This window comes from Canibacter oris, from assembly GCF_014197205.1.
GTDB lineage: Bacteria > Actinomycetota > Actinomycetes > Actinomycetales > Microbacteriaceae > Canibacter > Canibacter oris.
In genome coordinates this window covers 1-55,432 of record NZ_JACIFD010000006.1, presented here as the reverse complement: position 1 = coordinate 55,432, position 55,432 = coordinate 1, and the positions used below count along the sequence as shown (strand labels likewise).

63 protein-coding genes and 2 tRNA genes (1 of these 65 cut by a window edge) are annotated in these 55,432 nt (G+C 54.9%); 32 read left to right on the top strand and 33 right to left on the bottom strand.

The annotated features are described in order from the left end of the window. Both F5897_RS03735 and F5897_RS03730 read left to right on the top strand, forming a co-directional pair. Positions 1-1,026, top strand: partial view of a potassium transporter TrkG gene (locus F5897_RS03735; protein WP_233574359.1) — the 3' portion only. 435 nt of this gene lie to the left of the window's left edge; the window shows 1,026 of its 1,461 coding nt (coding positions 436-1,461); its start codon lies beyond the left edge, outside the window; it ends in the stop codon at positions 1,024-1,026. Beyond that, positions 1,019-1,684 (top strand): potassium channel family protein, encoded by a 666-nt coding sequence (locus tag F5897_RS03730; RefSeq protein ID WP_124824774.1) that lies wholly within the window; start codon positions 1,019-1,021, stop codon positions 1,682-1,684. Before F5897_RS03735 ends, F5897_RS03730 begins: the two co-directional genes overlap by 8 nt. Positions 1,685-1,711: 27 nt before the next feature. Here the strand turns inward: F5897_RS03730 and proC are convergent, their stop codons facing one another. Beyond that, positions 1,712-2,623 carry a pyrroline-5-carboxylate reductase gene (proC, locus tag F5897_RS03725; RefSeq protein WP_183304521.1) on the bottom strand — a complete coding sequence of 304 codons (912 nt, stop codon included), beginning with the start codon at positions 2,621-2,623 and terminating at the stop codon, positions 1,712-1,714. A gap of 64 nt (positions 2,624-2,687) precedes the next feature. On the opposite strand from proC, the gene F5897_RS03720 reads away from it, so the two are divergent. From F5897_RS03720 to F5897_RS03705, 4 genes are all read left to right on the top strand, one after another. Further along, positions 2,688-3,017 carry a hypothetical protein gene (locus F5897_RS03720; RefSeq protein WP_124824772.1) on the top strand — a complete coding sequence of 110 codons (330 nt, stop codon included), beginning with the start codon at positions 2,688-2,690 and terminating at the stop codon, positions 3,015-3,017. Positions 3,018-3,043: 26 nt separating this feature from the next. Then, positions 3,044-3,508 carry a nucleoside deaminase gene (locus tag F5897_RS03715; RefSeq protein ID WP_183304520.1) on the top strand — a complete coding sequence of 155 codons (465 nt, stop codon included), beginning with the start codon at positions 3,044-3,046 and terminating at the stop codon, positions 3,506-3,508. A 61-nt stretch (positions 3,509-3,569) separates the two neighbouring features. After that, positions 3,570-4,205 (top strand): uracil phosphoribosyltransferase, encoded by a 636-nt coding sequence (gene upp, locus F5897_RS03710; RefSeq protein WP_124824770.1) that lies wholly within the window; start codon positions 3,570-3,572, stop codon positions 4,203-4,205. A gap of 541 nt (positions 4,206-4,746) precedes the next feature. Next, complete coding sequence (locus F5897_RS03705) at positions 4,747-5,382, top strand: winged helix-turn-helix domain-containing protein (RefSeq protein ID WP_183304519.1); 636 nt, start codon at positions 4,747-4,749, stop codon at positions 5,380-5,382. A 75-nt stretch (positions 5,383-5,457) separates the two neighbouring features. Here F5897_RS03705 and F5897_RS03700 read toward each other — a convergent pair whose 3' ends face one another. Beyond that, on the bottom strand, positions 5,458-5,832 hold the full coding sequence (locus F5897_RS03700; RefSeq protein WP_183304518.1) for a TIGR02611 family protein: 375 nt from the start codon (positions 5,830-5,832) through the stop codon (positions 5,458-5,460). Here F5897_RS03700 and F5897_RS03695 point away from each other — a divergent pair. Beyond that, complete coding sequence (locus F5897_RS03695) at positions 5,716-7,395, top strand: aldehyde dehydrogenase family protein (protein ID WP_343048783.1); 1,680 nt, start codon at positions 5,716-5,718, stop codon at positions 7,393-7,395. The genes F5897_RS03700 and F5897_RS03695 overlap by 117 nt on opposite strands. Positions 7,396-7,433: 38 nt before the next feature. On the opposite strand, the gene F5897_RS03690 is transcribed toward F5897_RS03695, so the two are convergent. Then, positions 7,434-8,438, bottom strand: coding sequence for a YeiH family protein (locus F5897_RS03690; protein ID WP_183304516.1), 1,005 nt, complete (start codon positions 8,436-8,438; stop codon positions 7,434-7,436). Positions 8,439-8,673: 235 nt separating this feature from the next. Between F5897_RS03690 and F5897_RS03685 the strand changes: the two genes are divergently transcribed. The 3 genes from F5897_RS03685 to F5897_RS07930 all read left to right on the top strand — a co-directional run bounded on the left by F5897_RS03685 (position 8,674) and on the right by F5897_RS07930 (position 10,335). After that, the gene (locus F5897_RS03685; RefSeq protein ID WP_183304515.1) at positions 8,674-8,994 is read left to right on the top strand and encodes a hypothetical protein; all 321 of its coding nucleotides are present in this window, start codon (positions 8,674-8,676) and stop codon (positions 8,992-8,994) included. Positions 8,995-9,177: 183 nt separating this feature from the next. Then, a complete protein-coding gene (locus tag F5897_RS07935; RefSeq protein ID WP_281375779.1) occupies positions 9,178-9,486 on the top strand; it encodes a transposase in 309 nt (102 codons plus the stop codon). Between the two features lie 141 nt (positions 9,487-9,627). Further along, positions 9,628-10,335, top strand: a complete 708-nt coding sequence (locus F5897_RS07930) for an IS3 family transposase (RefSeq protein ID WP_321193609.1) — start codon at positions 9,628-9,630, stop codon at positions 10,333-10,335. Between the two features lie 47 nt (positions 10,336-10,382). Here the strand turns inward: F5897_RS07930 and F5897_RS03675 are convergent, their stop codons facing one another. From F5897_RS03675 to mvk, 7 genes are all read right to left on the bottom strand, one after another. Beyond that, entirely contained in the window at positions 10,383-11,414 is a 1,032-nt protein-coding gene (locus F5897_RS03675) for a serine hydrolase domain-containing protein (protein WP_124824764.1), read from the bottom strand. Positions 11,415-11,526: 112 nt separating this feature from the next. Then, positions 11,527-12,717: a hydroxymethylglutaryl-CoA synthase gene (locus F5897_RS03670; protein WP_183304514.1), complete on the bottom strand. Its 1,191-nt coding sequence runs from the start codon at positions 12,715-12,717 to the stop codon at positions 11,527-11,529. Next, positions 12,717-13,820, bottom strand: a complete 1,104-nt coding sequence (locus F5897_RS03665; RefSeq protein ID WP_183304513.1) for a hydroxymethylglutaryl-CoA reductase — start codon at positions 13,818-13,820, stop codon at positions 12,717-12,719. Before F5897_RS03665 ends, F5897_RS03670 begins: the two co-directional genes overlap by 1 nt. A gap of 62 nt (positions 13,821-13,882) precedes the next feature. Further along, positions 13,883-14,965: a type 2 isopentenyl-diphosphate Delta-isomerase gene (gene fni, locus F5897_RS03660; protein WP_183304512.1), complete on the bottom strand. Its 1,083-nt coding sequence runs from the start codon at positions 14,963-14,965 to the stop codon at positions 13,883-13,885. A 49-nt stretch (positions 14,966-15,014) separates the two neighbouring features. Beyond that, positions 15,015-16,220, bottom strand: coding sequence for a phosphomevalonate kinase (locus F5897_RS03655; RefSeq protein WP_183304511.1), 1,206 nt, complete (start codon positions 16,218-16,220; stop codon positions 15,015-15,017). A 29-nt stretch (positions 16,221-16,249) separates the two neighbouring features. Beyond that, the gene (gene mvaD / locus F5897_RS03650) at positions 16,250-17,257 is read right to left on the bottom strand and encodes a diphosphomevalonate decarboxylase (RefSeq protein ID WP_183304510.1); all 1,008 of its coding nucleotides are present in this window, start codon (positions 17,255-17,257) and stop codon (positions 16,250-16,252) included. A 10-nt stretch (positions 17,258-17,267) separates the two neighbouring features. Continuing rightward, on the bottom strand, positions 17,268-18,260 hold the full coding sequence (gene mvk, locus F5897_RS03645; protein WP_183304509.1) for a mevalonate kinase: 993 nt from the start codon (positions 18,258-18,260) through the stop codon (positions 17,268-17,270). A gap of 303 nt (positions 18,261-18,563) precedes the next feature. Here mvk and F5897_RS03640 point away from each other — a divergent pair, with 303 nt between their 5' ends. From F5897_RS03640 to F5897_RS03630, 3 genes are all read left to right on the top strand, one after another. Next, complete coding sequence (locus F5897_RS03640) at positions 18,564-19,880, top strand: LCP family protein (RefSeq protein ID WP_183304508.1); 1,317 nt, start codon at positions 18,564-18,566, stop codon at positions 19,878-19,880. A gap of 323 nt (positions 19,881-20,203) precedes the next feature. Next, entirely contained in the window at positions 20,204-20,491 is a 288-nt protein-coding gene (locus F5897_RS03635) for a hypothetical protein (RefSeq protein ID WP_124824756.1), read from the top strand. A 72-nt stretch (positions 20,492-20,563) separates the two neighbouring features. After that, positions 20,564-20,655, top strand: a tRNA-Ser gene (locus F5897_RS03630). Positions 20,656-20,753: 98 nt separating this feature from the next. On the opposite strand, the gene F5897_RS03625 is transcribed toward F5897_RS03630, so the two are convergent. The 5 genes from F5897_RS03625 to F5897_RS03605 form a co-directional block, all read right to left on the bottom strand. After that, positions 20,754-21,026, bottom strand: a complete 273-nt coding sequence (locus F5897_RS03625; protein ID WP_183304507.1) for a type II toxin-antitoxin system RelE family toxin — start codon at positions 21,024-21,026, stop codon at positions 20,754-20,756. After that, the gene (relB, locus tag F5897_RS03620) at positions 21,023-21,238 is read right to left on the bottom strand and encodes a type II toxin-antitoxin system RelB family antitoxin (protein WP_124824754.1); all 216 of its coding nucleotides are present in this window, start codon (positions 21,236-21,238) and stop codon (positions 21,023-21,025) included. The genes F5897_RS03625 and relB overlap by 4 nt, the downstream gene beginning before the upstream one ends. 207 nt (positions 21,239-21,445) lie before the next feature. Then, positions 21,446-21,817, bottom strand: coding sequence for a hypothetical protein (locus F5897_RS03615; RefSeq protein WP_183304506.1), 372 nt, complete (start codon positions 21,815-21,817; stop codon positions 21,446-21,448). Then, positions 21,789-22,334 (bottom strand): DUF3887 domain-containing protein, encoded by a 546-nt coding sequence (locus F5897_RS03610; RefSeq protein ID WP_183304505.1) that lies wholly within the window; start codon positions 22,332-22,334, stop codon positions 21,789-21,791. The genes F5897_RS03615 and F5897_RS03610 overlap by 29 nt, the downstream gene beginning before the upstream one ends. Positions 22,335-22,468: 134 nt before the next feature. Then, entirely contained in the window at positions 22,469-23,776 is a 1,308-nt protein-coding gene (locus tag F5897_RS03605; protein ID WP_183304504.1) for a DUF418 domain-containing protein, read from the bottom strand. Between the two features lie 202 nt (positions 23,777-23,978). Between F5897_RS03605 and F5897_RS07925 the strand changes: the two genes are divergently transcribed. Together F5897_RS07925 and F5897_RS03600 are read left to right on the top strand one after the other, a co-directional pair. Next, positions 23,979-24,113: a hypothetical protein gene (locus tag F5897_RS07925; RefSeq protein WP_281375778.1), complete on the top strand. Its 135-nt coding sequence runs from the start codon at positions 23,979-23,981 to the stop codon at positions 24,111-24,113. Positions 24,114-24,142: 29 nt separating this feature from the next. After that, positions 24,143-25,120 carry a tRNA pseudouridine synthase A gene (locus tag F5897_RS03600; protein ID WP_183304503.1) on the top strand — a complete coding sequence of 326 codons (978 nt, stop codon included), beginning with the start codon at positions 24,143-24,145 and terminating at the stop codon, positions 25,118-25,120. 62 nt (positions 25,121-25,182) lie between these two features. On the opposite strand, the gene F5897_RS03595 is transcribed toward F5897_RS03600, so the two are convergent. Beyond that, a complete protein-coding gene (locus F5897_RS03595) occupies positions 25,183-25,956 on the bottom strand; it encodes an HAD-IIA family hydrolase (RefSeq protein ID WP_183304561.1) in 774 nt (257 codons plus the stop codon). Between the two features lie 157 nt (positions 25,957-26,113). Here F5897_RS03595 and F5897_RS03590 point away from each other — a divergent pair, with 157 nt between their 5' ends. The 5 genes from F5897_RS03590 (at position 26,114) to F5897_RS03570 (ending at position 31,114) form a co-directional block, all read left to right on the top strand. Next, positions 26,114-27,826: a phosphoglucomutase gene (locus F5897_RS03590; protein ID WP_183304502.1), complete on the top strand. Its 1,713-nt coding sequence runs from the start codon at positions 26,114-26,116 to the stop codon at positions 27,824-27,826. Positions 27,827-27,829: 3 nt separating this feature from the next. Further along, positions 27,830-28,768, top strand: a complete 939-nt coding sequence (gene pheA, locus F5897_RS03585; protein ID WP_183304501.1) for a prephenate dehydratase — start codon at positions 27,830-27,832, stop codon at positions 28,766-28,768. A gap of 37 nt (positions 28,769-28,805) precedes the next feature. After that, the gene (serS, locus tag F5897_RS03580) at positions 28,806-30,071 is read left to right on the top strand and encodes a serine--tRNA ligase (protein ID WP_183304500.1); all 1,266 of its coding nucleotides are present in this window, start codon (positions 28,806-28,808) and stop codon (positions 30,069-30,071) included. Positions 30,072-30,083: 12 nt separating this feature from the next. Continuing rightward, positions 30,084-30,917, top strand: a complete 834-nt coding sequence (locus F5897_RS03575) for an HAD family hydrolase (RefSeq protein WP_183304499.1) — start codon at positions 30,084-30,086, stop codon at positions 30,915-30,917. Positions 30,918-31,028: 111 nt separating this feature from the next. Then, a tRNA-Ser gene (locus tag F5897_RS03570) sits at positions 31,029-31,114 on the top strand. A gap of 224 nt (positions 31,115-31,338) precedes the next feature. Here the strand turns inward: F5897_RS03570 and F5897_RS03565 are convergent. Genes F5897_RS03565 through F5897_RS03535 form a run of 7 tightly spaced genes read right to left on the bottom strand, consistent with a single transcriptional unit; the run spans position 31,339 to position 33,986 of the window. Continuing rightward, positions 31,339-31,602 (bottom strand): GlsB/YeaQ/YmgE family stress response membrane protein, encoded by a 264-nt coding sequence (locus F5897_RS03565; protein WP_124824744.1) that lies wholly within the window; start codon positions 31,600-31,602, stop codon positions 31,339-31,341. A gap of 53 nt (positions 31,603-31,655) precedes the next feature. After that, positions 31,656-31,829 carry a CsbD family protein gene (locus F5897_RS03560; protein ID WP_183304498.1) on the bottom strand — a complete coding sequence of 58 codons (174 nt, stop codon included), beginning with the start codon at positions 31,827-31,829 and terminating at the stop codon, positions 31,656-31,658. Between the two features lie 25 nt (positions 31,830-31,854). Next, entirely contained in the window at positions 31,855-32,469 is a 615-nt protein-coding gene (locus F5897_RS03555; RefSeq protein WP_183304497.1) for a hypothetical protein, read from the bottom strand. Then, entirely contained in the window at positions 32,469-33,047 is a 579-nt protein-coding gene (locus F5897_RS03550) for a DUF6286 domain-containing protein (RefSeq protein WP_183304496.1), read from the bottom strand. The genes F5897_RS03555 and F5897_RS03550 overlap by 1 nt, the downstream gene beginning before the upstream one ends. Then, positions 33,044-33,379 (bottom strand): hypothetical protein, encoded by a 336-nt coding sequence (locus F5897_RS03545; RefSeq protein ID WP_183304495.1) that lies wholly within the window; start codon positions 33,377-33,379, stop codon positions 33,044-33,046. The genes F5897_RS03550 and F5897_RS03545 overlap by 4 nt, the downstream gene beginning before the upstream one ends. Then, on the bottom strand, positions 33,376-33,579 hold the full coding sequence (locus F5897_RS03540) for a DUF2273 domain-containing protein (protein ID WP_233574358.1): 204 nt from the start codon (positions 33,577-33,579) through the stop codon (positions 33,376-33,378). The genes F5897_RS03545 and F5897_RS03540 overlap by 4 nt, the downstream gene beginning before the upstream one ends. Next, positions 33,579-33,986: an Asp23/Gls24 family envelope stress response protein gene (locus F5897_RS03535; RefSeq protein WP_233574357.1), complete on the bottom strand. Its 408-nt coding sequence runs from the start codon at positions 33,984-33,986 to the stop codon at positions 33,579-33,581. The genes F5897_RS03540 and F5897_RS03535 overlap by 1 nt, the downstream gene beginning before the upstream one ends. Before the next feature lie 227 nt (positions 33,987-34,213). Between F5897_RS03535 and F5897_RS03530 the strand changes: the two genes are divergently transcribed. The 7 genes from F5897_RS03530 to F5897_RS03500 all read left to right on the top strand — a co-directional run bounded on the left by F5897_RS03530 (position 34,214) and on the right by F5897_RS03500 (position 40,305). Next, positions 34,214-34,768 (top strand): RNA polymerase sigma factor, encoded by a 555-nt coding sequence (locus tag F5897_RS03530; RefSeq protein ID WP_343048790.1) that lies wholly within the window; start codon positions 34,214-34,216, stop codon positions 34,766-34,768. After that, complete coding sequence (locus tag F5897_RS07970; protein WP_183304494.1) at positions 34,765-35,376, top strand: Asp23/Gls24 family envelope stress response protein; 612 nt, start codon at positions 34,765-34,767, stop codon at positions 35,374-35,376. The genes F5897_RS03530 and F5897_RS07970 overlap by 4 nt, the downstream gene beginning before the upstream one ends. After that, entirely contained in the window at positions 35,376-35,795 is a 420-nt protein-coding gene (locus F5897_RS03520) for a hypothetical protein (protein ID WP_183304493.1), read from the top strand. The genes F5897_RS07970 and F5897_RS03520 overlap by 1 nt, the downstream gene beginning before the upstream one ends. Before the next feature lie 424 nt (positions 35,796-36,219). Continuing rightward, positions 36,220-37,794, top strand: coding sequence for a sodium-dependent transporter (locus F5897_RS03515; RefSeq protein ID WP_183304492.1), 1,575 nt, complete (start codon positions 36,220-36,222; stop codon positions 37,792-37,794). Continuing rightward, positions 37,794-37,958 (top strand): methionine/alanine import family NSS transporter small subunit, encoded by a 165-nt coding sequence (locus F5897_RS03510; protein WP_183304491.1) that lies wholly within the window; start codon positions 37,794-37,796, stop codon positions 37,956-37,958. Before F5897_RS03515 ends, F5897_RS03510 begins: the two co-directional genes overlap by 1 nt. A 291-nt stretch (positions 37,959-38,249) precedes the next feature. Further along, positions 38,250-38,420, top strand: coding sequence for a hypothetical protein (locus tag F5897_RS03505; RefSeq protein WP_183304490.1), 171 nt, complete (start codon positions 38,250-38,252; stop codon positions 38,418-38,420). 634 nt (positions 38,421-39,054) lie between these two features. Beyond that, positions 39,055-40,305 carry a hypothetical protein gene (locus F5897_RS03500; protein WP_183304489.1) on the top strand — a complete coding sequence of 417 codons (1,251 nt, stop codon included), beginning with the start codon at positions 39,055-39,057 and terminating at the stop codon, positions 40,303-40,305. A gap of 704 nt (positions 40,306-41,009) precedes the next feature. Here F5897_RS03500 and F5897_RS08005 read toward each other — a convergent pair. The 3 genes from F5897_RS08005 to F5897_RS08000 all read right to left on the bottom strand — a co-directional run bounded on the left by F5897_RS08005 (position 41,010) and on the right by F5897_RS08000 (position 43,185). After that, positions 41,010-41,216, bottom strand: a complete 207-nt coding sequence (locus F5897_RS08005) for an IS3 family transposase (RefSeq protein WP_183304488.1) — start codon at positions 41,214-41,216, stop codon at positions 41,010-41,012. Between the two features lie 477 nt (positions 41,217-41,693). Continuing rightward, a complete protein-coding gene (locus tag F5897_RS03490; protein WP_183304487.1) occupies positions 41,694-42,290 on the bottom strand; it encodes a hypothetical protein in 597 nt (198 codons plus the stop codon). Between the two features lie 595 nt (positions 42,291-42,885). After that, a complete protein-coding gene (locus F5897_RS08000; protein ID WP_183304486.1) occupies positions 42,886-43,185 on the bottom strand; it encodes an IS3 family transposase in 300 nt (99 codons plus the stop codon). 935 nt (positions 43,186-44,120) lie between these two features. Here F5897_RS08000 and F5897_RS03480 point away from each other — a divergent pair. Together F5897_RS03480 and F5897_RS03475 are read left to right on the top strand one after the other, a co-directional pair. Then, a complete protein-coding gene (locus tag F5897_RS03480; protein ID WP_183304485.1) occupies positions 44,121-45,800 on the top strand; it encodes a DUF6119 family protein in 1,680 nt (559 codons plus the stop codon). A 105-nt stretch (positions 45,801-45,905) separates the two neighbouring features. Beyond that, entirely contained in the window at positions 45,906-46,445 is a 540-nt protein-coding gene (locus F5897_RS03475) for a hypothetical protein (RefSeq protein ID WP_183304484.1), read from the top strand. A gap of 418 nt (positions 46,446-46,863) precedes the next feature. On the opposite strand, the gene F5897_RS03470 is transcribed toward F5897_RS03475, so the two are convergent. The 5 genes from F5897_RS03470 to F5897_RS03450 all read right to left on the bottom strand — a co-directional run bounded on the left by F5897_RS03470 (position 46,864) and on the right by F5897_RS03450 (position 51,391). After that, a complete protein-coding gene (locus F5897_RS03470; RefSeq protein WP_183304483.1) occupies positions 46,864-47,784 on the bottom strand; it encodes a type II restriction endonuclease in 921 nt (306 codons plus the stop codon). Continuing rightward, the gene (locus tag F5897_RS03465; protein ID WP_183304482.1) at positions 47,762-48,550 is read right to left on the bottom strand and encodes a DNA-methyltransferase; all 789 of its coding nucleotides are present in this window, start codon (positions 48,548-48,550) and stop codon (positions 47,762-47,764) included. The genes F5897_RS03470 and F5897_RS03465 overlap by 23 nt, the downstream gene beginning before the upstream one ends. Positions 48,551-48,563: 13 nt before the next feature. Further along, positions 48,564-49,424, bottom strand: a complete 861-nt coding sequence (locus F5897_RS03460) for a DNA adenine methylase (RefSeq protein WP_221221279.1) — start codon at positions 49,422-49,424, stop codon at positions 48,564-48,566. 248 nt (positions 49,425-49,672) lie between these two features. Further along, entirely contained in the window at positions 49,673-50,692 is a 1,020-nt protein-coding gene (locus F5897_RS03455) for a restriction endonuclease (RefSeq protein WP_183304480.1), read from the bottom strand. Positions 50,693-50,788: 96 nt separating this feature from the next. After that, the gene (locus F5897_RS03450) at positions 50,789-51,391 is read right to left on the bottom strand and encodes an NAD(P)-dependent oxidoreductase (protein WP_183304479.1); all 603 of its coding nucleotides are present in this window, start codon (positions 51,389-51,391) and stop codon (positions 50,789-50,791) included. Positions 51,392-51,466: 75 nt separating this feature from the next. Here F5897_RS03450 and F5897_RS03445 point away from each other — a divergent pair, with 75 nt between their 5' ends. After that, positions 51,467-51,925, top strand: coding sequence for a winged helix-turn-helix transcriptional regulator (locus F5897_RS03445; protein WP_246332224.1), 459 nt, complete (start codon positions 51,467-51,469; stop codon positions 51,923-51,925). A 76-nt stretch (positions 51,926-52,001) separates the two neighbouring features. On the opposite strand, the gene F5897_RS03440 is transcribed toward F5897_RS03445, so the two are convergent. Further along, complete coding sequence (locus tag F5897_RS03440) at positions 52,002-52,262, bottom strand: metal-sensitive transcriptional regulator (protein ID WP_183304478.1); 261 nt, start codon at positions 52,260-52,262, stop codon at positions 52,002-52,004. Further along, complete coding sequence (locus F5897_RS03435; protein WP_183304477.1) at positions 52,262-53,932, bottom strand: FAD-dependent oxidoreductase; 1,671 nt, start codon at positions 53,930-53,932, stop codon at positions 52,262-52,264. The genes F5897_RS03440 and F5897_RS03435 overlap by 1 nt, the downstream gene beginning before the upstream one ends. A gap of 459 nt (positions 53,933-54,391) precedes the next feature. On the opposite strand from F5897_RS03435, the gene deoC reads away from it, so the two are divergent. Both deoC and F5897_RS03425 read left to right on the top strand, forming a co-directional pair. After that, complete coding sequence (gene deoC, locus F5897_RS03430) at positions 54,392-55,084, top strand: deoxyribose-phosphate aldolase (RefSeq protein WP_183304558.1); 693 nt, start codon at positions 54,392-54,394, stop codon at positions 55,082-55,084. Positions 55,085-55,136: 52 nt separating this feature from the next. Beyond that, a partial coding sequence (locus F5897_RS03425; protein ID WP_183304476.1) for a FadR/GntR family transcriptional regulator occupies positions 55,137-55,432 on the top strand: 296 nt, incomplete at its 3' end.

Sequence of the window (55,432 nt, the reverse complement as noted above, 5' to 3'; positions counted from 1 at the left end):
GATTCGCATGCCAGCCGCGGCACCAGCCTCGGCGACATGCGTGGTCTGCTGTTCGCGATTATCGCCAGCACCCTGATTATTGAAACCGCGCTGATGGCGCTGTTTTTCCCGCAGCTGCTGCTCTCCGGCTACGATGTGCCGCACGCGCTGTGGTACAGCGGCTACCTCGCGATCACCACCTTCACCAACACCGGTTTTGTGCCGATGGCCGACGGTCTCGCGTCGTTTCAGGGCAACGGTTTCATGCTCGGCACAATGGCGCTCGGGGTGTTCTTGGGATCCATCGGTTTCCCGGTGATTTTTGCGCTGTGGCGTTACCTGCGCACCGCGCACAAAAAATCGGCGACCCGCAGCATCGGGCTGCACGCGAAGCTAACCCTCACCACCACGCTGATTCTAATTATTTGCGGGTGGATCGCAATCGCCACGCTTGAGGCTAACAACTCTGCAACTTTCGGCTCGCAAAATTTTTGGGAGACGGCGCTGCACTCGTTCTACACCTCGGTTATGACCCGTTCGGGTGGCTTCAGTGTGGTTGATCCACACCTGATGCACGGCTCCACCCACCTGGTGCTTGACATGCTGATGTTTGTTGGTGGTGGATCAGCCTCCACCGCGGGCGGCATTAAAGTGACCACGCTGGCGGTGTTGTTTTTGGCGGCGTGGGCGGAGGCGCGCGGCTACACTGACGCGCAGGCTTTCGGCCGCCGCATCCCCTCCGAGACTCTCCGCGTCGCGGTTTCGGTGGTGATCTGGGGCGCCACCGTGGTGGCGGTGTCGACCATCACTATCACGCACATTTCGGGCTATCCGCTAGATCGTGTCGCTTTCGAGGTGATCAGCGGATTTGCGACCTGTGGCCTCTCTACGGGTCTCTCCGCAGAACTCAATGGCCCTGCCAAGGCGGTGCTCGCAATCACGATTTGGGCCGGCCGTGTCGGCACCGTGACGCTCGCTTCCGCCATCGCTGCGACCAAACGCAGCCACATGTTTAGATTCCCTGAGGAAAGGCCGATCGTTGGTTGATATTCAGCATGATTCACCGGTTTTGGTGATTGGTTTAGGTCGTTTTGGCGCGGCGTGTGCCGGCCAGCTCGACAATCTCGACTGCGAGGTTTTGGCGGTCGACACTGACGCTTCGCTGGTGCAGAAATGGGCGGATCGCGTCACCCATGTGGTGCAGGCCGATGCCCGCTCGTTAGAGGCGCTAACCCAGATTGGTGCCGGCGAATTTCAGGTCGCGGTGGTCGCGGTTGGTTCGTCTATTGAGGCTTCGGTGCTGGTTGCCGCGAACCTGGTGGATCTCGGGGTGCCGCAGATTTGGGCGAAGGCGATTTCTGCCTCTCACGGCAAAATCTTGGAGCGCATCGGCGTGCATCACGTCATTTACCCGGAGCGCGAGGCGGGCGAGCGGGTGGCGCACCTGGTTAACGGTTCGATGCTTGACTTCATCAAGTTCGATGATGACTTCGTGATGGCGAAAATGTATCCGCCGCGCGTGATTCAGGGTTTCTCGCTGGCGAGCAGCGCGGTGCGCACCCGTTACCGGGTTACCGTGGTGGGTGTGAAATCACCGTATCTGCCGTTCACTTATGCAACCGCCGACACCGTGGTAAACGCCGGCGACAAGATTATCGTGTCTGGCACCACGAGCGACGTGGAGCGCTTCGCAACGCTCGGCTAACCCCACGCGCGGCACCCAGCCGGGGCGCTAGGCTGCAGCGATTTCAGCCGCTCGCTGCAACGCCGCCGCCAAGGCGCGGTCGAACATCGCCTCCGGGTCAGCCGCATTAAAGGCCTGCAAAGCCCGCTCGGTGGTGCCGTTCGGGCTGGTCACTGCGGCACGCTGTTCCGCCGCGGTTTTGCTGCCCTGCTCTAGCAACTGGGCGGCGCCAATCACAGTGTTTTGCGCCAGCACCGTCGCGGTCTCGGGCTCGAAGCCGAGACGCTCCGCGGCAGCCGTCAGCTGCTCCACAAACCAAAACAGGTAGGCCGGCCCTGACCCAGACACTGTGCTCAGCGCGTCAATCTGAGTTTCTGGCACCACCACCACTTCGCCAACGGCGCTAAACAGCGCGGTCGCCACCGCGGCAGCCTGCGCCCCCGGATCCGCACCCTGCCCGCTCGCCACCGCGGCTGGCAAATGTTCCACCGCAATCCCGGTGACCCCCTTGCCGATAAGCGCCGGAGTGTTCGGCATCGCGCGCACCAGCCGCACATCCGGCCGTTGCCGCAGCGCCTCCCGCATTTTCGCAAGCGGCACGCCCGCGGCAACGCTCACCACCACCGCTCCCGGCCGCAGCTCAGCGGCGATTTCAGTAAGAGTTTCTACAATCCCCCACGGCTTCACCCCGAGCACCACGAGCTCCGCCTGCCGCACCGCGTCACGGTTTGCCTCGCTGTGCTGCTCTACACTCGTGACGCTGATCCCCGCAACCGCTTCATATTGAGCGGCGGACGCGGCTGATTTTGTGGTGCACTTCAGCGGCGGCGCGGCGGCATCACGGGTGGCCAGCAGCCCCTGCATAATCGCGCCGGCCATCGAGCCCAGCCCGAGGAAGGCGATGTGCGCGGGAAGCGCAATGTCTGAGGTGGCAGCTGCGGTCGCGGTGGTGTTAGTCATAAGCTCATTCTAAGGTAGCTGTGCCATTGTAGACTCCAGAAACTCTCACTAGGAGGAGCGGCACATGACCTCAACTAGTCCGGCGGGCGCGCAGCCGAGCGACAACGAGCTGCTACAGCAGCTTGAAGCTGAGCTGCTGCAAATCACCAACATTGATCGCGTCGTCCGCGTCACCCTGTTCCATATCGATGGTGAAACTCTGGTGGTCGGCGCCAAAGTCTCGCTCCCTGCAGAGCTTGAGATGCGCCAGGTGTCGGCTGCTCTAACCGTGGCAGAGCGCCGCATCAACCGTCTGCTACCAGCAGCTAAACACATTTTTGTGACCCCGGACGTCTACTTTGACGACACCCTCACCGCCTCCACCTCCACCATCGTCACCCTCAGCTACGACTAAACCGCGCGCCACTGCGCCTATTTACCGTGACTTTCTATACCGCTGTTGAAGAAGCCCAGGTGCGTGCTGCGCTCGCACACTTGCGGGGTGGATCAGCCTCCGAAGTGCCGGTTGCGGCGGTGGTTTTCGATGCCGCCGGTGAGGTTATCGGGGTCGGCACTAACACCCGGGCGACCACCGGCGACTACGCCGGCCACGCCGAAATCGTAGCCCTCAACGCGGCGGCTCTGGCCCGCCAAGACCGGGTGCTGAGCGACTGCACCCTGGCGGTGACGCTGGAGCCCTGCGTGATGTGCGCCGGGGCGATTTTAGCGAGCCGGGTTGGCAAAGTGGTTTTCGGCGCGTGGGACGATAAAGCCGGTGCCGCCGGCAGTGTTTATGACGTGCTGCGCGACGGGTATCTGCCGCACCCTGTGCCGGAGGTTACCGGCGGTGTGTGTGCCACCGAGTGCGCGGCCGAACTGCAGCGGTTCTTCGCAGCGAAAAGGTGAGGCGCTGCGGGGCGGGATGATCCGCCACCACTTCCAGGGTGCTGCGCTAAACTAGGTAACTATGCAGGTATTTGTAGCGGATCATCCTCTCATCACTCACAAGCTCAGCGTGCTGCGCGACAAAAACACGCCGCAGCCGATTTTTAAGCAGCTTATCGAAGAGCTGATGACGCTGCTCGCCTACGAAGCCACCCGCGAGGTGCGAGTCACCCCGCGCACCGTTGAAACACCGGTTGCGACCACCACCGGTGTTGCGCTGAGCGAACCGCGCCCCCTGGTGGTGCCGATTCTCCGCGCCGGCCTTGGCATGCTGGAGGGCATGATGCGCCTGGTGCCAACCGCTGAGGTGGGGTTCTTAGGCATGGCTCGCGACGAAGAGACGCTAGAGCCCACCACCTACGCGGAGCGGCTCCCGAAAGACCTCTCGGGGCGGCAGTGCTTCGTGCTTGATCCGATGCTGGCAACGGGTGGATCACTCGCGGCCGCAATTGATTTCCTGTTCGCGCGTGGCGCAGACGACGTCACCGCAATCTGCGTGCTCGGCACCCCGGAGGGCGTTGAAGTGATTCGTCAGGCGGCACGCGACCGCAAAGTACGGCTCGTGCTCGGCGCGCTTGACGAGGGGCTGAACGAGCAGGCATTTATTGTGCCGGGTCTCGGTGACGCCGGCGACCGGCTTTACGGCACCGCGCACTAACTTTTAAACGACAGCACGGCGTGCTGCGTCATACACTTAAAACTAATTGCGGTTAACGTCACACAATGACGCAGCAAAACCAATTTTGACTGCGTGACACGCGTAAAGCTTGACACAACCCCTGTTTGTCATATTAGAATAACAAGCATGTCTAATATTCTCACTAACCAGATCATCGTTAACGGGGTGAACTCTGGAGTTATCGGCATGATGATGTGCCGCCGTAGTGAGATGCGCATGCGAATGTGCGCCTAACAAGTTGCTTCGCGTTCGGCAGTAACAGCCATCTGGCACAAAAAGCTATTCGGTAGCAAAGCCATTTCGGCGGTCGCAGCCACACCAGCTCAGCCTGGTTTTTCTCACGCTAACCGATTTCCGGTTCAGCAATCATCAACGTTTCGCGCAGACTGTTTAAACCTTTGCAAGTTCATCGCCTCTTAAGGCGCACCCCGGGGTGGCGGGCTGATCCGCACTCCACCAAATTTTGATGCAGCTGCGCTCGCAGGGAAACCTGCTTTTTAGGCACACAAGGATTATCATCATGTCACAGGCAGCAGTTCTTAACGCACCAGTTCTCACAGCATCTAGCGCTCCGCAGACTCTCTCCGGCGCGGTGCGGGGCTTCGCGCTCTACGTCGGCGTCACCGAGGAGCAGTTGGCGGCGGCGGGCACGTCACTCAGCGAGGTTATTGCGGGGCTGAAAGCGAAGCTCAGCGAGCTGACTCCCGAGTCGCAGAGCCACGCCACCCTCGCGGTTGCTCCGGCGGCTGTTGGGGGCCGCGATATTGACGTGACCCGGCTAGCTTTGGGCGAGCCCACCGCCCGCGCAAAACGCAGTGATCTCGTCAAGCGCGTGGCTCGTGGGGTCACCGTCGACCTCAGTCGCAGCCGGGTGCTGCTTGACGATGTTGCCGCGCCTTTGACGGTGCGAGAGTTTGAACTGCTGCAGTTTTTTGTAGAGCGAGAGGGACAGACCGTGACCCGGGAAGACATCCTCGCGCATTTCTGGCAAGGCTGCGCAGCCGAGGCCGCACCAAACGCCCGCACCATTGACGTGCATATTCGCCGGCTGCGGGTAAAACTCGGCGCCTACCAAGACATCATTCGCACCGTGCGCGGCAGCGGCTACCGCTTCGACAGTCACCCGGATGTCCGCCTCATCGGTAACTGCGCTTAGGCTGCGGCTGCGCTAGGCGCGACGCTAGGTACTATTGTGCCAGATGCGGCCACCACCCTGCTTCGTGACGCAACCCTATTTCGCGGCAGGACGCTGTTTCGCGGCGCGACGCTGCGCGCGGTACTGCTTCCAGCGGTAAAGCATCGCGTTCAGCTGCAGGCGCAGCCACGCCAACAAGCGGCGTGCCCAGGCAAACTCAGAACCTAAAATCGCAAGCCCCAAGAAAATCGTGAGCCACCCCGGCCCTGGCAAAACCAGCATCAGAATACCGGCAATAATCACCGCCGTAGCAACCGTAATCAATAGTGTACGATAGATAAAACGCAGCACCGGATGCTGCTGCAGCCAGGCCTGCCACCGCTCCCGGTATTTACCAAAGCGCGCAGCCAAACGCTCCACCGTCGCCATATCGGTCGCGGTGGCATCAGGAGCCTGCTGCGTCAAAGTCATGGCAATAGCTTACAAAGCTTAGCTGACAGCCGCTCTATGGTTACCGCAAGTTATGACGTCTGCGAGAAAACTTTTAGTGACATCTCAACTTGCACCCAGTATTGTCTAAGTGTGACCGGTTCGCTAATAGTTGCTAATTTGAAAAATACCTTTGCCAGTGGCAAAACTAGAAATTTGGCATGGCGCAAAGCGCAGCTCGCCGCGCTGCAACGGCTGCTGTTAGAAAACCGCAAAGCTTTTGAAAAAGCTTTAGCGGCTGATCTGGGCAAGCCCGCAGTTGAAGTTTGGAGCACTGAAATCGGGCAAACGCTGGCGGAAATAAGTCACACCTATAAAAATCTCGCAGGTTGGCTGCGGCCGCAAAAAGTACGTTCGCCGCTCGCGCTACAGCCGGCACAAAGCAGGGTCTATCATGATCCGCTCGGCACAGTGCTGATAATTGCACCTTGGAATTACCCGTTACAACTGCTGTTCTCTCCTTTGGTGGGAGCCTTAGCAGGCGGAAACTGCGTGATTCTGAAGCCGAGTGAGTTAGCATCGCACACGGCTGATGTTGTCGCCCGGCTGGTGCCGCAATATTTAGATTCGAGTGCGGTGCAAGTTGTTACAGGAGATGCACAAACGGTAACCGAATTAATCTCTGCCAAACCAGACAAGGTTTTCTTCACGGGTTCTACCAGAGTCGGGAAAATTATTGCTGCCGAATGCGCTGAAAAACTCATTCCGGTGGAGCTCGAACTAGGCGGTAAATCTCCGGTGTATGTGCATCACGACGCCGATCTCAAGGTCGCCGCAAAAAGGCTGGTGTGGGCAAAATTTTTAAATGCGGGGCAAACATGCACAGCTCCTGATTATGTTTATGTGCACGAAAAAGTCGCAAAAAAGTTCTCTCGGCTGCTGGTTAAAGCGGTGAAAAACGCATACCCAAATCCGCGCAGCTCAAAATCTTACGGCCGTATCATAACCGTGAAACACGCAACGAGACTGGCGAGTATGCAGCAACCTGATGCTGATGCTCGGCTCCTGCACGGTGGTGAGGCGGATCCACAAAACCGTTTCGTAGCGCCAACTATTTTGTTTGGTGTCAGCCAACAACACCCGGCAATGCGGGAAGAAATTTTCGGCCCGATTTTACCCGTATTGCCAATCACTAGCTGGAGGGCCGCCGCGGCAGCTATTAACGAGCGGGAAAAACCACTGGCTGCGTACATTTTCACCAGCTCTAAACGCTTAGCTGCAAAATTTAGGGAAGCGATTTTTTCGGGTGGCTTCGCTATTAACGCCGCAGTTTTGCACAGCGCCACCCCCTATCTTCCGTTCGGCGGTGTCGGGGAAAGCGGCCAAGGCAGCTATCATGGCAAATGGTCTTTTAAGGCTTTCACACAAGAGCGCGGGGTACTATACAAACCAACCGCTTTTGACACTTTAAAGCTTGTTTACCCTCCGGTGCGCAAACCCGCTGTTTGGGTGCTTAGGCTTTTACTGCATCGCCGTCGCCTGCCACGAAAGTCGCGTCGCCTCGCGCAGCTTCTGCAGCAGCAGAATCTCGACCCTGGCGCATAGTCTCCGGCGCGAGGCAGATCCACCCGCGCATCTGCAAGCTAATCAATTAATAGCACCAGGCCACCGTATGTGACCACAGCAATTACCAGTGTCGTCACTAAAGCGACAACAAAAGGCCGCCAGCTGCCACGTTTGAAAACGCTGAAGCGCACACCCAGACCGAGCGCAAACATTGCAACTGCTAACAGCACGGTTTGTACCAGGTTCACCGCCGCCAGTAACTCCGCTGGCAACGGCGCCAGGCTGCGCACCGCAACCATCACGATAAACAGAAACACGAACAGCGGCATAATTGGCGGTAATTTTCCGCCGCTTTTGGCGTTGTTGTGACGCCGCCACACGCTAATCGTAGCCATCACCGGCGCGAGCAGCAACACCCGAGATAGTTTCACAACTACCGCTGCGCTGAGCGCTGCGGCTGAGAGTGATCCACCAATTGCCACCACCTGCGCCACCTCGTGCACGCTCGCACCCGCCCACACTCCGGTTTCCCAGTCGCTAAGCCCCGCAAGCCTTGCCGCCAAAGGCAGCAAGAAAATCATCAGCGTCCCAAACAGCACAACCAACCCCAAGGCGGTCGCGGTTTCGTGCTCTTCTTTGTCGTCGTCAAGCACCCCGTCAACCGCCGCAACCGCTGCCGCGCCGCAGATGCCAAAACCGGCGCCAATCAGCAAGCGTTGCGGCAGGGAGAGACCGAGTGCGGCACCCAAAAGCAGGGCGCAAGTAAAACCGGAGACCACCGCGAGCAATGCCAGCAGCGCCGGAGCCCAACCCAAATCTAAAATCTGGGCAACCGAGATTTGCAGCCCCAGCAGCACAATCCCAAAGCGCAGCACTTTTTTAGCGCTAAACTGCAGCCCCGGCTGCGCACTGGCGGGGAGCTTCACCGTGTTCCCAACTAGTACCCCGAGCAGGATAGCTAGCAATAGCGGGCTCACCGCCGCAAATGTCGGGTGCCATGCCGGCAATATTTTAACGGCTAGCACCGCCCCTGCACCGCCGGCTAAACACAGCAGAACTCCGGGTAAAAACCTGCTCAGCATATCTAGAGAAGCGTTGCTTTGTACGCCTTTTTGATCCAGTTTAGCTCCTAAGAAAATCCCTAATAATGATGTTTTCGGAACATATTTTCTTTGCGATATACACAAAACTAAATTTTAACGCCGTAAAACAACCGTCAATTTAAAATTTAAGCACCAAAAAGCCTGCCCTGCAATTGTTGTCGTATGCTCAAAGAAGAAAGCCGAATTTAGCTAACTTTGAAATTCAGGAGGCGAAATGCCGGGTGATATTTTATCGATTGTTTTCTTTATGGCAGCATCAATCATTCTATACGCCACAATTAAGCGTGCAAGTCTTGTCGGGCCAAGACATCAATTTGATACTTGGTTAGGGGAAGAAATTAATAATCCAAAGATATGGCCAGTCGTCTTTACTAAAGTTTTGCCTGTCTATAAAACATACCTGGTTTTATCCTTATCGTCAGGAGCGCTTGCAGTCATAATAATTATCGCTTTAGCTGATAGTGAAATACGCAAATGGATACCTTTTCCAATCGCTCTAATCAATATCTGCTACATCTTTATAGCTATTTTATAAGTTAGAAAAGTTACCGATAAAATATCGCAACAACACAACAAATAATCAGTTATTTCACTGTTAATACAAAGATCCTGCGAAGCTTTTTCTAAACTAATTAAATAAATACAGGGGTCTGCTGTTGGTTTTGGTTACAATCTGGGTATATGGTTTGATGAGTGTTGAACCAGCAGAGGAATTGTTATGCCAAGAGCGTATCCGGAAGAGTTTCGTAACGAGGTTATCCAAGCAGCGTTGAACAGATCCGAGGGGGTTACTTTAACCCAGGTAGCTGCTGGTTTTGGTGTTGCTGTGCCTACTTTGGAGACCTGGCTGCGACGTTACCGTGTGGACACAGGGATCAAGCCTGGTGTTACTGGTAGTGAGAAAGAGGAAATAGCGCGTCTTAAACGGGAAAAGAAACAGTTAGAGTACGAGGTTGAGATTCTACGTCGTGCTGCAGCGTTTTTATCCCAAGCTAATTTACCGGGAAAAGGTACTACCCGCTGGTAAAAGAGCTAGCTGCCAGCGGGATCCCTGTTACTGTCACATGCCGTGTGTTAAAACTAGCACGACAACCGTACTATCGTTGGTTGCGCGATCCTGAACCTCCGGTGAGTCAAAAAGTGCGTGAACGTCGTAAACAAGTACTGTGTGAAGCACACGCTGATGACCCGGAGTTTGGGTATCGGTTTGTTGCGTGATGAAGCTGCGCGGCGTGGATACGCGATGGGAGAGCGGACAGCGTGGAAACTATGTCATGAAGCAGGGCTAAAGTCAGTGATTGTGAAACAGAAACGTAAATCCGGTAAATCACAGCCAGTAATCCATGATGATTTAGTACAGCGTGAATTTACAAGCAAGAAACCTAACCAGGTGTGGTTAACAGATATCACAGAGCATCCTACCCGGGAAGGGAAACTGTATTTGTGTGCGGTAAAGGATGTGTTTTCTAACATGATTGTTGGATACGCAATGGATTCGCATATGAGCAGCCAGCTTGCGGTAAGAGCGTTATCTGCAGCGTTAGTGTTACGTGGTGATGTTGCTGGGTGTGTGGTGCATTCAGATCGTGATAGCCAGTTCCGGTCAAGTAAGTTTTTAAACTTGCTAAGAGTTACTGGTCTTAAAGGTTCTATGGGGCAGGTGGGTGCTTGTGGTGATAATGCTGCTATGGAATCTTTTTTCGCTTTGTTACAGAAAAACGCGTTTAATCGCAGGGTTTGGGATACCAGGCGACAGTTACAGCAGGCTGTTTTTATGTGGATCGAACGCACGTATCATCGCAGACGTAGACAGGACCGGTTGTTACGGTTAACTCCTATTGAGTTTGAGACCGTGATGACCGGGAGTGTAGTATGAGTTTTGGTGAAAGGTTCACTGTAACCAAAACCAACAGCAGACCCTTCTCACTTTTGCGTGTTACGCAGCGCCAGCGCTATCTTAATGTGCGATCTGAAGCTGGCGGGCATTGCTTTGGTGCCGCCGAAGTTCAGCACCACCACGGCTCCGGAATCAGGGTAACTAAATGCGTGTACTCCGAAGACACCGGCGTGCCCAACCGGTCGCGGCAGACCACGCAAAAAAGGTGAAAACTCTGCAAAACGCAGCTGCATCGCGCCAAGCCCGTAATAGATTCCGCCACGCAGCTTATTGCGCGGCGTACACATTATGTTCCAACTATCCGGCCTCAACAAAATACCTTCGCGCAACGCTATTATCAGCTGCGCGGCGTCATCCAGCGTAGTGACGATACCTCCGCCTGCCCAATCACAAGAAAGCGACTCGAAACCGCTCACGTCTACGCTCCCTAAGAAAGCTGGCGCTATTTTAGTCGGCCCCTGTTCACGCAGCCACAGCACCGTATCGCCCATGCCCGCGGGCTCGAAAATCCGCTGTCTGAGCAAACTGGTAAACGTTGCTTCGTTTTGTTCCTCCAGGATTCTGCCGAGCAACACAAAACCGGTATCTGAATATCGAAATTTTTCACCTGGTTCGCTAATCGGTTGCTGCTGTTTCCTAGTGTAATCAAGCAGTTCTGCCGGCAACCAATGATGTTCCGGGTGTTTCACAACCTGTTTGGTGAACGCCCCACCCCTAATACCCCGCCAAGCAAAATAGTCTTGCACTCCCGCAGTGTGCCCCAATAGCTGCTCCACCGTGGCGGTGTCGTTCGCAAACAAACCATACAGCTCAGCAGCAGGAAGCAAAGCAGACACTGAGGTGCTCAACTCATATCTGCCAGCCTCCACATCCTGCATGACGAGCGCGGCGGTAGCGAGTTTGCCGACGGAAGCAGCGTGAAAAGGTAATTCTTGAGCGCCACTGCGATACTCCCCAGCAGAGGTTTTTACAAGCACTTGCGGGGCAAATAATCCTTTAAGCGCACGTTTTTGCGCCACCTTTGCGAAGTGTTTCTCAAGCGCAGCACTGAGTGTCATAGTTTTCCTCCCCCGTTAAAACTAACTGGAGTATGCTGCCAGTCTAATTGAGAATTTCCCTCACTTCAATATCTCTGGCTAGCGCAGCACCGAGAAAACCCTACATCACCGATCAGCGCAGCACCGAAAATGCCCCTGTTGCCGCCTGCGGCTCGTTGTGCTGATAGTAGCGTGCCCCGTCGCGCACTCCCGCAAACCGGTAAGGCGCGCCCGTGACCCGCGGGTTAGTGTAATCCTGTTTGCTGCCGCGCTCGTGCGCCGCGTGCAGCCGGCGATACTCTGCGAAGCTGAGCTCTTCCCGGTCAGCGATAGCGGCCGCAATAATCTCTGGGTGCAGCAGCTTTTGGTAGCCCGGCTGCGGCACCATGGTGAAAAATTCGCCGGCTGCGCCAGAACCGTAGCTGTAAAGCCCGATCCGCTTCCCGGTGAGATCGAGGTCACTGTGCAACAGTGACAGCAGCCCCATATAAAGCGAAGCAGTGTAGGTGTTGCCAAGCTGCGGCGTGTAGCTAAGGCTCGGCTCCACCCGTTGCTCGTCAATCGCAGCGCCCGTGTGCTCTACTAACCGCCGATGCCCCTTGATCGCCATTTTGGTAAAAGGCTGATGGTGCACAAAATAGTCTATTTCCTCAATTGGGCTGCCGCCCTGCGCCAAATAATCTTCCCAAGCACCGGTGAAGGCCCCGAGGTAAGCATCTAGCGACCGGGCTCCGTCAACCATGGGTGTCGAAGAGTCATTCGGGCGCCAAAAGTCGTCAATGTGCGCAGACCACACGCCCGAGGCTGGCTCAATCTCCAGCAGTTGCGGATCCGCCCCTACCAGCATCGCCACCGCACCAGCTCCCTGGGTCGGCTCACCCGGGGTGTCAACCGCGTAGCGCGCCACATCGCTGGCAATCACCAGCACTCGCTCCTCAGGCTTACGCGCCACGATACCGAGCGCCATCTGCAGCGATGCGGTTGCCGAATAGCACGCCTGCTTGGTTTCGATAATTCGCATGTTGCTCGACAGTTCCAGCAGGGTCTGCACAAACAACCCCAGCGCTTTTGACTGGTCGATGCCGGTTTCGGTTGCCACAATCATGGTGCGAATCCCCTCACGACCGGTGCGCTGCAACAGGCGGTTAGCGGCGGTCGCAGCCAGGGTTACCGGATCTTCGTCAAGTGCTGGCATTGAGAAGGCCTCTTGCCGCAGCCCATACCGGTATTTGTTGGGGTCTACATTAAGCGCCGCAGCCAGGGTGTCGAGTTTTACTTGGAAATGGGTTGTCGCCATTTCCATATCAATAATTCCGAGCTTCATTAGCTGTTACCACCTCCTGCAGCTGCCGCCTCCTGGGGCGGGTTCTCATAGTTGCGGGTGTTAGTGCCCCGCCGCTCAATCGCGACGTGGGTTGCCATCAGCTCCCCGGGATTGGTTTGCGCCGCGAGCAGGCTGAGTTCGCCGCACAGCACAGTTGCCGCGGTAATAGCGGCGAGACGGCGGGCGTTATCGCCGGGTTCGCCAGGCTCCGCGCACCCCATCCGCGCCAGATTTTCTCCCACGTGGGGCAGGTGTTTACCGTTGCCAACTGTGCCCACAATCAAATGTGGAATAGTGCATGAGAAATAAAGTCCGTCTGGCCGCGCTTCGGCAAAAGTGATGCCCTGGGAGCCCTCCACAATGTTTGCTGCGTCCTGCCCGGTAGCCAAATATACCCCGAGCAGCATATTCGCATAGTGCGCATTCGCAGAACGTAATGAACCCGCAATTGTTGATCCAACCAGGTTTTTTCCGGTGCACAGCGCCACAATCGCCGCCGAGGTGGAACGCAGCCTCCTGACAACAACCTCCTCCGGCAAGAAAATTTCCGCAACCGCGCTCTTGCCGCGACCCAAAATACCGTTCACCGCTGACGGTTTTTTATCGGTGCAGTAGTTGCCAGAAATAGAGCCGTAACTCAGCCCTAAATCCCAGCTCAAAATCTCACTCATCAGGTTTTCAGCAGCGGCAGTTGCCATATTGTGCCCTGAAGCATCGCCGGTGCTAAACGCAAACCGAGTGAACAGCATATTGCCAACAACCTCGGGGTGAATCTCCAGCAGCTTCGCGAACCGGCTCTGCCCCGCAACCACGGCGGCGAGATCCACAAACCGCTCCTGAATCACCTTGCCAGCTTCAAACGCGACAGCAGCGTTAGGCGCGGTAAACATGGTGGATCGCGTCATCCGCTCCCCAGTTAGCGTCACCCTAATGCCCTCCGGAATTTCACGCGAGATGCTCGCGCCGCGGCCCACACTCGGCCACAGCGGAGTCTCGTAGGTTGCCAGCGGCACCTCCACTTCACCGTTTAAGACGTTGCCGGAAATCCGCAGCGGCCCGACCCAGCTGGTCGGAATCGGGGTGGTCAGCTCGAAAGCGCCCATGTTTCTCCTCTTACAATTTCCTGCAACGATACGGTGTCAGCCGCGCTGTGCGCCCGCAGACGCTAGCTCTCTGACCGCCGTGCATAGCCGGCCGGATCAATCGCTCGCAGCTGGCAGTATTCACGCACCCGGCCGCGCAACAGCACATCGGTGCTGGTGAGCTGCGAGGTGTTTGCGGCACCCAGCAGCGCATACAACTCACGCATACGGGATACCCACCATTTTAGTTGCTCCACAACTTTTTCGTGGTCTCCGGTTGCCGCCGCTGGCAAAAACGCGCCCGCAACCCCCACCGCACGCGCCCCGAGCGCGAGCAGTTTAACCGCGTCCAGCGGTGATTTCACGCCGCCAGATGCCAGCAGCTCCGGAAACTCCGGCGCGTCCAGCAAACTCACCACCGCCGACTGCCCAAAGCTGTTCAAATAGTGGTAGCTGTCACTGCGTCGCTCAGCCTCAATCTGCGCGAAGTTGGTGCCGCCCTTGCCGCTGACGTCGGCAATCTTGACCCCAATTTCGCTGAGCAGCTTGAGGGTTTTGCGGCTCAGCCCAAACCCCACCTCTTTCACTACCAGCGGCACCCCGTCGCGCTCCAGGGCGCTGGCGAGGTTCGCGAGGTTGTCGATCCACTCCCCAAAATCCCGATCGCCCTCCGGCATCACGGTTTCCTGCACGGTATTGATGTGGATCTGCAAGGCGTTTGCCTGTAACAACTCGACCGCGCGAAGCGCGTCGCTGACACTGCGGCCGGCCCCAATGTTCGCAAACACAAAACCCTCGGGGTTCAGCTCGCGCAGCACTTTAAAGCTCACCGCGGTTTCAGGCTGATCGAGCGCGACCCCGAGAGAGCCGGCAGCGAGCGCGGTTCCGGTTGCGGCAGCAGCTCGCGCTAAAGCGCTGTTAATCTGCAGTGCGGCGGCGGTGCCGCCAGTCATCGCGTTGATATAGAGCGGGTGCTGCCACTCAATGTCAGCCACCATGGTTTGCAACCGCACCTGCTCAAGATTGACTCCGCCGAGGGCGTGATGCAGAAACTCCACGTCGTCAAAATCCCGGTGTGTCTGGGCGCTGCCCTGCTGCTCAATCGCAAACCGGATGTGATCATCCTTACGATTTTGCGCGAGCGAAACGTTTGTGACGTTTTCCACCTGCGGCTCCCCTCTCTGCGGTATTTTCCGACGCTGTGACCCCAGTGAATCACTGCTGCTCGTGGTTATACACTTCTAAGTCTAAGTGTTTAATTTGAGCGCGCTCCCAGCCGGCGAGGATGCGCTCTCGCTGCGCCGCGTTCGTGACCAGAGCAAACCCGCAATCTCCGCCGCCAGCGCCGCTGCTCTTGCTGGCTGCGCCGGCCGCCGCAGCGGTTTCTCTGAGCGCCCGCAGCCGCACGGTTTCGATGGTGAATCCACCAGCGGCACTCAGCTGCCGCAGCGCACCCCCGGCGCACTCTACCGCCGCAGCAAGCTCCGCCACAACTGCTACATCCGCAGCACCAGCCTCACCCGCCACAACGTCGGTCGCACTGGCAGCACTAGCCCCAGCACCAGTCACCCCCGCCGCCTCCAGCTCCGCAGCAAAGCGCGCCACACAGGCGTTACTGCGCGCCACGAACTCCGGCCACAGCGGTGTCTGCCGCACCCGGGCAGCTTTCTCAAGCATCTCGTCGGTGAGCACCGGCGCGCCGGTCCACCCCACAACCAGCTCCACCCCCGGAACTGGTCGCAGCGGGGTCACCCCGCCAAACTCCCACAGCTCACTGGTGAGCGCCGCCTGTAAGCCTTGCTTGCGGTGGATCGCCGCTAGCGCCGCGCGGTCGGGGGCGTGGTAGCGGATCCACCCGCCAAAAATGCTCGCCGCAATATCGCCGCCAGAGCCGGCCGTGGAAATTGTGCAGCTTGCCAGCAAGGCCAGGCGATACTGCTGCTCCTGGGAGTATCCGAGCTGATAGAAGTCGGTGAGGGCGCGCACCACCGCGGCAACCACCGCGCCGGATGATCCGAGCCCGTATTTTTCGCCGTTTGCCGCCTGCAGATTGCTGCTGATTGCTATTGCGCAGTGTTGCGGGTCTTGCGGCAGCTCCGCCGCCGCCAGCTCCCGCGCCGGATCCTGCGCCGCATGCGATCCCGGAGTCGCAGCCCGCGCCTCGTGCATCACCGTCAGCGCCGCCGCTACATAGTCATACTCATGGTCCGCAATCACCACTCGGTCGCCGCACAGCTGCCACGGGCACGGCTGCGCGCCATAAACCGCATCTGTCACGGTGCTGCTGCCAGCAGCTGCGGGAAGCGGCGCAACCGTCACCGTGATGCCGCGATTCACCGCCACAATAATCGCCCCACCACCGGGCTCGGTGACCGCATATTCACCCGCGAGATAGAGCTTCCCGGGGGCAAAAACTCGCACCGCTCCTCGCGAGTTAGCCGGCACGCCGCTTAACCCTCGAAGCCTACAGGCAACGGCAACGCCTCAGTGATCAGATGTGAGCCCGGGCCCGGAGCCGCGATTGTAATTTTGCCGAACTCCCGCAGCGCGTTCGCCACCGCAGCAGCGTCTTCCGGGCGCGCAATCGCCACCACGTTTGGGCCGGCATCAGCGGTGCCGTAAGCCTCCACACCCTGCCGTCGCAGCTCAGCAATCCGGTCAAACGCGGCGTAAGATGCCGGCGCTAGATACCGCACCACTGGGCGGCTTGACTGAATCAGCGCGTGCATCCGGTAGGCGTGCGTCTCTGTAATCTCGCCGACCTTGGTGAAATCGTCAGCGGCACAGGCTGCAAGCATCTCCTGCAGAATCTCCTCGGTGCTGCTTGCCCAACTGCTCCAGAACGGCGAGGTGTCACGGGTCAGCTGCATCCCGAGCCGGCTAGAAACCAGTTTCGGGCCAGCGTTGATCTCGCAGATAATCATCCGCATATCCGGAGCACTCAGCTCTTCTGCGTAAGAGGTTTCGCTGTCGGTGCCGGCGTGCCACACCGCAAACTTGTCAATCACTGAGCGGGAGGCACTGCCTGAGCCCTGCCGTGCCAAAATGCTCAGCTCCCGGGTGTTAAGCTCCAGCCCGTAAGCGGCGGCAGCCGCGGTTGCCAGCGCCGCGAAACCGCTCGCCGAAGATGCCAGACCCGCCGCAGTCGGCGCATCATTGTGAGAAATCACGGTTGCGTGCTCGTCGCTGCCAGCGAGCCGCCGCACCAAATCTAAAAAGTCGCTGACCTGCGCGGCAGCCTTGCCCGCCACTAGCTCACCGCCGAGATAGAAGGCGTCAGCTGATCCACCCTTAATAACCGTGGTGGTGGTCGCAACCGTGTCGAGCGTCATCGACATGCTGCCCGCGACCGGCAGAATCAATTTTTCGTCGCGCTTGCCCCAGTATTTCACGAGCGCAATATTCGGGTGCGCCTTCGCGGTGAAGCGCGGTGTCTGTGCTGCCCAGTCGTGTGTCATCGGTGTGCTCCTATTCGGTTGCAGCGAGGGTCGAAACCCAGGTGTGGGTGGCGCCTGCTGCGGCGAGGGCGGCGGCTATCCGAGTGGCATCTGCCTGATCGTGCGCCAGCGCAATCACACAGCCTCCGAGCCCGCCTCCAGTCATTTTAGCGCCTAAAGCTCCGGCTTTCTCGGCAGCGTAAACCAGCCGATTCAGCTCCCCCGAGGTCACCCCCAGCTCATGCAGCACCCGGTGCGCCTGACTCAAAACGTGGCCGAGCTCCGCCAGCTCACCGGCGCCGAGCGCGGTTTCTGCCGCCGCGGTCAGCTCCGCCAGCTGCGCGATGAGGGAGTCAATCAGCTGCGTGTCGTTTTCGCGCATCGCCCGCACCCCGCCTACCGCCATCGAGGTTTTCCCGGGGGTGCCGGTGTCGGCTATCACCACAGTGACCTCGGTTTTGGTGCGCAAGGGTTTCGGCACCCCGGCGCGAAACAGCAGCGGAGTCAGCGCCGCAACCGCGTGCGCATCTAGCCCGGAAGAGGTGCCGTGCGCGACACGCTCCGCGTGCTGCACCAGGTTAAAACGCTCTAGCTCGGTGAGCTCTTTGCCCGACAGCGCCGCCGCTGCCCGCACAATCGCGGTTGACACCGCGGCCGACGATCCCAGCCCGCGCTCCACCGGAATCGGGCTGTCAATCTCCAGCGAAATCTTGCTCGCGTCAAGCTCAAACCATTTCGCGGCCTCGCGCAGCGCCGTCAACGGCGGCCGCAACCGGTTCGGCGCAGTTGCCACTGGTCCGTTATACACAGCGCTCTTAATCACCGGTTTGTCGCTGACGGTGAGCGTCACCCGCACTTCCAAATCGTGCAGCGGAAACGCAATCGCCGGCGCCCCGTAAACCACCGAGTGCTCCCCAATCAGAATCGATTTCCCGTGCGCGGTGCCGGTTCCGGTGCGCAGCGGCGGATGCGGCAGGCTGATAGCCGCGGTGTCAATCGTGATGGGTTCTGTGCGCTGATTCATAAATCCTGCTTTCTCAGAGCCTAATTTTACTAGTTGTGCCGCCTCACACCGGTTTAGCCGGCGCCCGGTGGCGGATCCACACCCCCGCTATCCTGATTTTTTGTGGTGTGGATCAGTCCGCCCCACCCCCGCACAGCCGCGCCCTGCACGGTGCCGCGCCCCAGCACACCAAGCTGTACTCAGCTGGGAGCGGTATTTTATAATTTAAGTAACGATTTTATGACGGCGCTGCCCGCGGGTGGCCGCACAGGTGTCATTCGGTGGGTTTTACTCGCCGCTATCGTGCCGCAACAGGAGGAATTTATGGCTCAACGTGCTGCGAAAGCTGCCGGGCGCAAAACCACGGTTCGCCATGGCAAGCTGCGTCGTTCCAGTGCGCTGGCTAATTTCGTAAAGACCCTGGTGGCGATGTTCACGGTTGCGGTGCTCAGCGGCATCTCTATCGCGGCTTACGCGCTGCTTGATCTCACCAATAACGTCACCTCGGTAAATATCGGCACCGCGCCGCGCGACGAAAATGAGAAGGCCAACGCCAATCAGATTGTTGGCGATATCAATATTTTGCTGGTGGGGTCTGACACCCGCCAGGGCCAGTCTCTCAATGACGGCGAAGAGGGCGAGCTTAACGACGTGACCCTGATGCTGCGCATTTCTGCAGATCACAAGCAGGCGACTGTGGTGAGTTTCCCCCGGGATATGGTTGTTGATGTGCCGAGCTGCCCGGGCCCTAATGGCGAGCCTGATTTCTACCCGGCGCAAGGCGAGCAGCAGTTTAATTCGACGCTGCAAAACGGGCTCGGTTGTGTGGTGCGCACAGTTGAAAATCTGACGGGTGCGAGCATCCCGCACGCTGGCATTATCACCTTTGACGGTGTGATTAACATGTCAAACGCGATTGGCGGCGTTGATGTGTGTTTGACACAGCCGATTTATGACCCCAACACAGATCTTGATTTGCCGGCGGGCGACGTCACCCTGGTGGGTGTTACCGCGCTGCAGTTCTTGCGCACCCGCTACGGGGTTGGCGACGGCGGCGATCAGAGCCGCATCAGCAACCAGCAGGTTTTCATGTCTGCGATGCTGCGCAAGATTAAGAGCGCGCAGACGCTGAGCGATCCGGGCAAGGTTTACGGTTTGGCGAAGGCCGCTGTGGAGAACATGATTCTGTCGCAGGATATGGCTTCGGTGCAGTTCATGCAGTCGTTTGCTTCAACCGTGAAAGATTTGGATCTGCAAAACGTTAATTTCCTGCAGTATCCGACGCTGGAGCACCCGTATGATCGCAACCGTTTGATTCCGGATCGCTATAACGGTGATTTGTTGATGACGCGGCTGCTGAATGACGAGCCGGTGCACGCGAACGCGGTGGGCGCGGCGGCGGTTGTTGCCGGGCAAGAGGGTGCGGCGGAGGCCGGTGCTGCCGGCGCCGAGGGCGCTGAGGGCAGCGCGGATGCAACCGGCGCACAGCAGCAGGCCGAGGGCGCTACCCCGGCAACCGGTGAGGCTGCAACCACCGAGCAGTTGGGCGGTGTTGCTGGTGCCGAGGCGGCGCCAGAGCCGAATAACATTCTGGGTCAGAACGCTGCCGAGGTGACCTGCTCTAGCGGCCGCACCCAGTAGCATCTGCTTGTCGCAGCTAGCGCAAAGCCCGGCTTAAAGTGCCTACTCCCGATGTTTGCGCGGAGCATCATCCTCTTCAGCGCGCGCTAACGCGATACAAGTTATCTTCGTCATGCATCATTAGTGCGCTGTAGCAAGATTTATACTCTCTGCAAAGTATAAAAAAGTATAAAAAAATTATTGTATGCAAGCACCCCGATGCCTTAAAAATTGCTACTGAATTAACCGCTGGATCCCCTTATCTCTTGCAGTTAATCGGCTATCACGCCTGGATTGAAGCAAAACACCCTGACCCCCACACAGAGATAGACTGCGAAACAATTTTGCGCGCGAAAACTGCTTTCATCTTAGACCGTGACGGGTTTTTTGATGGCCGGCTATCCCAAACCACCAAGAAAGAGTTGAAGTTCTTGCAAGCTATGGCTCAGATATCGTCTCCTTCTAAGCCAAGAAAAATGATTGCCGAAAAACTGCAAAGCAGCAGCAGAGCGCTTAGCGTCACCCGTGACAGTCTCATTAAGAAGGGCCTCGTTGAACAGTCTTTGCACGGTGAGCTCCGGTTCACAACGCCGGGATTTGGTGAATACATCAAGGATTACTATGACCTGTAAAGCACTCCTTGAAATTGCGTATTTAAAAGTTCTGCGCTAGTCTAGTAGTTGCGTCTCAAACTATAGACGCAAGGAGACGTGCCAGAGCGGCCGAATGGACTTCACTGCTAATGAAGGGTCCGGGTTAAACCGGACCGGGGGTTCAAATCCCCCCGTCTCCGCCAAAACCCCCGAAAAATCAAGGTTTTTCGGGGGTTTAGCTTTTCTCAAAAACGGCGCCAGTAAACATTCAGTAAACATTGCCGCTTACATGTCTTGAGTTCTAGCGATCATAGTTTTCGCGTCTGTGACCGACTTCAAGAACATGAATAGTGACAGTCTGATTTTCAATGAAACAAATGATTCGGTAATCGCCAACCCGGTATCGCCATTCGCCGCTGCGGCTACCCACCAAACTTTTCCCGATTGCGTATGGGTCGGTCGCTCCCTCAAGATTTTTTCGAATCCAAGTAATCAAAAGGTGTGCGTTAAATTTATCTAGCTTTGCTAACTGTTTAAGTGCTTTCTTAGAAAACTTAACCCGAAAAACACTCATAGACCGAGCATTTCTTCGACTTCATCAAGGGTGTACCGGGTGCCGTCATCCTCAGCGATTGCTTCGCGAAGAACGCGCAAATCATGGGCATCCTCGATTTTTTCAAAGATTGCGTCACGGATGAAGTCTGAAATACTTTTACCTTCAAAGTTGGCATATCGGCGCACCAGCTCGGCGTCTTGATCATTCACGCGAAGTGTCATTGTAGCCATTTCAAACCTCCTGAATACATAGTAATACGCGCATGCTCCTACGTCAATGGGTAAAACCCTAGAAGCGCACGCTCAAAGCGCCCGCAGGTTCGCGACTTCGAGTGAGCCCTAATGCGAGAAGCCAGCCTGAACACAGCACGGTCTCAGCGAAAAACCCCCGGAAAATCAAGGTTTCCGGGGGCTTAATCGTAGCCGCGGCTGCGGGGTCTAAACCCCGAGATCCTCAGCTTTGCGGCGCTTTCTATGCTTACCAAACATAATCACAGCAAACACGAAAAACGCGAGTGCCCAGATGGAGAGCAAGTACGGCTCAAAGAGGTTCATAAAGTGCAGTATTGCCGCCGCGAACACGCTTGCGAACGCGAAGCCAGGATGCCAAGAGATGCCCGGCCGCCCGAAAACCACCATCATAATAAACGAGCTGAGCGCAAATGCCAGACCGCTTAGTAATCCATGCACCAGGTTGTTCATCGCCAAGCTGAGGAACACTATCCAGCTGAGCCACACCGCCGCTGTTACGATGCTGCCTCTCACTGCCGAGCTGCCCCAGCTACCACGGTAATTCTGCGGAGTCGTCAAGATACACCACCAATCCTGTAATTTTGTGTGCGGAATTAAAACTGAACTGCCCGACGGGCTCGCCGGCAGCGTGCTGTAAGCGGAAAGTTAAAACTGCTCTGGTCGCGTGCTGCTCCAGCGCTGTGCGCTTAACCCCTTCGAACTCACCGCACTCATCAACAACGCTGGCCCACATCGTGGTGAGCCGGGTTTGCGACAGCAGCCTGCGGGTTGTGTAGGTCATCATGCTGTGTGCGGTTGCTGGATCACCGGACGCGAGCGCCGCAAAAAACTGTTGAGCGATTGCGGCAAGGCGAGCCTCAAGCACTGCGGCAGCCCCTGCTTCGTCGCGCGGCTTTAAGCGAGCGAAACGCTGCGCGGCGGCCTGCTTGGAAATGCCCATGGCTGCGCCTATCTGCTGCCATGTTGCTCCGGCTTCGCGGGCCTGCTGTGCGGCTGCTTCTAGCGCTTTGGTTGCAGCCTGCAGCTGCTGATCCGCGTGCACTATCGCACCCAGGAGCGGATCGTTATCATCCATAAATACCCCCTGTGATTCGTCAAGATTTCTTTACAAATCACAATACCGAGGCAATTGTGTTTTGTCAATTTTTCTTGACAAAACACAACACAAAGGTAGGGTGCGCGCTGCTACGAGCAGGTTTATGCTGCCGGCTATAACCGCTGTTGCGCTCGCCGCTCTGCGCGCCGCGCCTCACGCCGCACCGCATGCCGCTCACTGCGCTCCCCGATGGCAGTGTATGAGCGGTGCCACAGCTCCTCCACCGGGCCGCGCTGGAACTTCCGCAACCAGGCCCAGCTGAAGAGCAACAGCAGCCCCGCAATCAGCACGTAACAGCCCAGCACCCAGAAGGCAAATGCTTCGCCCTGAATTTTTGCTGCCACACCGAATCCCCAGTCATAAAAAATAATTGACGCGATAAGGTTTTGCAGAATATAGTTCGTTAAAGCCATCCGGCCAACCAGCGCAAAGGCTGTGCCGATCCGCCCCGTGCTACTCTTACCCGCAGCAGCGCGATGCACATAAATTCCCGCAACCAGCGCTAGTATCCCGAGCGCCACAATCGCACTCGTAACATAACGTGTAAAGCTCGCCGTAATCTCAGGGTGGGCGATCCGCAAATACCAGTCAAGCGGCAACCCCAGACCAAAAGCCCCCAGCAAAACCCACTTACGCAGTTTAGCCCCGCGCGGTTCGAAAATACCGGCACGAAACAGGTGCGCCCCGACAAGAAACAGCCCTATGCCCATAAAGAACATAATCGGAATCTCCGCGCGGCCCAACCAAAAATGCTCCAGCCGGCTTTGCACCTGCGCCACATATGAACCGGTATCCGTAAAGACCGGATCATCAGCAGCTATTGCGGTGCTTTCATCCTCTGCTCCATAATTTACCACCCACCAGGTAGCCAGCAATGCCCCGACCATCAGCGCCACATGCACCGCAACCCCGACAATCATCCAGATTTTTTGGGTTTTCGGATTGCGCGCGAGCACAGCCGCCACCACGAGCGCGGTTAAACCGTAACCCATCAGCACGTCGTACTCGAAAATAAAAATGTAATTGAGCAGACCATCAAGAATCAAAAGCGCTGCACGCCACGGGTAACGCCCTGGCCATTTGTCGCCCCGCCGCAGCGCCGACTGCCGCTGAATCTCCAGCCCGATACCAAACATAATCGTGAGCAGGCCGATAAATTTCCCATCAGTCAGCAGCGACAGCCCAAAATCGATACTGTTACCAACCTGCTGCAGCGGCGAAACAGCGACCTCAGTCTCTGCCGCAAGCCCCGCAAGCTGCGACTGCAGCGAAGTTTTAGACATCGCAGCAAGCCCCGCTCCGCCGTAGGCAAAGATCCAAATATTTGCCATCAAAGTGCCCAAAATCGCGATACCGCGCAGCACATCAAGTGCCGGCAACCGCCTGGTGTTTGTCGCAGTTTGCGCAATGTTTTCAGCCATATTTTCAGTATATTTTATGTGAACTGCTGCCGCTATCAGCCGCTGGTATGAAACAGCTTGGCTCTCACACTCCTCTCAGTTTCGCGCACCCTGCGGCCGGCGGTTGTGCGCACGGGACATCCGGGAAGCACGGCCCCGCTGCGGCGAATGCCACTATAGTAGAAACACCACCGCAACAGCCCCACCGCATAGGAGAACGTCGATGGCAGCACCTCTCTGGAGCCTCGTGAAGCAAGAGCGCTTAGAAATTTTGATGGCAATAACCGGCAGAAATCCGCGCCCCGGGGCACTCACCGGCCCGGGTCTGAGTAATCTACCAACGCTAAGCAACCAGTAACCTTACCAGCAGGCAAAACACCCGAGACTATGATTCGCATCAGATTAGATATCGCATACGACGGCACCGATTTTAAGGGCTGGGCCACCCAGCCGGGACTGCGCACGGTGCAGCAAGAAATCGAGACCGCGCTGAGCACCGTGCTGCGGCGGCCGGCAACGAATCCGGTGCAGCTGACGGTTGGTGGGCGCACCGACGCGGGGGTGCACGCTCGCGGCCAGGTTGCACACTGCGATATCACGGTGCCAGAGTTCGCGGCACTGTGCAAAGACACCAGCACCCCGGCAAATCGCGCGCGGCGGGTGAACGGGGTGCTACAGCGCCAAAACGCAAGCGATATTCTGATTGCTGACATCACGGAGGTGCCCGCCGAGTTTGATGCCCGTTTCGGAGCGCTGTGGCGGCGCTACGAGTATCGGGTTGCAGGTCCGGTGGTGGATCCGCTGGCGCGCCGTTTCACCGCCACCGCAAAGCGCACCCCGCAGCTTGAGCTGCTGCAGCAGGCAGCCGCAGAGCTGGTGGGGCTGCGTGATTTTGGAGCCTTTTGTAAGGCGCGAGAGGGCGCCACCACGATCCGCAATCTCACCGAATTTTCATGGCGTGCGGAGCATGACCTGGACCCGCGTAGCGGCACTGCCCCGGATACGGGCGCAAGCACAGAAGCGAGCGCGGGCGTGAGCGCGATTGCGGCAGTAAGCCCGGTGTGCGTCGCGCATATTCAGGCTGACGCTTTCTGCCACTCGATGGTGCGGGCGCTCATCGGCGCGTGCGTCGCGGTAGCAACCGGGCGCATCACGCTGCAGCGGCTGCGGGAGATTCGTGACGCGGCGGAACGCAGCAGCGAGTTTACGGTGATGCCAGCGCACGGGCTGAGCCTGGAGGAGATTGCTTACCCGGCAGCGAGTGAGCTTGCCGCGCGGGCAGCGCAAACTCGGGCTCGCCGCGACCCCGCGGAGGCGGCGCCAGAGGCCGCACAGACAGCAGCGCAAAACCGCGGCGGCGACTAGCCGCCGGCGCCACGGCGCAAACAGCGGCGCACGCTACGGCGCAGTTCGGGGGCGAGTAAGCCCTATTTCGACGGCAGCAGATCCGCCACCGACCCCAAAATCTCATTCGGGCGGAACGGGTAGCGCGCGATTTCGGCGTCATCAGAGATGCCGGTGCGCACCAGGATCGTGTGCAAACCCGCCTCCATTCCGGCAACGATGTCGGTGTCCATCCGGTCACCGATCATCGCGGTGTTCTCGGAGTGCGCGCCGATTTTATTCATCGCGCTGCGGAACATCATCGGGTTCGGCTTGCCCACCACATACGGCTCCTTGCCGGTCGCCTTCGTGATCAGCGCGTTCACCGCGCCGGTTGCCGGCAGCGGCCCCTCCGCGCTCGGACCAGTGGCGTCAGGGTTGGTTGAAATGAAGCGCGCACCGTTGTTAATCAGGCGAATCGCCTTAGTGAGCGCGTCAAAACTGTAGTTGCGGGTTTCGCCCACCACCACAAACTCGGGATTAGCCTCGGTCATAATAAAACCAGCATCGTGCAGCGCGGTCAGCAGCCCCGCCTCGCCAATCACATAAGCGGTGCTTGAGGGCGCCTGCGCCTTTAAAAACGCGGCGGTTGCGAGGGCGCTTGTCCAGATTCGCTCCTCCGGCACGTTAATGCCGCTCGCCGCGAGACGCGCGCTGAGATCACGGGCGGTGAAAATCGAGTTGTTGGTGAGCACCAGATACTCCTGACCGCTGTCTTGCCAGTGTTGCAGCAGCTCTGCCGCGCCCGGAATCGGCTGCTGTTCATGCACCAGCACCCCGTCCATGTCGGTCAACCAAAACTTCACTTTTTCTCGCATCTCATCTCCCTGCTTCACAACGTCCTCTTTTCTAGTTTCGAGCTTACTGCGCAAAGATGAACAAACAGTGCGAATTTCGCTAACTCTGGGTGCGCACTGCGGCACCATTTTTCTCCAGCTGCCCACTTTTTAAGCGATTCCTGGGAGAATAGAAATTATGAGTGAAAAAGCAGGCACTATCGCAACAGCAGCTGATTTGGTGGATCTCGCCGCCCTGAAGTCCGCCTACTATGAGCTGCGACCCGACACCGCAAACCCGGCGCACCTGGTCGCTTTCGGCACCTCCGGGCATCGCGGCTCTGCTTTTAACCACAGTTTCAACGAGGCACACATCATCGCCATCTGCATCGCGGTGGCGGAGTATCGCACCGCTCAGGGCTGGGCTGGGCCACTGTTTTTGGGCGCCGACACCCACCCCCTGTCAGAGTACGCGCTGGCTACCGCGAAGCGCATTTTGGCCGATGTTTGCGGACTCCACGTGGTGGCGAGCGCGGGCGACGAGTATGTGCCAACCCCCGCGCTGAGCCACGAGATTTTAAAGCACAACCAGCAGCTGCGCCGTGCCTCGGCTGCTGCCGGGCAGGAGTTTGATGAGGCGCAGTTGGCTGACGGCGTCATCATCACCCCGAGCCACAACCCGCCGCAGGATGGCGGCATCAAGTACAATCCGCCGCACGGCGGCCCGGCTGACAGCGACGCCACCGGGTGGATTCAAAACCGCGCCAATGAGCTGCTGCCAGAGCTCGCGGCGGTGGCTGATCCACACCCCGTAGCTGCTCAGCTTGCCGCGACCCTCCGCGACGGCGCGGCGGCGAGTTTGCCTGCGCGGGCCGGCAGCGTCAGCGAGCATGATTATGTGCGCTCCTATGTGGGTGATCTCGACGAGGTTATCAACATGCAGGCGATTCGCGATGCCGGGGTGCGGTTTGCAGCACACCCACTCGGCGGCGCGGCGGTCGCTTACTGGCACGAGATTGCGGCGCAGCACGGCCTTAATCTCACAGTTTTGGGGCCGGGCGTTGATAAGCAGTGGAGTTTTATGAGCCTTGACTGGGACGGCAAGATTCGCATGGATCCGTCTTCCCGGAACGCGATGCAGGCGGTGCTGCAGCTCAGCGGCGAGTTTCCGCTGGTGGTTGCGAATGATGCTGATGCGGATCGGCACGGCATTGTGTGCGACGGCGAGTTGATGAACCCAAACCATTTCTTGGCGGTAGCGATTGACTATCTGCTAACTCACCGGCCAGCGTGGCAGCAGCCTTTCAAGGTTGGCAAAACCATTGTTTCTAGCAGCATTATTGACCGCGTGGTACGCTCTCACGGTGCCGAGCTGCTGGAGGTGCCGGTAGGCTTCAAGTGGTTTGTGCCGGGGCTTTACAGCAGCACCGTAGTGTTTGGCGGCGAGGAGAGCGCAGGCGCAAGCCTGCTAACCCTTGACGGGCAGCCGTGGAGCACCGACAAAGACGGCATTGCGCTGTGTCTGTTGGCGGCGGAGATTTTTGCGGTAACCGGTAAAACCCCGCTGCAGCGGTATCGGGAGCTGACCGCGCTGCACGGCGATCCGGCCTACGGGCGGGTGGATGCGCCGGCGAACAGCGAGCAGAAAGCAAAGCTGCTGGCGCTGCAAGCCGCTGATGTCACCGTGGCGGAGCTTGCCGGGGAGGAAATCACGCAGGTGCTGACGCACGCTCCCGGCAATAATGCCGCGATTGGTGGTTTGGTGATTCGCACCGCCAACGCCTGGGCGGCGATTCGGCCGTCTGGCACCGAGGCAGTTATGAAGGTTTACGCCGAGTCGCTGCGCGGCGCGGCGCATCTGGAGCAGGTGCAACACGATGCGGCACGGCTGCTGCAAGAGCTTTTGGGGTGAGTTATGACCGCTGAAAAACCTCGCAAATACAGCTATCTGGGGCCTGCTGGGACGTTTACGGAGGCGGCGCTGCGGCAGGTGCCGGAGGCTGCCGGACAGGTGTGGCAGCCGGTTGTGAATGTGAGTCAGGCACTGCGCAATGTCACCACGGGTGTGAGCGACGCGGCGATGATTGCGATTGAGAACTCGATTGACGGCGGGGTTTCTGCGACGCAGGATGCGCTGGCGAGTTTCGGGAATTTGCAGATTTACGGCGAGTACCTGGTGCAGGTTGATTTTGTGCTGGTGTCACGACCGGAGGTGCAGCTGCGTGAGGTGACCACGATTGCGGCACACCCGGTGGCTTATGCGCAGTGCCGCAGCTGGTTGGAGCAGCATTTACCGGAGCACCAGCATATTCCGGCGAGCAGTAATGCGCAGGCAGCGGCTGATTTGTTTGCCGAGGGCACGGTTATTGACGCGGCTTTGGCGCCGCCGACGATTACCGAGCATTTTGAGCTCGCAGTGCACGGCTCGGAGCTAGTGGATAATCCTGGCGCGCAGACTCGCTTCGTGTTGGTTGGCAAACCCCGCCCCGCCGGGCAGCCGACCGGGCATGATAAAACCAGTTTGATTATTGACCTACCAGAGGAAAAAGCCGGCGCGCTGCTGACCCTGCTGGAGCAGTTCGCGGCGCGCGGGGTGAATCTGACGCAGATTGCCTCCCGCCCGATCGGGCACCACATGGGCAGCTATCGGTTCTTTATTGACGCGGAGGGTCATATTCGTGATGCCCGGCTGCGGCACGCGGTGATGGGCGTGAAACAGTACAGCCCCCGGGTGACTTTCTTGGGCAGTTATCCGCGAGCGGATCGCGTGCAGCCAAAGGTTGATCCAAACCATACCGATGCGGCTTTTGCCGACGCCGAAGCGTGGGTTGCTGGGCTGATTGCGGGTAATTAAGCAGCACGGCAGCCAGCGAGCGCGGTAAACTGGAACAGTGATTGATGTTACGCTGCTCCGCAATAACCCTGAAATTCTTGATGCGTCTCAAAAGGCGCGCGGTAATGATTCCGCGATTGTTGCCGCTGCCCGCGAGGCTGATAGCGCTTGGCGTGCCGCGCAGAACGAGTTTGAGTCGCTGCGCGCGGCGCAAAACCGCTTCAACGACCAGGTTAAAACCGCTTCTAAAGAGGAGCGCCCGGCGCTGATCTCGCAGGTGAAAGAGCTGGCTGCTGCGGTGAAAGCTGCGGCCGCGAAAGCCACCGCGCTAGAGCAGGAGGCGCAGGAGGCTGCCGCCAAAATTGAGAACGTGGTGCTGCCGGAGGTGCCGGCGGGCGGCGAAGAGAATTTTGTGACGCTGCGCACCCACGGCACGGTGCCGGAGTTTGATTTTGAGCCGCGCGATCACCTGGAGCTGGGTGAGCTTCTGGGCGCGATTGATATGCAGCGCGGCACTAAGGTTTCTGGTGCCCGCTTCTACTTCCTGCGCGGTGTTGGCGCGCAGCTAGAGCTGGCACTAATGAACATGGCGCTGCAGAAGGCGCTGGCAAACGGTTTTGTGCCGCTGATCACCCCGACCCTGGTGAAGCCAGAGATTATGCACGGCACCGGGTTCTTGGGTGAGCACGCGAGCGAGGTTTACCATCTTGCTGAGCAGGATCTGTATCTCACCGGCACCAGTGAGGTGGCGCTTGCGGGCTACCACGCCGATGAGATTCTTGACCTTGGCGCGGGTCCGCTGCGCTACGCGGGCTGGTCCACCTGCTATCGTTCAGAGGCGGGGTCGCACGGCAAAGACACCCGCGGCATTATTCGCGTGCACCAGTTCAACAAGCTGGAGATGTTTGTGTATGCGGATCCGGCCAACGCCGCGGCAGAACACGACCGGTTAGTGGCGTGGCAGGAGGAGATGCTGCAGGCTCTGGAACTGCACTACCGGGTGATTGATGTTGCCGCTGGCGATTTAGGTTCTAGCGCGGCACGGAAGTTTGATATCGAGGCGTGGGTGCCAACCCAGGGCACTTACAGGGAACTGACCAGCACCTCAAACTGCACAACCTATCAGGCGCGCCGCTTGAAAACCCGGTTCCGCGGCGATGACGGCAAGACGCAGCCGGTTGCGACGCTGAACGGCACTCTCGCGACCACCCGCTGGCTGGTGGCGCTGCTGGAGACGCACCAGCAGGCTGACGGCAGCGTGCGAGTACCGGAGGCGCTGCAGCCTTACCTGGGCGGCCTGACTGTGCTGCGGCCACAAGCGTAAAGTGTGTTGCCGGTGTCTGCTGCAGCAAAAATTCTGATCGGGTTGGATCTCGACGGCACGGTTATCTACGATGACGAATCTGCCGATGCCGACCTCAGCGCTGCGCTTAAGCGCTTGGATGCCGCACCACACGTTGAGGTGGTGCTTGCCACGGGGCGGGCGATTGACGCCGGGGTGCGGGTTGCTGAGAAGCTGCAGATGACGCCGGACTGGCTGGTGACGTGCAACGGCGCAGTGACGATGCGCCGTGATCCACACACCGCAAAACTGCAGCCTTATCGCGTGCACACTTTTAACGCGACCGAGATGCTGGAGAACGTACGGCAGCAGCTGCCCGGCGCCGCGATTGCGGTTGAGGGCGCTGACGGTAATTTTTATTACACCGCCGAGATGCCCGGTAAAACCCTGCCCGATAATCGCTTTGAGGTGTCTTTCGAGGAGCTGCTGCGAGTTGAGGCGACGCGGGTTGTTGCGACGAGTCCGGCGCACTCGGTTGCGGAGTTTTTTGAACGCATGGAGCTACTGGGCTACACTCACACCGCTTATGTGGTGGGCGACACCGCCTGGCTTGACGCGGCGCCTAACGGCATTAACAAGGCGAGCGCCCTGGCGCCGATTGCGGCGGAGCTGGGAGTGCCGGGTGAGCATGTGTTCGTCGCCGGTGACGGCATGAACGACCTGCAGATGTTGAGCTGGGCGAAAGAGCGCGGCGGCATGGCGGTGGCAATGGGTCAGGCCTACTCCGAGGTGCGCGACACCGCGTCTTTTGTGACCGGCACCATCGATGAGGGTGGCCTGCTTACGGCGCTACGGCACTTCAAGCCGGTTCAAGACCTGCTGCCCTAGTGCTCTGCGCTAGCGGCCGAGATAGCGCCCCGCGCTAGTGCCCTACGATAACACCCTGCGGGCGTGTTCTCGGTTTGCGTTTTCGCAGCTTGCTCTGCTACTGTTGTCTGTGGAAGGTTGTCCGAGCGGCCGAAGGAACTGGTCTTGAAAACCAGCAGGCGAAAGCCTCAAGGGTTCGAATCCCTTACCTTCCGCCAGTTGAAAACCCTCAAGTCTTTTCAGATTTGAGGGTTTTCACGTATTCGGCGAGGGGCATCTGAAGCACGATTCCAGGCCCTGGGAAAGCACGCACATGTGTGTCATCAGCTTCGCCATATTAACAGCTGCAAGAGCTGCTACAAAGAACAGCCAAGATAGACGAACCCCGCCCCGCAGCTGACTGCGGGGCGGGGTTCTAGGGGGTGGGGGTCTTTACTAGGGGTTAGCTGCCTTTGCGCCCGGTGATGAAGCCCCAGATAGCAAGAACTACCAGTGAACCACCGATGGCGAGCAGCCAGGTCTGCAGTGAGAAGAAGTTCTGCAGATCAGCGTTGAAGATGATGCTGCCCAGCCAGCCGCCAACCAGCGCGCCCACTACACCGAGCACCAGGGTAGCGACCCAGCCGCCGCCCTGCTTGCCTGGCATGATAGCCTTTGCAATTGCGCCGGCAATCAGACCGAGTAGAATCCAACCAATAATAGTCATTATTTCTCCTTATGTTTTTTAGCTAACGCTACTTTAAGAATTAGTAGCGATTGCTACTTTTTGAAAACGTCTTTAACGTCTTCAATCTTGTTTTTTACAGCGGCGCTTGCCTGATCAGCCTGGCCTTCAGCCTCTAGCTTCTCGTTGTCGGTTGCTGCGCCGAATGCCTCTTTTGCCTTGCCGGCAATGTCTTCAGCGGCGTTCTTGATTTTGTCGTTCAAACCCATTTTGAGTTGTTCCTTTCATCAGAGGTTACAGCACTCGCTGTGAACCTGTCAGCGCGCCACGCGCGCCAGTTTTGATTTCAAATACCATCGGAATTTGCGCACCAAACAGTTCGGTAAACTGCTCGGCTGCCCGCTGGCAAGCTTCTGTCACAGCGCTGAGTTCTGCGCCGCGGCGCATATCAACGCGTGCTTTGAGCGCATTTGCGGTGCCAACGCGATGAGCGTTAACACTAACATTTAGTACTCTCACGTCATCTTCAAGATGCTCTTTGAGGAGCTGCTCTGCAACCTTGGTGTGCAATGTGATGCTCCCAGCAGTCGCGGCGCTTCCCGTGACAGGCATCAATTTTGCAAAGTGTGTTGCACGGCCGGCGGTTTGCCACCGCAAAACTAATATTGCAGACACCGCGGCAAGCCCTAGCATGGCAATAACCACTGCCCACATCCAGTTCGCTGGCAACATAAAGTCACCAATATAAGCTTCCTGGTTGAGTTGCCGCAACTTCCCGGCAATTTCTGCCCACTCCGGCTGCACAGCCGGAATAAAGCGATAAGCAAGATAAGCAAGTCCGATAACCGTCAGCACCAAACCAGCAAACATAAGGTAAACGCGGTTCAAGAGCCTAGGGGTATTGTTCATTACAGTTTCCCCTCTTTCGCAACCCGCACTTTTGCTTTCAGCTGCGGCTGTAAACCAAGTTTCGTGAGTTCGGTATGCATTGCAGCCTGTGCCGCTTCCTTATCGGGCACCAAACCTGAGGTGGGTTGCAGATCCACCACTACCTGTCGTTTACTTGCCGCTACCCGCACCTGATCCACCGGAACCCCTGCTTCGCGCGCTGCTGCAGCCGCCAGACCGCTAGCCAAAGCACGATCATCAACCACAATCGCGCAAGGGTTTTGCACAGTCGAGTGTCGATGCCGCCAACCGGGTTTCATCCCGACTAGGAGCAACATTATGCCGAGCAACAGCGCAATCGCACCCAACACTAGTTGCCACATTGGGGCAAGGGTATTAGGGTCGGCTGCGACCGCTGCGAAGGTACGCGCTGGCACCAGTAATCCTGGGTTCCCGAACAAGAAAAGCACCACTTCGGTGATTAACCAGAAACTTGTCAGGAGCAAAATCACCGCAAACACTGAAACTAGAATTGAGCGGCTAGAGTGTGTCTCACGACGCAGCATTCTGCTGTATTGCGAATTAGTGTTGGTCGTCATTTAACTCTCCCCTCCTTCTTAATTTCAGCTGCTGTGATTTCTAGTGCGGTAGTAATTACTGCCCGCCCAGACAAGGCTGTTACTTTTGCTGCCAGCTCACTGCGCACCAGCTCTAAACGCTGGGTTAACGGCAGGGTTACAGTCTGGCCAAGAGGCGCAACCGCTAGTGGGCCGCTAACCTCAATGGCCAGTTTGCTAGCGCTGTCGGTGACGCTAGCGCGCACCTTATCTATACTGGTTCCCAGCAGCTCTGCCGCGATTGCAGCGACAAGCCGCTGCAAGGCTCGCGGGGTGATGCGGGAATTTCCCGCAATCTCTGCTGTGGTGATCATGAGGAGCGTCGTCCCCTAACCACATCGACAAGTGCGCGGAGATCTAACCGACCTTCAAGCACCCGCACTGTTAGTGCGCCCAGCACCATTGCGATCACGATAATCACAGTTTTCCAGAATCCCAGCTGCAGCAGGCTGAAGGCGATAATCGCGCCTAACAGCATGCCGGTTGCTGAGCTGCCCATCAGTGTCTTATTCATTAGTTAACTCGTGAAACTTCTTCTTCGTTTTTATCGTCACTTGGCACGTGCACATCGTTGATGGTGACGTTAATCTCTGCCACCTGCATGCCTACCAGCTCGGTGATTGCGTTTGCTGCTGCAGCACGCACCCGGTCGCTGAGATCCTGCAGCGCTACTGGGTATTCAGCTACAACTGAGATATCTGCTGCTACCTCGTGCTCGCCAACCTCTACTGATACACCCTGCGCCAGGTCAGTGTTGCCAACTACGCCGCGAATCGCACCCGCCATACGGGCTGCGCCGCCGCCAAGATCATAAACTCCCGCAACCTCGCGAATCGCGATACCGGTGAGCTTCGCTACTACACCGTCGTCGATTACAGTTTTGCCACCTACGCCACTGATGTGGTTCATGTTGTTTTCCATAATTTTCTCTTTCCTTCTTGTGAGTCACTATTAAGTCGCAGCTCGACAGCAAAACGTCACAAAATTTTTCAAAAATTTTTTCAAAGAATTTTTTGTTCAGGTTTTATCAGGTTTTAACCATGCTGCCGCGCCATAATTAAAACCACAATGCAGCCGTTTTAAATACTCTCCTAGCCAGAGTCCGAAATCGGCGTACAAGCTACTGTCCAACCTGCAAGGAGCACGATATTAATCCGCTAACACTGCAACGGTTACCCGACGAAACGCTGGTTTCGCGGGCTGTTGACGGTGACACGCAGGCGTTCACAACACTGCTCTCACGCTATACGGGCATGATGATTTCTTACGCGCTACGCATTACCGGGTCGCGCGCTGACGCAGACGATGCAGTGCAGGAGGCTTTCCTGGTGGCGTGGCAGAAGCTTGACACCTTGGAAGATCCGCGCAAAGCTAAATCATGGCTAATGCGCATCGTCAGCCATCAGGCCATTAACGTGCTACGCAGCCACAAACACCGGGGTGATCAGTTGGGTGTGGATCACGCCGCCGCCGCGCACACCGACCCGGCTGCACAGGCAGAGATAAGCGGTCAAATGCAGGCTTTAGAGGGGCTGCTATCGCAGCTGCCAGAACTACAACGCCAAGCATGGACACTGCGTGAAATTGGCGGCCTGTCATATCAGGAGATAGCGGAGGAGCTGCAGGTGCCACTGAGCACTGTGCGTGGCGCTATTGCCCGCTCAAGACAGGCTCTAGTTACAGGAATGGAGGTGTGGAAGTGACGCAGCAACAAAGGCATCCAAACCAGCATGCCGCTGATACGGCAGATGACCTGCCTGATTTCGACGCCATTAATGACTACTTTGATCGGGAGGACCAGACTCCCGACGACAAGTTCGAGAAGGATCCGCACACCTCGCATGTGCTGCAACAATTACGGCGGCTTCGCTCTCTGACCGCTGAATTTAGCGAGCAGGCTGCTTCCCGGATTGAAACCACCCCTGAGTGGTGGAACCAGTTGACAAGCATGATTGTTGCTGATGCCCGCCCAGGACGTGTTATTCCGTTCGATTCGGCAGAACCAGCGCATGATTTAGGGGTTACTGAGGGCGCGCTCAAAGCGTTGATTCGTGATGCCAGTGACACCGTTGATAGTTGTTTCGTGACCCGTATCGAGCTGCCCGATAACATTACCGAGCCTGGCACCGAAATTACCATTACGCTGCGAGTCACTGTCGCCGCTGGAACAAAACTGTTGTCAGCCGCTGACGAAATTCGTGCCGCAGTGTGCGCCCAGCTGGAGCAGCACACGACGCTGCGGGTGGCGGCAATCGACGTTGAAATTTCTGATGTTTTAGTGTTACCAGATGACGAGGAGGAATCGCGGTAATGCACCTCTCAGACGCCGAGTTACTGCAGCTGCGCGACCGGGTAACCGCGATTTTGGAGCAGCATCCCGAAGTTGTGGCATTAACCCCGCTGCCCGCGGCAGGAGTAGTGGGCCAGACTATCCAAGTGCTGAAAGATTTTATCGGCAAGCCTGACAATCATTTGCCGCAGGTGAGTGTGGCGGGTGGATCGCTGACCGTCGCCGCGGGTCTGCGGGTGGCAGCAACCTCACCGGCGCCGCAACTGCTCGATGAGCTCGCCGCCGCGGTGCGCCGCGAGCTCGCCGCGCCCGACTCAGCGCCCGAAACTGGCAGCGCAGCAGCCGCAACGCCTGCCCTCGCCGCGCCCACACTCAATCCGGCAGACATCCAGGTGCAGCTGGTCGCAACCAGCATTGACCAGACCGGCGGCGCAGCTTAACCCCGCCGCTGCGCTAGGGACGCCGCCTAAAACACCACATGTTAAATTTTTGCGATTTTTTTAACATGTTTTACTGACGTGTTAAACAACTTAACATGTTCCCGCGACGTGTTAAATTTTTCGCAAATTTTTAACATATAGCTGCATTCGCTCTCGAAACCGTCTTGATTGCCAGCAATCAGCAACCTCCGCAAAATAACCCGCAGCAAAAGCTGGCGCCGGTCTCCGGTTATCGGCTAAGATTTTGAGATGTTGCGGGACACAATCCTGCACCCTCCCAGCGCGAACACAATTCGCTTTTATTTAACTCCTCCCGTGTTGTGGTGGATCAGCCCGGCGCTATCGCGCTCCGGCGGGCACCTGTCACGGGGCGCTTGTTTATTTTCGCGCTGCGCTTTATGACAGCGCTGTTACAGGAGGAAAAATGTCTCAGGCTGTTGGCTCCAAGCTGGGCGCGCGTCGCGACCATTGGACGGGGCAGTACGGTTTTCTGATGGCCGCGATCGGTTCCGCGATCGGTCTCGGCAATATTTGGCGTTTCCCGGGTGTAGCTTACGAAAACGGCGGCGGCGCGTTTTTGCTGCCGTACCTGTTGGCACTGCTCGCGGTCGGTATCCCGATTCTGCTGCTCGATTATGCGCTGGGGCATAAATATCGTGGATCGGCTCCCCTCACTTTCCGCCGCCTCGCCAAGAAGGCAGAGTTCCTGGGCTGGTGGCAGGTCGCGGTGTCTGCCGTGATCATCGTCTACTACGTGGTGGTTATCGCGTGGGCGGCGAGCTACATGTTCTTCTCTATTAACCTGGCGTGGCAGGAAGATTCGCTGGGGTTCTTCCTGGAGTCATATTTGCAGCTTGATGGATCAGCGCTGATGACTTTCACCCCGGTCGTGCCGGTGCTGCTTCCCCTGGTTTTGATCTGGGTGACAGTGCTGTTTGTTTTGGGCCGCGGGGTTTCTAAGGGCGTGGAGGCCGCTAACAAGTTCTTCCTACCGCTCTTGGTGGTGCTGTTTTTGGCCATCGTGATCCGCGCAATTTTCTTACCTGATGCGCTCACCGGCGTGAACGCGTTCTTCACGCCTGACTGGACGGCGCTCGGTGACAGCAAGGTGTGGCTCGCGGCGTTCAGCCAGATTTTCTTCTCGATGTCGATCGCCTTCGGCATTATGCTGACCTACGCGTCTTATCTGCCGCGCAAGTTTAACCTGACCGGCACCGGCCTGGTGGCGGGTTTCGCGAACTCTTCGTTTGAGATTTTGGCGGGCATCGGGGTGTTTGCGACGCTTGGGTTTATGAGCGCGCAGCAGGGTGTGCCACTTGGCGAGATGGAGGGGCTGACCGGGCCAATTCTGTCGTTTGTGACTTTCCCGACCGTGATTTCGCTGATGCCTGGCGGCGCGCTGTTTGGGGTGCTGTTTTTTGCGGCGCTGACGATCGCGGGTATCACATCGCTGCTGAGCCTGCTGCAGGTGGTGTCGGGCGCGTTCCAGGATAAGTTTGGGTGGAGCGCGAAACGCACCTCGGTGATTATCGGCGCAGTGATGGCGGTGGTTTCGGTGGTGTTCTTCGCGACCACCTCGGGGCTCACCACGCTTGATGTGGTTGACGCGTTTATTAATAACTTGGGAGTGGTTGGTGCCGCGCTGGCAATGACGGTGCTGGTGTTTGTGGTGCGGCCGCGGCTCAGGGCGTTGCGCCTGCACTTGAATGCCACCTCGGCGATTAAGGTACCGCGGGTGTGGGAATACCTGGTCGGGGTTTTGGTGCCGATTGTGTTGGGGATCATCCTGCTGCAGGCGCTGCTCGACTATGTCAGTAAGGGTTACGGCGATTACGCGGCGAACGACCCGAAGGTGCTGATTTTCGGCTGGGGCACTCTGGCGCTGGTGGCGGTTTTTGCCGCGGTGATGACGGCGCTGAAGTGGAACACCCGGCACCCGCACGAGGACGTTGTGCGGTTCGTCGGCGAGGAAGAAACATCCGGAACGGAGGAGAGCTAATGACACCCGCAGCTTTGATCATGCTGGTGCTGACCGTGGTTATCGTGTGGGGCGGCCTGGTCGCCACCACCGTCGCCCTGCGCACCCTGCGCACCCCCGACGCCGCCGAGGCGCCCGCTGCCAAGGCTCCTGCTGCCGCAGCGCCTAGCGCCAGCGACTCCTAGTGCTGCCGCGCTGCAGGCGGCGGCGAACTCACCGAGCGCTTCGCATGCCGCCGCTACGCCGCCGCCCGCCGTGGACCACTGGGCCCCAGAACCCGCCAACATGCCTGAGGTGGATCCCCGCCCGAGGTTAGCCCGGCGGCTGCGGGCATAATATGTAGCCGAGAGACTTTCTCACCGAGTGATTTCTCTCAACGGCTATCTGGTGTGGGGCTGTGTGATTCCAGCCCCACACTTTTATGCTCTTTACGGTAGTGTGTGACTTATCAGGTTTCAGATTTTGGGTTAACAATCATGACTATCACGCTTTACGAGCAGGTTACAGGCGAGAAGTTTCAGCGCACCTCAGAAACTTTGGCGTTTTTATTCGAAGACTTTGAACGGCTTAGAAATGAGTCTGACACCACGCTGTGGCGGTTGCTTGTTGCCCAGTCTCTTGATTTTTATCACGCCAATTTGCAGTGAGGCACACTCGAAGACGCTATCAGTGTTTACACTGATGAATCTGCTTTATCCGGGCACGCCGGGCTTGATGCCGCGGCCGCCGCTATTGCTTTATACATTGCGGATCGCGACGGCTGGCCAGCCCCGGCCTGGGCGCGCAACCCCGCGCGTAAAGCGCCACAGCCCTGGTATGTTGCAGATCACCCCATACCACGAAAATTTGCGGATAAAGAAACCCCGAAACAGTTCAGGAAACTCACCAACCCCAAGAGACCGCGGCGTCAGTCCTCATTTGTGAAAAGTTGCGGCTCTTTCTCTTTCCGCTGGCGGTGATTTTCACCGCGTTGATGTAGCACTGAATCGGAACACCCGGCAGCCTCACGAGGATGTGATGCGGCTTCTCGGTGAGGAAGAATGCTCAAAACAACGGGAAGCCTGTTTTTCCCGCACTCTCATTATGCAGTTTTGATCGTAGTTATCGTGTTGTGCGGCCTGTTTGCTGACGCCTTAGCACTAGCACCGCCTGATATCACATTTTCACAGGAAAAACAAAATTTCCCTGCTGCAACCCAAAAGTGTTGATTTTTCCCGCACAGTATTGCAGCATTGTATTGTTGTTTCCACTGAACCTAATGGCTACTAATTGGATTTCAAAATGATTTTAAACATTAAGAGTAATACACTCTATAAGTTGTTTAAATGCGTTCTTTCTGCTCTTTCTTATTGTCTTGCACTCACTGCATTTCTCTTTTGTGTTTACGCACTGCCTGCCATTTTTCGCGGACAAACAGATTTGAGTTGGAAAAACTTTTTATCCTTCATCTGTCACCTACTCTACAAAGATAAAGATTTATTTTCAGTTCCCAACATAGTCAGCCTCTACACTGGCTTTTCTGCTCTGTGTATCGGGCTTATAGCTGTTTCTTATATCAGAAATAACTACGAATCTCACCTGAAGAAAGCTGAAGAAAAAAATCTTTCTGCTCACAAACATATCTTGGCACTAGCCAAAGTTAATTTTGAATTTAAACCCGCAGAAAAAAAGCGCATCATTGACTTCGCAAATAAACCCATAAGGACACCTATAATAACATCTATAATAAAAATCTTTTCGGGATCTTTGATTTGCTATCTCCTTGTAGGACTAATATATAATTTTTCAGTCAACCGCTATGTTTCCACGGGTTTTATTTTTTGTCTAATTTGCGTCAACATATTTGTTTACCGTAATGTTCCTGGCCGTTTTATGAGCAACAACTTACAAACCGCTCTTTTCCGAAATCTAAAATTAGTGGCACTTAAATCCGATATCGAAGAAACAAGTAGAAGGTTTAATGAAAAACACCTTTCGAAGTACATTGGAATTACAGCATTTGTTGCCACTTCTCTAGTTTTGTCGGGCATGTTCTTGCATCCAGAGATTTGTCTGTACTTTATAGTTTTTCCCCTCATACAACTCTCAATCGGTTGTGCATTTGTTCTGTTCGCAAGCGATGAAGGGGAAGATGCTTATTTGTCGGCTGCCGTAATATTTAATCAACACGAAAAATCTATTACACGTCTAACCTCGCCAAAGCATAGATTTTTCCCGCTTCTTTTTGACACAACGTATTTATTCACTTTAGGTGGCTTTTCCCTCCTTGCTGGCGTAACTGTATTTAGCTGGTACTTTACTCCGCATAAAAATGACCAGTACTGGTTCTACACGGCGCATGTGATTTTATTAACACTCACTGTCTGTGTGCTTACGATAATTTTGGGGATTAAAAAGAAACAAAAGTATTTTTCCGCTGGGCTTAAAACGCTCCAAAAAGAAGCAGAAACGGCAATAGACGAATTAAAGGAATACGCCGTAAAAAGTCAAAAGAAGTCATTCATCACACGACTAGTAAGACTACGTATCTAAGCTACATAAAAGATCCTAGCATTTACATTCAAGGAGGAGTGCAAGCTCATTCATGCCCTTTTCTTAAATAAGCCTTTGCGATTCAAAAAAGCATTGGAGTTTGCTGTGGGTTTGGTTGACAGTTTTCCTTCTGGTTTTAGGCCGCGATTGGTGCGGCTTGTTTCATAATGACCTCATATTATATTGGTGTCAATTTCCCGAGCGCGCTTTGTCTGCGTTTGCGGTGGTAGGTGCGTTTGGTCCAATGTGTGATCGCTGTGGAAAGTTCTTGGCGACTCGCCCAAGATTTACGATCAAACACATTCTTTTATGGCAACGCGAAGAATAATTCCATCGCTGCGTTATCACCACACGCACCAAACCCTGCCCATCGGCCCAGCCGCCCCATAACCTTTTAAACGCTGCCTGGAAATGCCTTGAACTCAATTGCCCGCCCCAATCTGAATGAACAATAACACCTTGAGAGTATAGGCGTTCCCGCATCACGTCATCTAAAGCATCAACAGCAAGACGCGAGGTCATGCGCCTACCCGCAGCTCAACCCACGATACGACGCGAACACAAGTCCTTAAGCACACAACATACACTTTCCCTGTGCCAGTCCAGTGTTCGGTAACATCAACCACCCACACCTTGTTAGGGCGGTCAGCATGGAAATGACGCTTAAGAATGTCATCGCCAACGGAAGCTCCCGCTTTCTTTTCTTATTGCCTTGCGGAAAACAATCTGGGGAAAATCCCGGCATTTAAGCACAGTTTCCACACCATACGCTCGGAAACAGTAAGGCCTTTAGCGCGGAGTTCATCGGCAATAAACAAGTAACCAAACTCTGGATCATCACGGTGAATACGCCGTATTTCTTCTAAAAGAACTGCCTTTTGGTGTTCCCTCTCACTAATAGGGCAAAACAACCATTTATAGTATGCATGACGGGAAACCCTAACACCCGAGCCGCAACACTAAGCCTTACTTGCCCCTGAAGCTATTAGCTTGTGCACGGTCGGGAAGATCCTTTTGGGCGGATTGCCTCCTGCGATAAATAAGCAGCTGCTGCGCGCACAGAATAGTGTTTTCCTCTTCAAGTTCCCGAATCCGGCGTATAGCAGCAGTCATATCCTTATTTACTTCTGCATCACGAGAAAACCTCATATCGCGAGCTTGTAAACGTGAATTAGTCACCCACTGTTACAAGGACGAACGTGAAATCTTAAGATCAGCTCACACCTGCACGTGTGACATTCTCCTGATTCTGCAAGCGCGACAGCATCAGCTTTAAACTGCTCTGAATATAGCTTTGCCGTAGTTAATATCCTTCCTTACCCCACATGCGTGAAACAAGCTAAAAGTCAACCAAACCAGTGGCGGTCCGGTGCTATGATTTATTCCAATCAATATCTGCTTAAGATGTTTTTGGACCGAGTGCGAAAGTTTTCAGTTTGAAAGTATTTCCACTTATCAGATGGTTTTAATTCTATTATTTCACTAATTGCACTTTGTGGAATAGTGCCGGCGTAAGCACATGAACCTTCTGCAAGCGAACGTAGAACTTGCTCAGGGGTATCTAACTGTTCCTGCACATCATTAAACCACTGTGGATCATATATCTGACTCTGATGTAGGTAATCCCCTTGCCCTTTTGCTCGCATCATAATCGACTCAGGAATATCCTGTTGAGGTTCATACAAGTTTAGCTTCCATGTATAAGCGGCAAAGAAGCGGTCCTCATCAACTCTGAAAAGGCTAGGGTCAAGTTTATCAGCGTCCACTATTAGCATGTTTTTTTTTAAAACAGAAGCGCTACTTCCGAAACAGGACAGATATACGCACCCAGGGCGAGGTGGAAAGTGGCTAATATTAACTTGAATACCACTTATACTTGAAGGCTGAATTCCATTTTCTATCACTTCATCCGTCAAATGAATCAATTTATGCTCGCAAAGATTTAAAAAATCTGCTAACAGCGGATCATTGGGATCAAAACTCATAATCAATACTATATTGAGCCGGCTGCGTATTTTGGTAACAAGCATGTTCCTTGGTTCTAGGATTGAACCGGCAAAAGAGAGGGTCTGCTGTAGGTTTGGTTGACAATTTTCCTTCTGGTTTTTAGACCGCGATTGGTGCGGCTTGTCTCATAATGACCTCATATTCTATTGGTGTCAATTTCCCCAACGCCTGCTGTCTGCGTTTACGGTGGTAAGTGCGTTTGGTCCAATGCGTGATAGCCATGGAAAGTTCTCAGCGACTCGCCCAGGATTTACGGTCAAACACGTTCTTTTGCAGGAGCGCGAAGAAGGACTCCATCGCTGCGTTATCATCGCAGACACCAACTCTTCCCATCGACCCCAGTGCCTCGTAAGACGTTAAGGCTGCCTAGAAACCTCTGGAGCGGAATGCCCGCCCCGATCTGAATGAACGATGACCCCACGAGGATAGCGGCGTTCACGCTACATCATCTAAAGCATCAACAGCCAGGCGTGAGGTCATGCGTCCACCCGTAGCCCAACCTACGATGCGACGTGAGCACAAGCCCTTGAGCACACACATGTATTTTCCCAGCGCTAGTTCAGTGCTCGATAATTATCCACCACCCGCACCTACATTAGGCCGCTCGGCGCGGAAGTGACGTTGGAGAAGGTCATCACCAACGGCAGGGCCGGCCTTCCTACTCTTGCGCTTAGCAGACAGGATCTGAGAGAAAATCCCCGCCCGGGAGCACAGCTTCCACACTTTGCGCTCCGAAACATGCAGCCCTTTGGCATGGAGTTCATCGGCGATGAACCGGTAGCCAAACTCTGGGTCATCACGATGAATACGCTCAATTTCAACCAATAGACGCTGGTCTTGACGTTCGCGTTCACTGAATGGCTGGGAACGCAATTTGCAGTAGGCCTGACGCGCCCCAGCACCCGAGCCGCAACACTGAGCGTGGCTTACCCTGAGGCGATTAGCCTCTGTACGGTCGGGAAGATTCTTTTGGGCGGATCACTTCCTGAGACAAATACGCTGCCGCAGCCCGCAAAACCGTGTTTTCCTCCTAAAGCTCACGGATCCGACGCAACGCAGCACTCATTTCCTTATTCACCTGAGTAGCGATGGAGGGGCTCATCCCATAGGCATCCAGGCGAGCCTCATTGATCCACTTTTGCAAAGAGGAACGTGACCCCCCCAATCAGCACACACCTGACGACGAGCAATCCCCGGATTTACAAGCGCAACAGCATCAGCCTTGAACTGCTGAGAATACAACTTCGGCATAATCAACATCCTTCCTTACCCCACACACGTGAAGCAAGCTAAGTGGCAACAAAACCTACAGCAGACCCCCTGACCAGTTCAGAAAACTAAATATTTTCATCACCGAGGCACGCTGCAGCGCGTGTGAACGTAAAACCAACAATCAGCTTCAAGTGCAATTTTAAGCTTGAAACGCTCCCCAAAGGACATTAGGACAATAATTTATATTCTGCCAGGATCTTAAATAACGATTGTCTAACTGCAGCCAGGATATATTTCGCTGCAGGACAATCTATGCGATTATTTTGTCATGACAGGATCCTTATTAAAATCCCTCGACTCCCACAACGACTGGGAGCTCACGCTTGTTTCAATAAATCCTACCAAGCTCCAGAGCTCAGTATTCATTCGTCCTCTAAGTTTCGGGTGGTTTATAGCTACCCGGCAATACAACCCGCCACTGCCATAAAAGTAGCTGCCCACGCCGTCGACGGTTAGGAGTGGTGGGGCTAACCTTTCACCACATAAATTACTCCTAATCAAACACTTCGTGTTAAACCTACATTGAGGAATAAATTATGGCAAAACAACGTATAACAATGTACCTGCTCAACGAATCAGTGAACACTTTCAAAGAGGCTTTACACTCAGAGAAAAAGTTACAAACAATGACGACCAAACTGGGAGATTATGGGTATATTTACTATGAAAACCCTATACGAAACACTCCCAAATGGGCTAATTTTCTTAAACAATTCAGCGGTCATCCAGCGCTCGATAATATTAACGTTCAAAGCTCTTCAGCTCTTTTTTTATTTAAATTTAAGAAGCGATTCTTTGCTTTGACTTTTGGGCACGGTCGGAACTTTTTGGATTTATCAAAAATTGAGCATCGGTTTGGCCTTAAGGTGGTGTTAAGTGAAATAAAACCACAAGATTTAAAGAGCGTTGATTTTAAAGAGTATGAGGATGGCGTCATCTCCAACAGCAAAAACTCCGCTCGAAAAACAAGTATCTACAGTTTCGGCATAGACTCTGCTACTGATATCTTACGTGGCGTCACTGGCAGCCCTTCAGACAATAGCTACTTTCAAGGCAACATTGCTGGCGGCGATTCGCTTGTGTTTACATATGACTCAGATTGGAAATCTGGAAAAAATTCCGCTCCGATTAGGAATCTTTTTGCCTTTTGCAAAAAAATACTGAAAACTTTTAACAGCAACAACTATAAAAAATATTACGATTGGATTGACGACCTCTCCATAGTAAAAGATGCTCAGCTGATTAAAGAGCTCAATAATGAGCTAATAACCGATTTACGCAACATAAACGTCGACCTGACCTATTTAGCTCCTCCCGATGTGATTGCTTGGGAAGACATCGAACATTTTAAAATAACCGGTACAAGTTCTTACGAATACACCGAATTAGATTTGAAAGAATACCTGAATAAGCTCACTAAAAAGGCACGGGAAAAAATAGACATTTCAAAGCTAAAAAGCCGCAACGTATATGTGACATATAGCAGGAGCGGAGTATCGGAAAAACGCTGGACTCTGTACCGGTGTTTGGTCTCTGAAAAGCAGTATAAAGACAAACAATATGCTCTTCTTGAAGGAGAATGGTATGAGATCAACCAAGCTTTAGCAACAAAAGTTAATAGTGCAATTAACGAGATTGCACACTCAAACCTAACATTGCCTCCCGCCAATAAGGGAGAAAAAGAAGCAGAGTACAATCGCAGAATCGCTTCAAGCTCAAAAGGCAGCATTGTTTTGATGGATAAAAAGATAATTTACCCTGAGGGGGCACCTTCTGGGGTAGAATTTTGCGATTTATACTCTCTATCAGACAAAAATATGATTCACGTCAAGCGAAAATCGCAATCCGCAACTTTGAGTCACCTTTTTGCACAGGGAGTTGTTGCCTCACAATGTCTGCTTCATGATGCACAGTATCGTAATAGAATCAGAAGCTATTTCCAACAATCCCTTACACCAAATTCTGCAAACAACTACCTAAACAGCATTCCGGAAACAATCACTACCGCAGATAGAGATAAATATAAAATAACATTCGCAGTTATTACTGACTCAACGCGCACTGGCAAAGATTGGCTGCCTTTCTTCAGTAAAGTTAACCTTATGGGTCAAGCTAAATTTATTCGTGGTTTAGGCTTACAATTGGAAATCTTGAAGGTTCCTATCACAGCTGCTAACGAAAAAAAAATAACACGCTACTTTATTTCGAATAAATGACTATAATTTTATTTTTGCAAAGTTGACGTGAACATCAATACAGTTCAAACTCTTAGGCATAAAACCCCTGTTATAAACAGTCATCGTACCGGAAGACCGTAGACCATGGAAATATTTATCCCAAGTATCCTCGCACTACTCGGTGCTTTAGGTGGTTCCATTATCCCCATCTTCATGAACCAAAGGCATGTAGAGCGTAAAACAAAACAAAAACGACTTGAATATGCATTAGAAATGATAGTTAAAGCCAAAACCGCCCGAGATTTTTTACTTTTTCCGGCAAATATAACAAAACAGTTCGATATTTATCTCTCAAATAAAAACTCAAAAGAACTAAGGAAAAAACGTTTTCTAAATCAGGTCGAGAACTATTTTGAAATTCTAGATGAAGCAAGGCAAGCAGTCGGAATATTAAGTATTTATAGACTAGACGCACTAGATCCTTCGTGGCAAACTGCAACGCGATTTGCTGATGATTTAGACCGAATCCATGCTGAACTTATGCGGTTAACCGAAAAAGAAAAAATAATGATGCCAACAGCTCACCCAATGAGTGATTTCACAACCCAAGAATTCCACTCGCACATTCGCACTTCGGACAACAGACGAATGCAACTCCCAGTCAGGTCGCCAAAACGAGAATAGGTCAGGTCTCTTGTTTCAGGCTTACAAAGCGCTAGGAAGCTCCTAAGGTAAAACCCTGTAACTAACTTATACAAAAGTGAGCTCCTTATTTCCAAACCTTAGAAAAAATAACCAAGGTGTAATCGGGAGCTGTATACAGACGACACCGGCTGAGAACAATACTCATCTGCACGAAAATACTACTTCTAAACAAGTTTCGTAGCATCATTATCGGCGCAAACCGATAAAGCAATACACCAAAGACTTAAGATTATTTTGAACAGAAATTTTCTGTTGCACTTACCCTAACGTTGATTCTTACTGTACGTACAAAGTCGTCTATTTTCTCAAAGGGAGCAAGTACTGCCTACGAATTAGAACCCTCAACCTCCAACTCTATACCAATTAAAATTTTACAAATCATATATATTAGCAAAACTTAAAATTTTGCAAACAAACTTCTGAGAACTCCTTGATTCAACATATCCAGGTTGTAAATATTATCAATCTTTCCAAATGCCTCATTTAGTGGGAGCCTTGCAGTGTTCCATCCTTTACCGTCAGTAACCCAAACAAAAGTTACATCGTCTGGTGAAGACGCGATGAAATTGTTAAGATTTGCAAACTCTCCTGCAACAGCCTTCAGCTTGGAGCCCCCTCCTCCGTAATAATTTGTCTCGAATAACCATAATCTGCTGGTTTTTGGGTCATATACGGCTTCATCAAATCTGCGCTCGGATTTATCCACTGGAACATGGACACCCCACTTATCTTGAATGAATTTTGCTGTTGCTTGTGGCTTATGCTCGAATCCAAGTTCGTTTGAAATATCTGAAACTATTTTTTCTAAGATAGCTTCCATCATCGCACCGCTACGATTCTTACGTGCATTACTATCTAGACCAGCCTCAACACCGTAAACATAATCAACCAACGATTTTTTTACTGTTCGTGATAGAAACGCCAACAATCCGGATTTTTCACAAAAATCAACATATGCTTTAACGTTTGTGACATCAATGTTTTCAAAATCGAGACTATAAAAATTCATTGTGTCGTTGTCCGCTAATTCTAAAACATCCAGATATTTATCACGCGTTGCTAAAAGCACTGGGACAAGTTCTAAAAGTTTAGGCTGATCCTCAAAAAGTTCCAAAGCTTCTCGATAAATATCTTGTTTTCCCACTAAATAGTTGAGTGTGTTCAGACCAACCTCATATTTTTTAACACCACGCTCTACTTTTTCCCAGTTCACATAATATTCCGGTGTTCTGTTGCTGGTAGCCAGAGTGCGCATGAAAAGTTGGAACTTATCGTCGGCTGACAGTTCCGAGTAATTAATAGTTTGAAATGATTGCATCAGCCTCTTCTAACCTTTTAATCGCTATATTGAGGAAATCTTTTTCCCTATCGATTCCAATGTATCTTCTACCTAGCCTTTTTGCCACCAAACACGTTGTTCCACTTCCAACAAACGGGTCCAAAATAAAATCCCCTGGGTTGGTACTGGCCAAAATAATCTGTTCCAATAGATATTCTGGTTTCTGAGTTGGATGTTTTCCGTGTTTCTTTTCAGATGCTTTTGTTAACGGGCCCTGCCAAACATCTTTCATTTGTTTGCCGCCATTGCGTTGCTTCATATCTAAATAGTTATAGGTATGTTTGGCGTTTTTAGAGCTTTTTCGCGCCCATAAAATTGTCTCTGTTGAATGTGTAAAATACCTACACGACAGGTTAGGTGGGGGGTTTGTTTTTTGCCAAGTAATGTTATTTAAAATTTTAAATCCCTCTTGTTCCAGCGCCATACCCACAGAATATATATTGTGTAAGGTGCCAGAAATCCAGATGGTTCCATTAGGCTTCAAAATTCTCTTTACTAGCGCTATCCACTCTCTATTAAATTGATGTTTATGTTCTACTGAATCCACAATGTCCCAGTCCCCTTTGTGGACAGGGACCATCTTTCCGCCACTGTTAGAAAATGTGCCCCCACTCAGGAAATACGGAGGGTCAGCAAAAACCATATCTACACTTTCAGGCTCCAACGATTTAAGAATCGATAACGCGTCTCCCAATATCAAACCTGAACCTTGCGGCTGCTTAAAGTAATACTCTAAATCCAGCATTTTTGCTTTCGTGCTATGTGTAATTCCGAATTATCACTTCATTAATTTTTCCGCGCCCTTTAGAATCCGCATTTATATTCCGGCTAGCTCCCACCTCTCTAATATCAACACCAGCAATGCCCTGATAAAGATCATAAATAATACCGGCCGTGGAGTTTGAACTCATAACTTTGACACCCTTCTCAGAGAGTGAAATGAATAAGTCCCTCAACCTCACCTGCTCTGCGAGCCCAAAGCCTTCATGAGTGTAATTAACAAAATCACTGGTTGCAGATAAAGGAGCATAAGGAGGATCAAAATAAACAAAATCTCCAGGCTGGGCATCTTGTACTGCGTCCTCGAAGTCTCCGTTAAGAATCTTAACAGATGCGGTATTTAAGTATGCAGATATAGCTTTTAGTAGTCCAGGGTTAACTATTTTAGGATTTTTATATTTGCCGTATGGAACATTAAATTGGTTATTAGAATTAACTCTATACAAGCCATTAAAATTGACTCGCAACATATATAGAAGACGAGCAGCTCTTTCAGTAGCACTCATGTGCAAAATTAAGCCATTTCGGTCTGCCTCACGCACCTCTAAGTAATGAGCTTTTTCGTATTTTGCATTTTCAGCTTCATGATACTGGAGCAACGAAATCAAATTGTCTACATCGTCTCTAATTTGCTTATAAGCGTGGATAAGCTCCTCGTTAAAATCATTGATTACAGCATCTTGAGGCGCCAATTCAAAAAATAGCGCTCCCCCGCCGACAAAAGGTTCATAGTATCGATTAAATTTTTCAGGCACTAATTCAAGAAGAGAAGGTAAAAGCTGTCTTTTCCCCCCGGTCCATTTCGTGAAAGGCTTTAACCTGTATTCGAGTTCTGGCATAGCCATCACCTTTCATCTGACTGTCCGCAATATTTATAGAAACAAGTAGCAGCAGCTATCTATACCTAACATTGTAACTGCCCCACCCACAGGTGTGAGCAACAACCTATCATCTTTGTCAAACTCTAATCCCCCAATTCGAACGACTCAGTTTGTGAATATCTATATTCCTCTGAATCATGAAAAGCCATAAAAAAGCTTTAAAACCGCAGCCGCCAAGGTTTAACCTTGCCATTTATTCTAAAACCCTACTCCCCCTCAAAGAAGTCGTCGTCTACTTCGTAGAGGGTGTGAATGGCTTTGGGCTGCACTCCGACCTGGTATTCAAGCATTAACCGGGTGAGGCTCAGCCCGTCGATGAGGATGATCCGCTTTCCTGTGCGCTCATACACTTCGGCTTCTTGCCGCGCCTCCGCGGTAAAACTTGAGGTGGTGATGAACACGCCCCGATCCGCACCCCTGCTAGACAGCGAGCCGAAGAACTGTTGAATCGCGGGCCGGCCCACCTTGTTGTCGTCGGCGTACCGTTTTGCCTGCACATACACTTTGCTCAGCCCCAGCGCATCTTGGCGGATCATGCCGTCGATGCCGCCATCGCCCGACTGCCCCAGCAGCTGCCTCGCCCCGTGCTTACCGCCGTAACCCATCGCCCACAGCAAATCAAGCACCGCTTTCTCGAAGAAACTCGGGCTCGCCTCCTGCAGCCGTCGCCTGAGCTCAGTCTCCACCTCGCGGCTATAGAGTGCCACTAGCTCAGAGATTTGCTCCAGCGGATCCACCTCTGCAGCGTCTTCGGTGGCCTGGCCCGCGGCACCACCCGGCATTGCACTGTGACGGCTACGCAGCGGTGCGGCAGTGGCGTTCGCCTCCACGAGAGTAAACTCGTCATTCTGGCTTTGCGCCACCTCGCGCCGCTGCTGCACCTCAGCCCAGTACTGCTGCCAGGCAGGCCACTCCAGCAGGTCGGTTTCGCTGTAGCGTTCCAGCCCCCGTGCGTTAAGCGCCAGCCCGTCACCGGTAATCTCGTACCTGCCGCGCGCCGGCCGCGCCACCAGCCCCGCTTTCAAAAGCGATGAGAGTGCCCAGGTGACCCGGTTTTGGTGCCGGGACTCACCGCTCGGCAGCCGCTCTGCCAACGCCTGCTCGCTCAGCCCGAGCTCTACCGCAACCGCGGCTACGAGTTCGCTTTTACGCTTTACCTGGCGGTCAGCGAGCGCCCGCAGCGTCGCCGGGCGATAATAGTCTGCGTTCGGAACTTGATGCAGCATCTAGATTCCTTTCAACCCTGAAATCTAGAACAATAATACCTACTCTGGGTATCTTAAGCTGCTAATTAAAGTAATCAAGTTACAGCAAAAATAGTTTCAGTCTCGCGCTGCAGCGTCTTTTGAGGCCACAGTAAAACGCTCTCGTTGATGTCGCGGAAGCTCAATCTCATCAACAACTGCAACCGCAAAATCCTGAGTTGACACGAAATCACCAGCTGGACTATCTAGCGCGGTACGGTAATCTGCAGTTCTTGTGCCTGGTGCAATCAACGGCGCAGGCGTAATAATAGTCCAATCTATTCCCTGCGACGCCCGGTAATCCTCTAGCATCTGCGCCAATGTTAGTGCCTCTTCACGATACATTTCCGGAAACTGCGGAGTATCAACGAGCCGCACGCCGTCTAGTAGAAGTGAGCCTGCTCCACCCACAATCAATACACGTCCGTTTGGAGCTGCAGCAATGAGTGTTCGGTGCGCATCAAGGAGAGCTGTGTAGTTATCACGACCCGCCACTGAAATTACTGTTGCATCTGCGTCACTGATTACTGCGCTGACAGACTTGGTTTCTGATAGATTCAGTGCTGCAGCGCCATCGCCTCCACTGCGAGTATAAACAGAGACTTCATGTCCGCGATGCTTCGCCTCAGCAACAATCTCTTTACCGATCATGCCAGCTGCTCCCAATACTGCTATCTTCATGTCCTTCTCCTTTGTTTGTTTTCTAAAGAACACCACTATAGTATGAATTAGTAACTAGATACCTCAAGGTAACTATTGGACGCTTCTAAATTTTTTAAGGAAATTCACATGAAGGCATCTTCTGGCGAAGCTTTGACTCCGAATGTTGCAGCTGCTCAAACGGCAAACGCTCTAGCTTTGGCATGCCAGTCGCGAACCGTATTACGTCACCTCACCAATCGGTGGACACCACTAATCGTGACGGTACTAGCAAACGGCAAGGCAGTGCGGTTTAAAGATCTAAAAACTAAAGTGGAAGGGATCTCTCCAAAAGTATTAACAGAAACTCTCCGCACAATGGAGCGGGATGGTCTTATAGAAAGACACACTACCGCCAGCGTGCCACCCCGAGTTGACTATAAGCTAACACCTCTGGGAGCTACCGCTGTAGAACCCTTAACTATGATTCGCACCTGGGCAGAAACTAATCTCCCTCAAGTACTCGCCAATCGCGACCGCTTTGATAGCGCAACAGGCCACAACTCTGATACTTAACGACTCGACTAGCTGCGTATATTACTCCGCAGATTTGACCAAACTAAAATACATCAGGATAAAACGTGCTTTTGCACTAGCTAAAACTCATGAACACGCGTTCGAGGCGCTCTTCGAGTTCGGCGGTGTCTTCGCCGCTGGCGAGGCATTGTCTGAGCCCCGCGGCGATCAGTTGGTACCCCGCCTTATCAACTGCTTTTGAGCACGCGGCGAGCTGGGTCACGATTTTCTCGCACTCCTCACCTTCTTCTAGCATGCGGATCACCGCATCCAATTGCCCGCGGGCCCGTTTCAGGCGGTTTAGCGCCGCTTTGCTCTGCTCCTGGCGCAACTGCATTATGCTTCCTCCGGTTCCGCGGCGGCAGCATCTGCGGCAGCCGGCTCTGCAGACGCAGCGTGCTGGGCGTGCGACCAGGTGAGGTAACCGCCGCTCAAGTTCCGCACCCTGATCCCGTGCTCGCGCAGCAGGGTGGTGGCGACGTGACCGCGCAGGCCCACCTGGCAAAACACGATTGCGCCGTCGGCGACGGCTCCCGGATCCACCGCCAAAATTTCACGCAGCGTATCAACCGGCATGCTCACCGCGCCCGGAATTGTGCCGGCCGCATGCTCACCCGGCGAGCGTACGTCGATCAGCTGCCCCGTGTATCCGGCAAGCTCGTGCCACTGCACCATCTGCTCACCCTGCGCCTGGTTGTCAGCGACCATGCCGGTGATGTTTACCGCGTCTTTCGCCGAGCCAAACTGCGGCGCGTAGGCAAGCTCCAGATCCGCCAGGTCGCTCGCGGTGAGCCCCGCCCGCATCGCGGTTGCGATGACGTCGATGCGCTTGTCGACGCCGTCCATTCCCACCGCCTGCGCACCGAGAATCGCGTCTGTTGCGGCATCTACAACCAGTTTCAAATGCACCTGGTGCGCGCCCGGATAGTAGCCCGCGTGCGACAGCGAGTGGGTGTGCACGACCCGAATTTCACGCCCTGCCGCGCGCGCCTGCCGTTCACTCCACCCGGTGCTGGCAAGAGCCATCCCAAACGCCCCGATAATCGCGGTGCCCTGGGTCGCAAGCGCTTTCGTGTCACGCCCGGTAATAATATCTGCCACCAGTCTGCCGTGCCGGTTTGCGGTCTGCGCGAGCGGAATCAGCGCCGCCTCGTCAGACACAAAATCTGTTTTCTGGGTAGCGTCACCCAGCGCATACACGTTCGCCGCGCTGGTGCGCATTTTTTCGTCAACCTTAATAGCGCCGCCGAGCCCCAGTTCAATGCCTGCGGCGGCGGCAAGCTCGGTGTGCGGCACCACGCCGGTTGCGGCAATCACCAAATCCGCTGGCAGGCTGCGCCCGTCGGCAAGCTTCACCGCGGCATCTGTCACGGCGGTGACTTCTGCTTGGGTGGTGATCCGCACCCCATGCTGCCTGAGATGCTGCATCATCACGCCGGCGATTTCAGCGTCAGCCTGCGTTAAAATCTGCTGCCCACGCACCACTAGCTCGACCTCGAGCCCGCGCTGCACCAGGTTTTCTGCCATTTCGACGCCGATAAACCCGCCGCCGATAATCACCGCGCGCCGCACCTGCGGGGTCAGTCGCGCCACAATCGCGTCTACATCTTCGACGGTGCGCAGCGTCACCAGCATTTCTTTACCCGGGATTTCCGGCAGCCGTGGTTTAGCGCCCGGCGACAGCACCAGGTGGTCATAGTGGTGGGTGCTGGTTTGGCCACCGTGCTGCACGGTTACGGTTTGCGCGGCGGTGTCGATCGCGGTTACGGTGTGATTCACCCGCACGTCAATGTTAAAGCGGGCGCGCAGCGACTCGGGGGTTTGCAGCAGCAGACTGTCACGCTCGGTGATGTCGCCGCCCACATAGTACGGCAGCCCACAGTTCGCGAACGACACATAACCGGACGCCTCGAAAACAATAATCTCCATGTCTTCGTCACGGCGCCGCAGCCGGGCCGCGGTTGACATACCGCCGGCGACTCCGCCAACAATAATCGTGGTTGTCATCTTTTCCTCGCTTCAAATTTTGTTTTGTGGGGGTGGATCACGCCGTCGCGTGCGCACCCGCTCTTGCGCTCGTGCACTCTGGTGCTCTGGTGCTGGCGTGTTTACGGCGACGGCCGAGAGCTCCCAGCGCTCTAGCGCCCGAACAGGCTCTTCAAAAAGCCGCCAAAGCCACCGCTCTCGCCGCCAGCTGCACCAGCCGCACTTCCCTTTCCCGCTTTCGCACCGCAGGTGCACCACTGCCCTGCCGGCACCGTGGCCTTCACTGCAGCAACGTGCTGCCCGCAGCCGGCCCAGGTGGTCTTGTTACACTGTTTGCATTTCACTGGTCTACACATACCCTTAAATATACCCCCAGGGGTATTATTTTGCAATCGGCAAAACGGCTACGACAATAAAACCAAAGTAAAATAGAGCGCATAACAGTTTTTAACCACCGGAGGTTGCACCGTGCAAAACCACATGCTCGCCCAGTTTCTCGACGCCACCCTGCTCAAACCCGAAGCCACCGCGGCAGATGTTGCCGAGCTGGTAGAGCAGGCGGCGGAGCTTGGCTGCTATGCTGTGTGCGTCTCACCCAATATGTTGCCGCAGACGCTACCAGCTAATCTCAAACTAGCCGCGGTGTGCGGCTTCCCAAGCGGCAAACACACCTCCGCGGTGAAAGCAGCCGAGGCCGCCGAACTGGCAGCTCGTGGCGTAGACGAAATCGATATGGTAATTAACGTTGGCGACGCAGTCGCAGGCGACTACAACAGCGTTTACGCCGATATTCTCGCGGTGCGTCAGGCAGCCCCAGCGCCCCTAGTTTTGAAGGTCATTATCGAATCCGCTGCGCTCAGTGACGAGGCAATTATTGCAGTATGCCAAGCAGCAGAACGCGCCGGGGCAGACTTTGTGAAAACCTCAACCGGATTTCACCCGGCAGGCGGCGCCACCGTGCACGCTGTGCAGTTGATGGCAAAAACCGTTGGGGCTAGGCTCGGGGTCAAAGCCTCCGGCGGCATCCGCACCCGTGAGCAAGCACTGCAAATGATCGCGGCGGGCGCAACCCGACTCGGGGTTTCCGCGGCGGCAGCCATTCTGGCCGATCCGGCTACCTCTGATGCGACACACCCGGGTACCAATACAACCGACACTGGTAGCGGCTACTAGCGGCGGATCCACCCGCAAAACACAGCACAGTCACGGCTGAGGGAGACGAAACATGGCGGTCACAGACGAGGCAATCAGCAAAATCAAGGCGATGATTCACGCCGGAGAGCTGTCACCCGGCGATCGTTTGCCGCCCGAGCAGGAACTCGCCGAACGCTTCGGCATCTCCCGCTCGGCGTTGCGTGAAGCCATCAAAGCTCTCGCAACCATGCGAGTGCTTGACGTAAAACGCGGTGACGGCACCTACGTCACCAGCCTGCACCCCAGCCTGCTGCTCGAATCATTCGCCTTCGTGCTCGACTTCAGTGCCGGCGAGCGCATCCTTGAAGTGTTTGAGGCGCGTCGCCT

Bases quoted from the DNA above. Each gene is read 5' to 3' on its own strand.
- proC (WP_183304521.1), bottom strand. From the start codon at position 2,623: ATGACTAACACCACCGCGACCGCAGCTGCCACCTCAGACATTGCGCTT.
- F5897_RS03720 (WP_124824772.1), top strand. From the start codon at position 2,688: ATGACCTCAACTAGTCCGGCGGGCGCGCAGCCGAGCGACAACGAGCTG.
- upp (WP_124824770.1), top strand. From the start codon at position 3,570: ATGCAGGTATTTGTAGCGGATCATCCTCTCATCACTCACAAGCTCAGC.
- F5897_RS03705 (WP_183304519.1), top strand. From the start codon at position 4,747: ATGTCACAGGCAGCAGTTCTTAACGCACCAGTTCTCACAGCATCTAGC.
- F5897_RS03695 (WP_343048783.1), top strand. From the start codon at position 5,716: ATGCTGCTGCAGCCAGGCCTGCCACCGCTCCCGGTATTTACCAAAGCG.
- F5897_RS03700 (WP_183304518.1), bottom strand. From the start codon at position 5,832: ATGACTTTGACGCAGCAGGCTCCTGATGCCACCGCGACCGATATGGCG.
- F5897_RS03690 (WP_183304516.1), bottom strand. From the start codon at position 8,438: ATGCTGAGCAGGTTTTTACCCGGAGTTCTGCTGTGTTTAGCCGGCGGT.
- F5897_RS03685 (WP_183304515.1), top strand. From the start codon at position 8,674: ATGCCGGGTGATATTTTATCGATTGTTTTCTTTATGGCAGCATCAATC.
- F5897_RS07935 (WP_281375779.1), top strand. From the start codon at position 9,178: ATGCCAAGAGCGTATCCGGAAGAGTTTCGTAACGAGGTTATCCAAGCA.
- F5897_RS03675 (WP_124824764.1), bottom strand. From the start codon at position 11,414: ATGACACTCAGTGCTGCGCTTGAGAAACACTTCGCAAAGGTGGCGCAA.
- F5897_RS03670 (WP_183304514.1), bottom strand. From the start codon at position 12,717: ATGAAGCTCGGAATTATTGATATGGAAATGGCGACAACCCATTTCCAA.
- F5897_RS03665 (WP_183304513.1), bottom strand. From the start codon at position 13,820: ATGGGCGCTTTCGAGCTGACCACCCCGATTCCGACCAGCTGGGTCGGG.
- mvaD (WP_183304510.1), bottom strand. From the start codon at position 17,257: ATGACACACGACTGGGCAGCACAGACACCGCGCTTCACCGCGAAGGCG.
- mvk (WP_183304509.1), bottom strand. From the start codon at position 18,260: ATGAATCAGCGCACAGAACCCATCACGATTGACACCGCGGCTATCAGC.
- F5897_RS03640 (WP_183304508.1), top strand. From the start codon at position 18,564: ATGGCTCAACGTGCTGCGAAAGCTGCCGGGCGCAAAACCACGGTTCGC.
- F5897_RS03625 (WP_183304507.1), bottom strand. From the start codon at position 21,026: ATGAGTGTTTTTCGGGTTAAGTTTTCTAAGAAAGCACTTAAACAGTTA.
- relB (WP_124824754.1), bottom strand. From the start codon at position 21,238: ATGGCTACAATGACACTTCGCGTGAATGATCAAGACGCCGAGCTGGTG.
- F5897_RS03610 (WP_183304505.1), bottom strand. From the start codon at position 22,334: ATGGATGATAACGATCCGCTCCTGGGTGCGATAGTGCACGCGGATCAG.
- F5897_RS03605 (WP_183304504.1), bottom strand. From the start codon at position 23,776: ATGGCTGAAAACATTGCGCAAACTGCGACAAACACCAGGCGGTTGCCG.
- F5897_RS07925 (WP_281375778.1), top strand. From the start codon at position 23,979: ATGGCAGCACCTCTCTGGAGCCTCGTGAAGCAAGAGCGCTTAGAAATT.
- F5897_RS03600 (WP_183304503.1), top strand. From the start codon at position 24,143: ATGATTCGCATCAGATTAGATATCGCATACGACGGCACCGATTTTAAG.
- F5897_RS03595 (WP_183304561.1), bottom strand. From the start codon at position 25,956: ATGCGAGAAAAAGTGAAGTTTTGGTTGACCGACATGGACGGGGTGCTG.
- F5897_RS03590 (WP_183304502.1), top strand. From the start codon at position 26,114: ATGAGTGAAAAAGCAGGCACTATCGCAACAGCAGCTGATTTGGTGGAT.
- pheA (WP_183304501.1), top strand. From the start codon at position 27,830: ATGACCGCTGAAAAACCTCGCAAATACAGCTATCTGGGGCCTGCTGGG.
- F5897_RS03565 (WP_124824744.1), bottom strand. From the start codon at position 31,602: ATGACTATTATTGGTTGGATTCTACTCGGTCTGATTGCCGGCGCAATT.
- F5897_RS03560 (WP_183304498.1), bottom strand. From the start codon at position 31,829: ATGGGTTTGAACGACAAAATCAAGAACGCCGCTGAAGACATTGCCGGC.
- F5897_RS03555 (WP_183304497.1), bottom strand. From the start codon at position 32,469: ATGAACAATACCCCTAGGCTCTTGAACCGCGTTTACCTTATGTTTGCT.
- F5897_RS03550 (WP_183304496.1), bottom strand. From the start codon at position 33,047: ATGACGACCAACACTAATTCGCAATACAGCAGAATGCTGCGTCGTGAG.
- F5897_RS03545 (WP_183304495.1), bottom strand. From the start codon at position 33,379: ATGATCACCACAGCAGAGATTGCGGGAAATTCCCGCATCACCCCGCGA.
- F5897_RS03540 (WP_233574358.1), bottom strand. From the start codon at position 33,579: ATGAATAAGACACTGATGGGCAGCTCAGCAACCGGCATGCTGTTAGGC.
- F5897_RS03535 (WP_233574357.1), bottom strand. From the start codon at position 33,986: ATGGAAAACAACATGAACCACATCAGTGGCGTAGGTGGCAAAACTGTA.
- F5897_RS03520 (WP_183304493.1), top strand. From the start codon at position 35,376: ATGCACCTCTCAGACGCCGAGTTACTGCAGCTGCGCGACCGGGTAACC.
- F5897_RS03515 (WP_183304492.1), top strand. From the start codon at position 36,220: ATGTCTCAGGCTGTTGGCTCCAAGCTGGGCGCGCGTCGCGACCATTGG.
- F5897_RS03510 (WP_183304491.1), top strand. From the start codon at position 37,794: ATGACACCCGCAGCTTTGATCATGCTGGTGCTGACCGTGGTTATCGTG.
- F5897_RS03505 (WP_183304490.1), top strand. From the start codon at position 38,250: ATGACTATCACGCTTTACGAGCAGGTTACAGGCGAGAAGTTTCAGCGC.
- F5897_RS03500 (WP_183304489.1), top strand. From the start codon at position 39,055: ATGATTTTAAACATTAAGAGTAATACACTCTATAAGTTGTTTAAATGC.
- F5897_RS03490 (WP_183304487.1), bottom strand. From the start codon at position 42,290: ATGAGTTTTGATCCCAATGATCCGCTGTTAGCAGATTTTTTAAATCTT.
- F5897_RS03480 (WP_183304485.1), top strand. From the start codon at position 44,121: ATGGCAAAACAACGTATAACAATGTACCTGCTCAACGAATCAGTGAAC.
- F5897_RS03475 (WP_183304484.1), top strand. From the start codon at position 45,906: ATGGAAATATTTATCCCAAGTATCCTCGCACTACTCGGTGCTTTAGGT.
- F5897_RS03470 (WP_183304483.1), bottom strand. From the start codon at position 47,784: ATGCAATCATTTCAAACTATTAATTACTCGGAACTGTCAGCCGACGAT.
- F5897_RS03465 (WP_183304482.1), bottom strand. From the start codon at position 48,550: ATGCTGGATTTAGAGTATTACTTTAAGCAGCCGCAAGGTTCAGGTTTG.
- F5897_RS03460 (WP_221221279.1), bottom strand. From the start codon at position 49,424: ATGCCAGAACTCGAATACAGGTTAAAGCCTTTCACGAAATGGACCGGG.
- F5897_RS03455 (WP_183304480.1), bottom strand. From the start codon at position 50,692: ATGCTGCATCAAGTTCCGAACGCAGACTATTATCGCCCGGCGACGCTG.
- F5897_RS03450 (WP_183304479.1), bottom strand. From the start codon at position 51,391: ATGAAGATAGCAGTATTGGGAGCAGCTGGCATGATCGGTAAAGAGATT.
- F5897_RS03440 (WP_183304478.1), bottom strand. From the start codon at position 52,262: ATGCAGTTGCGCCAGGAGCAGAGCAAAGCGGCGCTAAACCGCCTGAAA.
- F5897_RS03435 (WP_183304477.1), bottom strand. From the start codon at position 53,932: ATGACAACCACGATTATTGTTGGCGGAGTCGCCGGCGGTATGTCAACC.
- deoC (WP_183304558.1), top strand. From the start codon at position 54,392: ATGCTCGCCCAGTTTCTCGACGCCACCCTGCTCAAACCCGAAGCCACC.